The 57671-nt window shown below is 69.2% G+C and carries 51 protein-coding genes, 1 rRNA gene and 1 pseudogene (1 of these 53 running past the window's edge); 8 read left to right on the top strand and 45 right to left on the bottom strand.

What is annotated here, in order from left to right; genetic code table 11:
• Nucleotides 1-669: the 5' portion of a methionine adenosyltransferase gene (metK, locus tag AB8K43_RS07085; RefSeq protein WP_370892880.1), read on the bottom strand. 552 nt of this gene lie to the left of the window's left edge; the window shows 669 of its 1221 coding nt (coding positions 1-669); the start codon lies at nucleotides 667-669; the stop codon falls past the left edge of the window.
• Between the two features lie 174 nt (nucleotides 670-843).
• Here metK and AB8K43_RS07080 point away from each other — a divergent pair, with 174 nt between their 5' ends.
• Nucleotides 844-2340 carry a hypothetical protein gene (locus tag AB8K43_RS07080; RefSeq protein ID WP_370892878.1) on the top strand — a complete coding sequence of 499 codons (1497 nt, stop codon included), beginning with the start codon at nucleotides 844-846 and terminating at the stop codon, nucleotides 2338-2340.
• A complete protein-coding gene (locus AB8K43_RS07075; protein WP_370892876.1) occupies nucleotides 2337-3461 on the top strand; it encodes a hypothetical protein in 1125 nt (374 codons plus the stop codon). The genes AB8K43_RS07080 and AB8K43_RS07075 overlap by 4 nt, the downstream gene beginning before the upstream one ends.
• A gap of 356 nt (nucleotides 3462-3817) precedes the next feature.
• Here AB8K43_RS07075 and coaBC read toward each other — a convergent pair whose 3' ends face one another.
• The 15 genes from coaBC to efp all read right to left on the bottom strand — a co-directional run bounded on the left by coaBC (nucleotide 3818) and on the right by efp (nucleotide 19199).
• The gene (gene coaBC / locus AB8K43_RS07070; RefSeq protein ID WP_370892874.1) at nucleotides 3818-5062 is read right to left on the bottom strand and encodes a bifunctional phosphopantothenoylcysteine decarboxylase/phosphopantothenate--cysteine ligase CoaBC; all 1245 of its coding nucleotides are present in this window, start codon (nucleotides 5060-5062) and stop codon (nucleotides 3818-3820) included.
• A gap of 13 nt (nucleotides 5063-5075) precedes the next feature.
• Nucleotides 5076-5348, bottom strand: coding sequence for a DNA-directed RNA polymerase subunit omega (rpoZ, locus tag AB8K43_RS07065; protein ID WP_370892872.1), 273 nt, complete (start codon nucleotides 5346-5348; stop codon nucleotides 5076-5078).
• Between the two features lie 24 nt (nucleotides 5349-5372).
• Nucleotides 5373-5927 carry a guanylate kinase gene (gene gmk / locus AB8K43_RS07060; RefSeq protein WP_370892870.1) on the bottom strand — a complete coding sequence of 185 codons (555 nt, stop codon included), beginning with the start codon at nucleotides 5925-5927 and terminating at the stop codon, nucleotides 5373-5375.
• Complete coding sequence (gene mihF, locus AB8K43_RS07055; RefSeq protein WP_370892868.1) at nucleotides 5924-6241, bottom strand: integration host factor, actinobacterial type; 318 nt, start codon at nucleotides 6239-6241, stop codon at nucleotides 5924-5926. Before mihF ends, gmk begins: the two co-directional genes overlap by 4 nt.
• A gap of 64 nt (nucleotides 6242-6305) precedes the next feature.
• The gene (pyrF, locus tag AB8K43_RS07050; RefSeq protein WP_370892867.1) at nucleotides 6306-7181 is read right to left on the bottom strand and encodes an orotidine-5'-phosphate decarboxylase; all 876 of its coding nucleotides are present in this window, start codon (nucleotides 7179-7181) and stop codon (nucleotides 6306-6308) included.
• Nucleotides 7181-8260, bottom strand: coding sequence for a quinone-dependent dihydroorotate dehydrogenase (locus AB8K43_RS07045; protein WP_370892865.1), 1080 nt, complete (start codon nucleotides 8258-8260; stop codon nucleotides 7181-7183). Before AB8K43_RS07045 ends, pyrF begins: the two co-directional genes overlap by 1 nt.
• The gene (gene carB, locus AB8K43_RS07040; protein ID WP_370892863.1) at nucleotides 8257-11559 is read right to left on the bottom strand and encodes a carbamoyl-phosphate synthase large subunit; all 3303 of its coding nucleotides are present in this window, start codon (nucleotides 11557-11559) and stop codon (nucleotides 8257-8259) included. Before carB ends, AB8K43_RS07045 begins: the two co-directional genes overlap by 4 nt.
• Complete coding sequence (gene carA, locus AB8K43_RS07035) at nucleotides 11559-12725, bottom strand: glutamine-hydrolyzing carbamoyl-phosphate synthase small subunit (RefSeq protein WP_370892862.1); 1167 nt, start codon at nucleotides 12723-12725, stop codon at nucleotides 11559-11561. The genes carB and carA overlap by 1 nt, the downstream gene beginning before the upstream one ends.
• A gap of 5 nt (nucleotides 12726-12730) precedes the next feature.
• Nucleotides 12731-14005: a dihydroorotase gene (locus AB8K43_RS07030; RefSeq protein ID WP_370893375.1), complete on the bottom strand. Its 1275-nt coding sequence runs from the start codon at nucleotides 14003-14005 to the stop codon at nucleotides 12731-12733.
• Between the two features lie 8 nt (nucleotides 14006-14013).
• Nucleotides 14014-14979, bottom strand: a complete 966-nt coding sequence (locus AB8K43_RS07025) for an aspartate carbamoyltransferase catalytic subunit (protein ID WP_370892860.1) — start codon at nucleotides 14977-14979, stop codon at nucleotides 14014-14016.
• Nucleotides 14976-15539: a bifunctional pyr operon transcriptional regulator/uracil phosphoribosyltransferase PyrR gene (gene pyrR, locus AB8K43_RS07020; protein WP_370892858.1), complete on the bottom strand. Its 564-nt coding sequence runs from the start codon at nucleotides 15537-15539 to the stop codon at nucleotides 14976-14978. Before pyrR ends, AB8K43_RS07025 begins: the two co-directional genes overlap by 4 nt.
• Before the next feature lie 67 nt (nucleotides 15540-15606).
• Entirely contained in the window at nucleotides 15607-16758 is a 1152-nt protein-coding gene (locus AB8K43_RS07015) for a GNAT family N-acetyltransferase (protein WP_370892856.1), read from the bottom strand.
• An 18-nt stretch (nucleotides 16759-16776) separates the two neighbouring features.
• A complete protein-coding gene (locus tag AB8K43_RS07010; RefSeq protein ID WP_370892854.1) occupies nucleotides 16777-18207 on the bottom strand; it encodes an AI-2E family transporter in 1431 nt (476 codons plus the stop codon).
• 17 nt (nucleotides 18208-18224) lie between these two features.
• Nucleotides 18225-18638: a transcription antitermination factor NusB gene (nusB, locus tag AB8K43_RS07005; RefSeq protein ID WP_370892852.1), complete on the bottom strand. Its 414-nt coding sequence runs from the start codon at nucleotides 18636-18638 to the stop codon at nucleotides 18225-18227.
• The gene (gene efp, locus AB8K43_RS07000; RefSeq protein WP_370892850.1) at nucleotides 18639-19199 is read right to left on the bottom strand and encodes an elongation factor P; all 561 of its coding nucleotides are present in this window, start codon (nucleotides 19197-19199) and stop codon (nucleotides 18639-18641) included.
• 220 nt (nucleotides 19200-19419) lie between these two features.
• Here efp and AB8K43_RS06995 point away from each other — a divergent pair, with 220 nt between their 5' ends.
• The 3 genes from AB8K43_RS06995 to AB8K43_RS06985 are packed head-to-tail and all read left to right on the top strand — an operon-like array spanning nucleotide 19420 to nucleotide 22566.
• Nucleotides 19420-20340 (top strand): crotonase/enoyl-CoA hydratase family protein, encoded by a 921-nt coding sequence (locus tag AB8K43_RS06995; RefSeq protein WP_370892848.1) that lies wholly within the window; start codon nucleotides 19420-19422, stop codon nucleotides 20338-20340.
• Nucleotides 20337-21944, top strand: coding sequence for a class I adenylate-forming enzyme family protein (locus AB8K43_RS06990; protein WP_370892846.1), 1608 nt, complete (start codon nucleotides 20337-20339; stop codon nucleotides 21942-21944). The genes AB8K43_RS06995 and AB8K43_RS06990 overlap by 4 nt, the downstream gene beginning before the upstream one ends.
• A 37-nt stretch (nucleotides 21945-21981) precedes the next feature.
• The gene (locus tag AB8K43_RS06985; protein WP_370892845.1) at nucleotides 21982-22566 is read left to right on the top strand and encodes a TetR/AcrR family transcriptional regulator; all 585 of its coding nucleotides are present in this window, start codon (nucleotides 21982-21984) and stop codon (nucleotides 22564-22566) included.
• Here AB8K43_RS06985 and aroB read toward each other — a convergent pair.
• From aroB to AB8K43_RS06940, 9 genes are all read right to left on the bottom strand, one after another.
• A complete protein-coding gene (gene aroB, locus AB8K43_RS06980; RefSeq protein ID WP_370892843.1) occupies nucleotides 22563-23627 on the bottom strand; it encodes a 3-dehydroquinate synthase in 1065 nt (354 codons plus the stop codon). The genes AB8K43_RS06985 and aroB overlap by 4 nt on opposite strands.
• Nucleotides 23624-24133, bottom strand: a complete 510-nt coding sequence (locus tag AB8K43_RS06975) for a shikimate kinase (RefSeq protein WP_370892841.1) — start codon at nucleotides 24131-24133, stop codon at nucleotides 23624-23626. The genes aroB and AB8K43_RS06975 overlap by 4 nt, the downstream gene beginning before the upstream one ends.
• Complete coding sequence (aroC, locus tag AB8K43_RS06970) at nucleotides 24130-25353, bottom strand: chorismate synthase (protein WP_370892839.1); 1224 nt, start codon at nucleotides 25351-25353, stop codon at nucleotides 24130-24132. The genes AB8K43_RS06975 and aroC overlap by 4 nt, the downstream gene beginning before the upstream one ends.
• Before the next feature lie 22 nt (nucleotides 25354-25375).
• Complete coding sequence (locus tag AB8K43_RS06965; protein WP_370892837.1) at nucleotides 25376-26218, bottom strand: shikimate dehydrogenase; 843 nt, start codon at nucleotides 26216-26218, stop codon at nucleotides 25376-25378.
• Nucleotides 26212-27438, bottom strand: a complete 1227-nt coding sequence (mltG, locus tag AB8K43_RS06960; RefSeq protein WP_370892835.1) for an endolytic transglycosylase MltG — start codon at nucleotides 27436-27438, stop codon at nucleotides 26212-26214. The genes AB8K43_RS06965 and mltG overlap by 7 nt, the downstream gene beginning before the upstream one ends.
• Nucleotides 27435-27935 (bottom strand): Holliday junction resolvase RuvX, encoded by a 501-nt coding sequence (gene ruvX, locus AB8K43_RS06955; RefSeq protein ID WP_370892833.1) that lies wholly within the window; start codon nucleotides 27933-27935, stop codon nucleotides 27435-27437. The genes mltG and ruvX overlap by 4 nt, the downstream gene beginning before the upstream one ends.
• Before the next feature lie 5 nt (nucleotides 27936-27940).
• A complete protein-coding gene (gene alaS, locus AB8K43_RS06950; protein ID WP_370892831.1) occupies nucleotides 27941-30628 on the bottom strand; it encodes an alanine--tRNA ligase in 2688 nt (895 codons plus the stop codon).
• A gap of 139 nt (nucleotides 30629-30767) precedes the next feature.
• Complete coding sequence (locus tag AB8K43_RS06945) at nucleotides 30768-32165, bottom strand: replication-associated recombination protein A (protein ID WP_370892829.1); 1398 nt, start codon at nucleotides 32163-32165, stop codon at nucleotides 30768-30770.
• Nucleotides 32166-32302: 137 nt separating this feature from the next.
• Nucleotides 32303-33538, bottom strand: coding sequence for a glucose-1-phosphate adenylyltransferase family protein (locus tag AB8K43_RS06940; protein ID WP_370892827.1), 1236 nt, complete (start codon nucleotides 33536-33538; stop codon nucleotides 32303-32305).
• Between the two features lie 326 nt (nucleotides 33539-33864).
• On the opposite strand from AB8K43_RS06940, the gene AB8K43_RS06935 reads away from it, so the two are divergent.
• Complete coding sequence (locus AB8K43_RS06935; protein ID WP_370892825.1) at nucleotides 33865-36081, top strand: MMPL family transporter; 2217 nt, start codon at nucleotides 33865-33867, stop codon at nucleotides 36079-36081.
• Nucleotides 36078-36845, top strand: a complete 768-nt coding sequence (locus AB8K43_RS06930) for a GNAT family N-acetyltransferase (protein ID WP_370892823.1) — start codon at nucleotides 36078-36080, stop codon at nucleotides 36843-36845. Before AB8K43_RS06935 ends, AB8K43_RS06930 begins: the two co-directional genes overlap by 4 nt.
• Here AB8K43_RS06930 and rocD read toward each other — a convergent pair.
• Together rocD and AB8K43_RS06920 are read right to left on the bottom strand one after the other, a co-directional pair.
• Nucleotides 36842-38071 carry an ornithine--oxo-acid transaminase gene (gene rocD, locus AB8K43_RS06925; RefSeq protein WP_370893374.1) on the bottom strand — a complete coding sequence of 410 codons (1230 nt, stop codon included), beginning with the start codon at nucleotides 38069-38071 and terminating at the stop codon, nucleotides 36842-36844. The genes AB8K43_RS06930 and rocD overlap by 4 nt on opposite strands.
• Nucleotides 38072-38158: 87 nt before the next feature.
• Nucleotides 38159-39136, bottom strand: a pseudogene (locus AB8K43_RS06920) (carbamate kinase); the annotation flags it as partial.
• Between the two features lie 44 nt (nucleotides 39137-39180).
• On the opposite strand from AB8K43_RS06920, the gene AB8K43_RS06915 reads away from it, so the two are divergent.
• Nucleotides 39181-40668 (top strand): hypothetical protein, encoded by a 1488-nt coding sequence (locus tag AB8K43_RS06915; RefSeq protein ID WP_370892821.1) that lies wholly within the window; start codon nucleotides 39181-39183, stop codon nucleotides 40666-40668.
• A gap of 177 nt (nucleotides 40669-40845) precedes the next feature.
• Here the strand turns inward: AB8K43_RS06915 and aspS are convergent, their stop codons facing one another.
• The 18 genes from aspS to rrf form a co-directional block, all read right to left on the bottom strand.
• Nucleotides 40846-42639 carry an aspartate--tRNA ligase gene (gene aspS / locus AB8K43_RS06910; protein ID WP_370892819.1) on the bottom strand — a complete coding sequence of 598 codons (1794 nt, stop codon included), beginning with the start codon at nucleotides 42637-42639 and terminating at the stop codon, nucleotides 40846-40848.
• A 111-nt stretch (nucleotides 42640-42750) separates the two neighbouring features.
• Nucleotides 42751-43152: a YchJ family protein gene (locus AB8K43_RS06905; RefSeq protein ID WP_370892818.1), complete on the bottom strand. Its 402-nt coding sequence runs from the start codon at nucleotides 43150-43152 to the stop codon at nucleotides 42751-42753.
• Nucleotides 43149-43781: an NUDIX domain-containing protein gene (locus tag AB8K43_RS06900; RefSeq protein WP_370892816.1), complete on the bottom strand. Its 633-nt coding sequence runs from the start codon at nucleotides 43779-43781 to the stop codon at nucleotides 43149-43151. Before AB8K43_RS06900 ends, AB8K43_RS06905 begins: the two co-directional genes overlap by 4 nt.
• Nucleotides 43778-45484, bottom strand: coding sequence for a CTP synthase (locus AB8K43_RS06895; RefSeq protein ID WP_370892814.1), 1707 nt, complete (start codon nucleotides 45482-45484; stop codon nucleotides 43778-43780). Before AB8K43_RS06895 ends, AB8K43_RS06900 begins: the two co-directional genes overlap by 4 nt.
• A gap of 20 nt (nucleotides 45485-45504) precedes the next feature.
• Entirely contained in the window at nucleotides 45505-46593 is a 1089-nt protein-coding gene (locus AB8K43_RS06890) for a glycosyltransferase family 4 protein (RefSeq protein ID WP_370892812.1), read from the bottom strand.
• Nucleotides 46590-48254 (bottom strand): murein biosynthesis integral membrane protein MurJ, encoded by a 1665-nt coding sequence (gene murJ / locus AB8K43_RS06885; protein ID WP_370892810.1) that lies wholly within the window; start codon nucleotides 48252-48254, stop codon nucleotides 46590-46592. Before murJ ends, AB8K43_RS06890 begins: the two co-directional genes overlap by 4 nt.
• Nucleotides 48251-49057, bottom strand: coding sequence for a hypothetical protein (locus AB8K43_RS06880; protein WP_370892808.1), 807 nt, complete (start codon nucleotides 49055-49057; stop codon nucleotides 48251-48253). The genes murJ and AB8K43_RS06880 overlap by 4 nt, the downstream gene beginning before the upstream one ends.
• The gene (locus AB8K43_RS06875) at nucleotides 49057-49995 is read right to left on the bottom strand and encodes a copper transporter (protein WP_370892806.1); all 939 of its coding nucleotides are present in this window, start codon (nucleotides 49993-49995) and stop codon (nucleotides 49057-49059) included. The genes AB8K43_RS06880 and AB8K43_RS06875 overlap by 1 nt, the downstream gene beginning before the upstream one ends.
• Complete coding sequence (gene steA, locus AB8K43_RS06870) at nucleotides 49992-51179, bottom strand: putative cytokinetic ring protein SteA (RefSeq protein ID WP_370892804.1); 1188 nt, start codon at nucleotides 51177-51179, stop codon at nucleotides 49992-49994. Before steA ends, AB8K43_RS06875 begins: the two co-directional genes overlap by 4 nt.
• Nucleotides 51180-52937, bottom strand: a complete 1758-nt coding sequence (gene recN / locus AB8K43_RS06865) for a DNA repair protein RecN (protein WP_370892802.1) — start codon at nucleotides 52935-52937, stop codon at nucleotides 51180-51182. It lies immediately after the preceding gene.
• 23 nt (nucleotides 52938-52960) lie between these two features.
• Nucleotides 52961-53932 (bottom strand): NAD kinase, encoded by a 972-nt coding sequence (locus AB8K43_RS06860; protein WP_370892800.1) that lies wholly within the window; start codon nucleotides 53930-53932, stop codon nucleotides 52961-52963.
• Complete coding sequence (locus AB8K43_RS06855; protein WP_370892798.1) at nucleotides 53878-54708, bottom strand: TlyA family RNA methyltransferase; 831 nt, start codon at nucleotides 54706-54708, stop codon at nucleotides 53878-53880. The genes AB8K43_RS06860 and AB8K43_RS06855 overlap by 55 nt, the downstream gene beginning before the upstream one ends.
• Nucleotides 54701-54868: a hypothetical protein gene (locus AB8K43_RS06850; RefSeq protein ID WP_370892796.1), complete on the bottom strand. Its 168-nt coding sequence runs from the start codon at nucleotides 54866-54868 to the stop codon at nucleotides 54701-54703. Before AB8K43_RS06850 ends, AB8K43_RS06855 begins: the two co-directional genes overlap by 8 nt.
• The gene (locus AB8K43_RS06845) at nucleotides 54865-55377 is read right to left on the bottom strand and encodes a hypothetical protein (protein WP_370892794.1); all 513 of its coding nucleotides are present in this window, start codon (nucleotides 55375-55377) and stop codon (nucleotides 54865-54867) included. The genes AB8K43_RS06850 and AB8K43_RS06845 overlap by 4 nt, the downstream gene beginning before the upstream one ends.
• A 29-nt stretch (nucleotides 55378-55406) precedes the next feature.
• Nucleotides 55407-56429 carry an HAD-IIA family hydrolase gene (locus AB8K43_RS06840; protein WP_370892793.1) on the bottom strand — a complete coding sequence of 341 codons (1023 nt, stop codon included), beginning with the start codon at nucleotides 56427-56429 and terminating at the stop codon, nucleotides 55407-55409.
• Complete coding sequence (locus AB8K43_RS06835; protein WP_370892791.1) at nucleotides 56426-57133, bottom strand: tetratricopeptide repeat protein; 708 nt, start codon at nucleotides 57131-57133, stop codon at nucleotides 56426-56428. Before AB8K43_RS06835 ends, AB8K43_RS06840 begins: the two co-directional genes overlap by 4 nt.
• Complete coding sequence (locus AB8K43_RS06830) at nucleotides 57130-57411, bottom strand: hypothetical protein (RefSeq protein ID WP_370892789.1); 282 nt, start codon at nucleotides 57409-57411, stop codon at nucleotides 57130-57132. Before AB8K43_RS06830 ends, AB8K43_RS06835 begins: the two co-directional genes overlap by 4 nt.
• Nucleotides 57412-57575: 164 nt before the next feature.
• Nucleotides 57576-57671: ribosomal RNA gene (gene rrf / locus AB8K43_RS06825) — 5S ribosomal RNA — on the bottom strand; the annotation flags it as partial.

Below are 57671 nucleotides of genomic sequence, written 5' to 3'. Positions count from 1 at the left end.
CGCCATGACCGGCTCGATGACCTCACGCACGATGTCGGCGTGGAGCTGCTCCTCATGGTCGACATCCTCGGCGTGCTGGGTCGACAGGACCACGGTGTCGAGCCGCACGGCCCGGTCGCCGTCATAACCGATCGTCACCTGGGTCTTGCCGTCCGGGCGAAGGTAGTCGAGCACGCCGGTCTTGCGAACGACGGTGAGCCGCTCGGCGAGACGGTGCGCGAGGAAGATCGGCAGGGGCATGAGCTCGGGCGTGTCATCGCAGGCGTACCCGAACATCAGGCCCTGGTCACCGGCGCCCTGCTTGTCCTTGGGGTCGACCCCTCCGGTCCGGTTCTCGTAGGCGGTGTCGACGCCCTGGGCGATGTCGGGGCTCTGCTGACCGATCGAGACCTCGACACCACACGAGGTGCCGTCAAACCCCTTCACCGACGAGTCGTAGCCGACACCGAGCACGGTTTCGCGCACGATCTTCGGGATCTCGACGTAGGCCTCGGTCGTAACCTCGCCGGCCACGTGGACCAGACCGGTCGTCACCATCGTCTCGACCGCGACCCGACTCCCGGCATCGAGGCTCAGCATCGCGTCAAGGATGGAGTCGGAGATCTGGTCACAGATCTTGTCGGGGTGGCCTTCGGTGACCGACTCGGACGTAAATAGGCGTGCGGACACTCTTCAAGCTCTCCTTCGTCGGTGGCGCGCGCCACCGATCTGGGCGGCGTGCAGGTCGTTATCGGCCAACTTACCGCGCACAGGCCCAGATCAGGGTGTGATCTCGGACCGTCCCCTCCGCATCTGCGACGATGGTCCCCTAGCGAAGGGTGTTCGAGATCAATGGAGGACGTCATGGACGGATCACAATCCGCCCCTACCGCGCCGCCAGCGACCCCAGATACTCCCCTGACCCTCCTCGAACGCGCCCAACGGCTCGCCGACGAGGTCCGTGCCGAGGCGCAGCTCAAGCTCCAGGCCGCCCGCGAGGAGGCCGCGCAAATCACTGCCCAGACCGGTCAGGCTCGCCATGACCTTGGGCACCTGCGCGCCTCGGCCGATGCGGCCCGCGAAGAGGCGACCCGCCTGATTGAGGCGGCTTCCGCCGAGGCCGCGGAGATCATCGCCGACGCGACCGATCAGGCTGCTCTGCTGCGGGAGCGAGCGACGAAGGCGAGCGATGAGGCGCAGGCGATCGCGGAGTCTCAGGCCGAGGCTCTCGTCGCCGAGGCTCGCCAGCGAGGACGCGAGATCCTGGAGCGCGCCAAGGAGCGTCATGAGCAGGTCACGACCGCGCTCGCCCAGCGCGAAGAGGAGGTGCGTGCCGCCCTTCAGGCCGAGCGGGCCGCCCAGGATGAGGCCCTGGCTCGACAGCGCCAAGAGGTCGAGTCCTCCCTCGCGCAACTGCGGGCCGAGACCGAAGCGCAGGTCCGCTCCGATCTCGATACAAATGCTGCCGAGATCGAAGGGCGACTCGCCGACACCGCACGTCACGAGGCAGAGGTGCGCGATCGCATCGACGCCCTGACCGCCGCTGCGGAGGCGACCGCCGCCCGGATCACCGAGGAGTCCGAGCGCGAGGCCGAGCGGATCACCGGCGAGGCCGATGCGCACCTGGGATGGGCGCGCCAGGTCGTTGACGAGATCGTCAAGCAGGCGAAGGGCGAAGCCGAGCAGCGTGCTCGGACCCAGTCCCTCGAACTCGCTCACCACGCGGGCGAGGTTCGGTCCCGAATTCAGCACCTCCTCGACGGCACTCGGGCGACGAGCAGAGAGCGATTGGCGGAGGCGCAGGCGCAGGCGACCGCCATGCGCGACCAGGCCGAAGCGGTCCTCGCCGCCGCCCAGCAGGACGCCGAAGCCACCCGGGAGGCCGCCGCACGCGACGCCGCCCGCATCGTGGCCGAAGCCGAAGAACAGGCCGCGGATCACCATGCCCGGGCGGCCCGGCGCCTCGCGGAGGCCGAAGCCGGCTCCCGCACGATCAGGGAGCGCACCGCGTCCGATCTGGAGCGCCAGCAGAGCGAAGCTCACGAGCGCCACCGCGCCGAGCGCGCCGAACTGGTGCGCATCTCCGACAGCGTCCGGGCCGACGCCGAGAAGATGCGCGCCGAAGCGCGCGAGGCCGTCGAACGCGCCCGGGCCGAGGTCGCCGCGCTCGCGGCCCAACGTGATGACATCACCAGCCAGCTCGCGAGCCTGACCGGCGTGATCGAGGCCCTCGCCGTGCCCGAGCCGACACCGGCGGAGGCCGACGCACCCGACCCCTTCGATAACACCTCGTCCCCCACACCGACGTCCCCTGCCGCGCAGAAGCCGAACGCCGCAGACCCGTTTAAGGAGATCCAATGAACCCCAACCCGCCCTTCCCCACGGCCTTTCGTGGGTACGAGCCGACCGCGGTCGACCAGGCGCTCGCCGAGGCGACTCAGGCCGCCGAGGCCGCCCGCCAGGAGGCTGCGCAGGCTTCGGTCGAGCTCACCAAGGCGCTGCAGGCCAACGCCGCCCTCAGCCGGGATCTCGACCGTGAGCGCACGTCGGTCGCGAATTTGAAGCAGGAGGCGCGTAAGGCTTCGAGCCCCTCCTTCGCTGACCTGGGCGAGCGGGTGGGGCAGATTCTGAGTCTCGCTGACGACGAGGCCGGCGATCTGCGCAAGGCCGCCGCCCAGGAGGTCGAAACGATGCGCGCGGAGGCCGCGCAGGGTGCCGAGGCGGCCCGCGCTGAGGCCGATCGTTACGCGGAGGAAACCCGCAGCAAGGCCGAGGTTGAGGCTGCCGAACGGTTGGCCCGTGCCCAGAAGGAGGCCGACAGCCTCCTCGACGACGCCGCCCGCGAGGCGATGACCCGCCGCGAGGAAGCTGAGGCGTACTTCGAGAAGCACCGCGCCGCCGCCGCAGCGCAGGCAGCCGACTTCGAAAAGACCCTCAGCAACCGCCGGGACCGGGCCGCGGACGAGTTCAATACCCAGATGTCCAAGCAGGAAGCGGCGCTCGCCGCCGTGCAGGACCGGGCTGCGGTGCTTGCCAAGGAGGCCGAAGAGGAGCACGCCGCGCGCTCCGCCGAGGCGAAGAAGATTCTTGAAAAGGCCCAGGAAGAGGCGACGCGCACCGTATCGGCCGCGCGGGCCCAGGCGGAGCGTGTTCGTCGCGACTCCGAGCGCGAGCTCGCCGCGACCGCCGCGCGTCGGGACAGCATCAATGCCCAGCTCTCCAACCTGCGCAATATGCTCGCGACCCTCGGCGGGGCGGCAGCGGCCAATCTCGCCGACTCCGACGGCCAGCAGGCTCCGGCCGAAGCGGCGGCGCCGCGCCAGGGCGACGAGGCGAACCAGCCCGAGAAGCATGGCGAGCAGGTCGAACACGTCGAGGTCGAGCAGACCGAGGTCGACGCCGCGCCCGAGGGCGAGCAGAACGGCGAGAAGAAGGCCGAGAAGAACACCGAGACCACCCAGGCCATGAAGACCAAGGGCTAAACCCCCTTCCCGACTCGGCCCCGTCAGCGAAGGCGTCGACGGGGCCGAGGCGTGTCAAAGGTGCCCAGCACCGCACCTTGCGCACCCCAAGTGCCGGGCGCGGCCTGCGAAGGGTGCTCAGTGCCGCACCTTGCGCACCCCGGTGCCGGGTGTGGCCTGCTGAAGGTGCCTAGCGCCGCACCTTGCGCACCCCAGTGGCGGGCGTGGCCTGCTGAAGATGCCTAGTGCCGCACCTTGCGCACCCCAAGTGCCGGACGTGGCCTGCTGAAGGTGCCTAGCGCCGCACCTTGCGCACCCCAAGTGCCGGGTGTGGCCTGCGAAGGGTGCCCAGTGCCGCACCTTGCGCACCCCGGCGGTTACAGCTCGTGCAGGACAGCGTCCCAGACGGCTTCGGCGATCTCGCTCTTCGGCGCGGGGCCGACCGTCGTCACGGGCGCAGGCTCCCCCGGCGCCTCGGGGCGGCGCAGGATGTGCACGGTGCTGGAGTCCTGGCCGAAGGTGACCCCGACCCCCACTTCATTGACGACGAGCAAGTCGGAGCCCTTGCGCTCGAACTTCTCCCGGCCGTGATCGAGGACGCTCCCCCGGTCGTCGCCGGTCTCGGCGGCGAACCCGACGATCAACGGCGTCCTCCCCGAACCTCGGCGCGCGACGCTGTCGGCGAGGATGTCGGGATTGCGGACCAGCGTGATCGTCGGCGCGGCATCGGGATTGGCCGGATCGTGGGTCTTTTTGATCTTGGTGTCGACGTACTCGGCGGGCCGGAAGTCGGCGACGGCGGCGGCCATGACGAGCACATCGATCTGATCGAAGTGGGCCTCCACCGCATCGCGCATGTCGAGCGCGGTCTGGACGGGGATCACTTCCACCCCGGGAGGCGGGACGATCGTGGTGGCCCCGGAGACAAGCAGCACCGACGCGCCGCGCGCGGCAGCGGCGGAGGCGAGGGCGAAACCTTGTTTCCCGGAGGATTGGTTGCCGAGATAGCGCACCGGATCGAGCGGCTCGCGGGTGCCGCCCGCGGTGATCAGGACGCGGCGACCGGCGAGGTCGGCACCGGCTCCCCCTTCGGCCGCGACCCGCGCGACCCGAAGAGCCTCATCGCGGATGTGCTCGGGTTCGGGAAGCCGGCCCGGACCGGTATCCGCCCCGGTGAGGCGACCGGATGCCGGCTCGATGACGTGCACGCCCCGCTCGCGCAGGGTCGCCACGTTGGCCCGAGTGGCGGCGTGATCCCACATTTCGGTGTGCATCGCCGGGGCGAGCACGACCGGGCAGCGCGCGGTCAGCAGGACGTTGGTGAGGAGATCCCCGGCGAGGCCGTGGGCCGCCTTCGCCAGCAGATCGGCGGTCGCCGGAGCGACGAGTACCAGGTCGGCCTGCTGGCCGAGGCGCACGTGCGGGACCTCGGTGATGGAGGTCCACACATCGGTTTGCACCGGGCGCCCGGACAGGGCCTCCCAGGTCGGCGCGCCGACGAAATGCAGCGCGGCGTCCGTGGGGACGACGGTGACCTCATGCCCGGCCTCGGTCAGAAGGCGGAGAAGCGAGGCGGCCTTGTACGCGGCGATCCCGCCGCTCACCCCGAGGACGATACGCACGCCGCGGTAGGCCTTAGGCCTCGTCGGTTTCGGTGGCTTCGCAGGTCAGCAGCCCGTCGTTGATCTCCCGAAGGGCGATCGACAGCGGCTTCTCGTGGACCTGGGCGTCGACCAGCGGGCCGATGTACTCCAGCAGACCCTCTTGGATCTGGCTGTAGTACGCGTTGATCTGACGGGCGCGCTTGGCACCGTAGATGACCAGGGCGTACTTCGAGTCGGCCTGGGTCAGCAGGTCATCGATCGGCGGGTTGGTGATGCCGGTGGGGTTGGCAATGGTGCCAGACAATGGGTCGTCCTCGTCTCTTCGTTTTCAAGCAGATTGCATCAATGATACGAGTTCCGCGGCGGCCCGCTCGACATCGTCATTCACGATGATGTGGTCGAACTCGCTCTGCGCGGCCATTTCCCCCTGCGCGGTCGCGAGCCGGGTGGCCTGCTCCTCGGCCGTTTCGGTCCCCCGCCCCGTCAGCCGAGAGACGAGATCGTCGAAGGACGGCGGGGCCAAGAAGACAAACCGGGCGGTCGGCATCGTCTCGCGGACCTGGCGTGCGCCCTGCAGATCGATCTCGAGCAAGGGCAGCCGTCCAGCCGCGACCGCCTCTTCGACCGGCCGACGGGGGGTGCCGTACTTCGCTCGGCCGTGAACGACCGCCCACTCGAGCAGATCCCCCTGCTCGACCATTTCGGTGAAGCGTTCATCGGAGACGAAGTGGTAGTGGACACCCTCGACCTCTTGGGGCCGCGCCGGGCGGGTGGTCGCCGAGACCGAGAGCCACACCTGCGGATGATGGGCCCGGATGAAGGCAGCAACGGTCCCCTTACCCACCGCCGTCGGTCCGGCGAGGACGGTCAGTCGTGCCGTCACGAGCGCTCGAAGCGGGCCACCAGGGCCGCGATCTGATGCTGCCCGAGCCCACGCACGCGACGGGATTCGGCGATGCCGATGTCGGCCATGATCTGACGCGCCGAGACCTTGCCGACTCCGGGCATCGCCTCCAGCAGCGCGGTCACCTTCATCTTGGCGATCGCCTGATTGGTCTCGGCATCGGCGATGACCTCGCCGATGGACGCCCCGGCATGCTTCAGCCGGTCCTTAATCGCGGCCCGCTCGCGACGCGACGCCGCGGCCTTTTCCAAGGCGGCTGCGCGCTGCTCGGGGGTCAAAGGGGGTAGGGCCATCATCAGCCTCCGAGTGCTCGCCTGCCAGTAGGTAACTCCCAACGATAGGGGAACGAGCGACCCACTAACCATCCCATCGCAGGATGTCGCGGGTCGCTGCGGCGACGCGGTGCGCCCCTTCGCGCAACCCGGCCACATCAGGGCCGTGGCGCAGCACATCGCGGCTGCTGGAGGCGAGGACCTGAGGTAGGACGCCCGCGAAGACTTCGCGCACGTCTTCGGCACTCGCGCCCTGGGCTCCGAGACCAGGAGCGAGCAGCGGCGCGTTGGAAGTGCCGAAGTCGATCCCGAGATCCTGCGCGGCCGAGCCTATGGTCGCCCCGACGACGAGGCCGACGCTCCCGAGCTCCCCCTTCTGCTGCGCCGCCGCGTTATCGCGCGCCGCCCCATCGACCATCGCGCCCGCGACGCTGCGACCGTCGAGCCCGCGCGCGTGCTGGACGCTCGCGCCCTCGGGATTGGAGGTGAGGGCAAGGACGAAGACGCCCCGGTTGGTCGCGTGGGCGAGGTCGATCGCCGGCCGCAGGGACTCATACCCCAGGTAGGGGCTCAGCGTGATCGCGTCGGCCGCTGCCGGGGCGTCGGCGCCGAGGAAGGCCTCGCCGTAGGCATCGACAGTCGTGCCGATATCGCCTCGCTTCACGTCCAAGATCGTCAGGGTTGAAGCCGAGCTGAGGTCGTCGAGCACGCGCTCGAGCACCGCGACCCCCTTCGCCCCAAACACCTCGAAGAAGGCGGATTGGGGTTTGACCGCTGCGACCTCACCGGCGAAGGCCTCGACGCAGGTGAGCGCGAAGCGTTCCAGGCCGGCGAGATCGTAGGTCAGACCCCACGACTCGACGAGCGCGCGATGCGGGTCGATCCCGACGCAGAGCGGCCCGTGAGTGGCCATGGAGCGGGCGAGCCGCGGGCCGAAGGGGGTCTCGCTCACCGTCGTCATCACGACTCCTGCCTCTGGTGGGCCGCAATGGCGGCATTGACGCGGCGGACCCAGAGCGGGCCCTCGTAGATGAAGGCGGTGTAGGCCTGCACGAGCGTGGCGCCCGCCTCGAGTCGATCGATCGCGTCCTGCGGGGTCGTGATGCCGCCAACGCTGATGATGACCGGCTCCGCGCCCATCTCGGCCCGAAGGAGCGCCAGGACCTGGGACGACCTCTCGGCGAGGACAGGTCCCGACAGGCCTCCTCCCCCGGCGGCGTCGATCTCGGCCGGCGCGCTCCGCAGGCCCTCGCGGGCGATCGTGGTGTTGGTGGCGACCACCCCGGCGAGGCCGAGGCGGCTCGCGAGTCCGGCGGTGGCCCGCACGTCGTCGTCGGCGAGATCGGGGGCGATCTTGACGAGAAGGGGGACCTGGCGTCCCGCCGCCTCATCGGCGGCCTCAGCGACGGCGCGCAGGATCGGTTCGAGGGCGTCGACGGCCTGGAGGTCCCGCAATCCGGGGGTGTTCGGCGAGCTGACGTTGACGACGAGGTAGTCGGCGTAGGGCGCGAGGCGGCCGGCGCTTCGCCGATAGTCGGCGACCGCTTCGTCCGCCGGGACGACCTTCGTCTTGCCGATATTGACCCCGAGCATGACGCCACCGTCGGCGTCCCCTCGGCGGATGGCATCGGCTCGGCGAGCCAGTCGGGCCGCCACGACCGCTGAACCGTCGTTGTTAAAGCCCATCCGGTTGACGATCGCCCGGTCCTTCGGCAGCCGGGCGAGGCGCGGTTTGGGATTACCGGGCTGCGCCTCTCCGGTCACGGTGCCGATCTCGACGAATCCGAACCCGAGCGCGCCGAGGGCATCGACGCCGAGCGCGTCCTTGTCGAAGCCCGCCGCGAGCCCGAGGGGGCTGCGCAGGTGGTGCCCGAAGACCTCGGGGCCGAGCGCCTCACCGCCAAGCACCCGCCGGACTCCCCCGGTGAACCCCGGGACCCGGTTCAGCGCCCGCCAGGTCCCAAAGGCCCGGTGATGGGCCACCTCCGGGTCAATCCGAGTGAGCGCGTGATCAAAGACGCTGCGGTAGAGACCGCTCACCCGCGCCGCCCGAAGAGGTCGAGGTCGGCAGCGTGCTCCTGCAGCGGCTTGACCCGCAGCTCGCCATGGATCTGGTACTCCACGGCTTGGACGGCGGCACCGAGTTGTTGCACGGTCGTCACGATCGGCCGGTCCATCGCGGTCGTCGCCGCGCGGATCGCGTAGCCATCGGCGCGGGCGTGCTGGCCGGATGGGGTGTTGAAGACCATCTCGATCTCGCCGTCGGTAATCCGCTCGACGATGCCGCGCTCGCCCTCGACCCGGTCACTGTGCTTGATCGCGACCTCACACTCGATCCCGTTGCGGCGCAACACCTCCGCGGTGCCTTCGGTCGCGAGGATCGTGAAGCCAAGGTCCGCGAGGCGCTTGACCGGGAAGATCATCGCCCGCTTGTCGCGGTTCGCGACCGAGACGAAGATCTTGCCCGAGGTCGGCAGGCCGTGGCTGAGGGTGCCGAGTTGGCTCTTGGCGAAGGCCGAACCGAAGTCGTGGTCGATCCCCATGACCTCGCCGGTGGAGCGCATCTCCGGGCCGAGCAACGAGTCGACGACCCGCCCGTCGTGGGTGCGGAAGCGCTTGAAGGGCAGCACCGCCTCCTTTACCGCCATCGGAGCGTGGGCCGGCAGAGCGCCGCCGTCGACCCCCTTCGGCAGCAGACCCTCTTCGCGCAACTCGGCAATGCTCGCCCCGAGCATCACGCGGGCGGCCGCCTTCGCGACCGGGACGCCGGTGGCCTTGGCGACGAAGGGGATGGTGCGCGAGGCCCGGGGGTTCGCCTCGAGGACGTAGAGGACGTCCTGCGCGAGAGCGAATTGGACGTTCATCAGCCCGCGCACGCCGATCCCTTCGGCGAGCTTCAAGGTGGCCTCGCGGACCCGCTGCAGTTCGGTGGCACCAAGCGTCGCCGGCGGAAGGGTGCACGAGGAGTCACCGGAGTGGATGCCGGCCTCCTCGATGTGCTCCATGACCCCGCCGAGGTACATCTCCTCGCCGTCGTAGAGCGCATCGACATCGATCTCGATCGCGTCGTCGAGGAAGCGGTCGACGAGGATCGGGTGCTCCGGGCTCGCGATCGCGGCGCGCTGGACGTACTCGGAGAGGGTCTGGTCGTCGTAGACGATCTCCATCCCGCGTCCGCCGAGCACGTACGACGGACGGACGAGGACCGGGTACCCGATCTCCTGAGCGATCTCGACCGCTTCCTCGGCGGAGAAGGCGGTGCCGTGCTTGGGAGCGTGAAGCCCGGCCTCGTGCAGGACCCGGCCGAAGTGACCCCGATCCTCGGCGAGGTCGATCGCCTCGGGCGAGGTCCCGACGATCGGGACCCCTTCGTCCTTGAGGGCCTGAGCGAGACCAAGGGGGGTCTGCCCGCCGAGCTGGACGATCACCCCGGCAACCGGACCGGCCTGCGTCTCGGCGTGGATCACCTCGAGGACGTCCTCGAGGGTGAGCGGCTCGAAGTACAGCCGCGAGCTCGTGTCGTAGTCCGTCGAGACGGTCTCGGGATTGCAATTGACCATCACCGTGTCGTAGCCCGCTTCGCGCAGGGCGAAGGAGGCGTGGACGCAGGAGTAGTCGAACTCGACGCCCTGGCCGATCCGGTTCGGCCCGGAGCCGAGGATGATCACCGCGGGCTTCTCACGCGGCACGACCTCGCTCTCCTCGTCGTACGAAGAATAGTAGTAGGGCGTCTGGGCCGCAAACTCGGCCGCGCAGGTGTCGACGGTCTTGTAGACCGGCCGGACGCCAAGCGCCTCGCGCACGCCGCGCACGACGGACTCGTTCATCCGTCGCAGGCGGGCGATCTGGGCATCGGAGAACCCGTGCCGCTTCGCCAGCCGCAGCATCTCCGGGGAGAGCCGGGGGGCGTCGTGGATCTGCTGCGCGAGGTCGTTGATCAGGGCGATCTGGTCGAGGAACCACGGGTCGATCCCGGTGGCCTCATGGACCTCTTCGACGCTCATCCCACCGCGCATTGCCTGCTGGACGGTGACGATCCGGCCGTCGGTCGGGATCTTCGCCTTCTCCAGCAGCTCGCTCGCGTGCTCCCGGGTGGGCTGGTCGCCTCGCCAGTGGAAGGCCGAATCCTTGTGCTCGACCGAGCGCAGGGCCTTCTGCAGGGCTTCGGTGAAGTTGCGTCCGATGCTCATCGCCTCGCCGACCGACTTCATCGTGGTCGTCAGGGTCGGGTCGGCCGCGGGGAACTTCTCGAAGGCGAAGCGTGGCACCTTCACGACGACATAGTCGAGGGTCGGTTCGAAGGAGGCCGGGGTCTCCTTGGTGATGTCGTTGGGGACCTCATCGAGGGTGTACCCGATCGCCATCTTCGCGGCGATCTTGGCGATCGGGAAGCCGGTCGCCTTGCTCGCCAGGGCCGACGAGCGCGAGACGCGCGGGTTCATCTCGATGACGATGATCCGACCGTCTTCGGGGTTCACCGCGAACTGGATATTGCAGCCGCCGGTGTCGACTCCGACCTCGCGGATCACCCGGATCGCGATATCGCGCAGCCGTTGGTATTCGCGGTCGGTGAGGGTCAGGGCGGGGGCGACGGTGATCGAGTCGCCGGTGTGGACGCCCATCGGGTCGAGGTTTTCGATCGAGCAGACGACGACCACGTTGTCGGCGCGGTCGCGCATCACCTCGAGCTCGTACTCCTTCCAACCGAGGATCGACTCCTCGAGGAGCACCTCCGTGGTCGGGCTGTACTGCAGGCCCGCACCGGCGATCCGGCGCAGATCCTCTTCGTCATAGGCGAAGCCGGAACCCAGCCCGCCCATCGTGAAGGAAGGGCGCACGACGACCGGGTAGCCGAGCTCGTCCGCCCCCGCGAGCACCTCATCCATGGAATGGCAGATCACCGAGCGGGCAGACTCCGCGCCGCTGCGCGCCACGACGCCCTTGAAGCGCTCGCGGTCCTCCCCGAGCTCGATCGCCTCGACATTGGCGCCGATGAGGGGGCAGTTGTACTTCTCGAGCACCCCGGCCTTATCGAGCGCGATCGCGGTGTTGAGCGCCGTTTGACCGCCGAGGGTCGCGAGGACCGCATCGGGGCGTTCGCGCTCGATGATCTTCTCGACCACCTCTGGGGTGATTGGCTCGACGTAGGTGGCGTCGGCGAACTCCGGGTCGGTCATGATCGTCGCCGGGTTGGAGTTCACGAGGACGACGCGGATGCCCTCTTCTCGAAGGACTCGGCAGGCCTGGGTCCCGGAGTAGTCGAACTCGCAGGCCTGACCGATCACGATGGGGCCGGAGCCGATGACGAGGACCGACGTGATGTCGTCGCGCTTGGGCATTACTTGGTCGACTCCTTGGCAGCGTGGGCGTCGAGCAACTCGACAAAGCGATCGAAGAGGTGGGCCGCGTCATGCGGTCCGGCCGCGGCCTCGGGGTGGTATTGGACCGAGAAGGCGGGGATGTCCAGGCACGCGAGGCCCTCGACGACATCGTCGTTCAGGCCGATGTGACTCACTTGGACCCGGCCGTAAGAGGTGCCGTGCTCGGCGTCGGCCGGCGCTGTGACGATCTCGCGCAGGGGCGCGTCGACGGCGAAGCCATGGTTGTGCGCGGTGACCTCGACCTGGCCGGTCGCGACGTCGAGGACCGGCTGGTTGATCCCACGGTGCCCGTATTTCAGCTTGTAGGTGCCGAAGCCGAGCGCCCGACCGAGGATCTGGTTACCGAAGCAGATCCCGAAGTACGGGATCCCGGCGCTGAGCACCTCGCGGAGCACCTCGACCTGGGGTGCCGTGGAGGGGTCGCCGGGGCCGTTGGAGAAGAAGACCCCGTCGGGATGGACCGCACGGATCTGCTCGAAGGTCGCGCTCGCGGGCAGGACATGCACCTCGATGCCGCGCTCGGCCATGAGGAAGGGGGTCATCGACTTGATCCCGAGGTCGAGGGCCGCGACGGTGTAGCGCTTCTCCCCTTTCGCCTCGACGACATAGGCCTGCTCGGTGGTTACCTGTGAGGCCAACTCGGAGCCCTCCATGGCGGGCGCGTCCGCGACCCGCTGAGCAAGGACATCGGACGGTTCGCCCGCGGCGTCTCCGGAGAAGACACCGGCGCGCATGGCACCGCGCTCGCGCAGGTGGCGGGTTAGGGCCCGGGTGTCGATCCCGCAGATCCCGACGACCCCCTGCTCGCGAAGGGCGTCTTCGAGCGAGCCGCTCGCGCGCCAGTTGCTCGGCCGGACCGCGGGGTCGCGCACGACAAACCCGGTCACCCAGATCCGGGAGGACTCGTCGTCCTCGTCGTTCCAGCCGGTGTTGCCCACGTGCGGGGCGGTCATGACCACGACCTGGCGGTGGTAGCTCGGGTCGGTGAGGGTCTCTTGATAGCCGGTCATCCCGGTCGAGAAGACCGCTTCGCCGACGGTCTCACCGACGGCCCCGAAGGCCTCTCCGGTGAAGGTGCGGCCGTCTTCGAGGACGAGGACGGCGCGCTCGCGTGATGTGAGCATGGGGGTTAGAGCACCTCTCCTGCCTGCGCGGTGACTCGCCCGCGCAGGATTGTTGCGTGGACCGCACCGGTCAGGGTGCGGCCGTGGTACGGGTTGTTGCGCGACAGCGAGTGGCTCGCGTCGCGGTCAACGGTGGTCGTGGCAGCGGGGTCGACGAGGACGAGATTCGCCGCGGCACCCGGAGCGATCTGCTGGCCGTGCCCGGCGAGGCCCGCGATCGCGGCAGGGGTCACCGACATGACCCGGGCGAGATCATCGAAGGTCATCCGCCCCGTCGTCACCATGAGGTCATGGACGATGGCGAAGGCGGTCTCTAGGCCGAGCATGCCGAAGGCGGCGTCGACGAAGGCATGCTCCTTGTCATGGCGGGCGTGCGGCGCGTGGTCGGTCGCGACGGCGTCGATGGTGCCGTCGGCAAGGCCAGCGCGCAGGGCCTCGGCGTCCTCAGCGGGGCGCAGCGGCGGGTTGACCTTGTACACCGGGTCATAGGAGGTCAGGAGGTCGGTCGTCAAGAGCAGGTGGTGCGGGGTCACCTCGGCGGTGATCCGGGCACCGCGCTCCTTACCCCAACGCACGACTTCCAGGCCCTCGGCCGTCGTCACGTGCGCGACGTGCACGCGTGAGCCCGTGAGGAGCGCGAGCTCGACATCGCGGGCGATGATCGTCGTCTCGGCGGCGGCGGGCCACCCGGGCAACCCGAGGCGCCCGGAAAGCTCCCCTTCGTGGCAACATGCGTTGGGGCCGGCCAGTTCGGGGTTCTGGGCGTGCTGACTGATCACGCCGTCGAAGGCGCGGATGTACTCAAGGGCCCGGCGCATGACGCGGGCATCCCCGACGCAGCGTCCGTCATCGGAGAAGACGCGAACCCGAGCGCGGCTGCGGTGCATGAGGCCGAGTTCGGCGAGTTCCGCGCCGTCGAGGCCCTTGGTAACCGCACCGATCGGCTGCACGTCCGCATGCCCAGCGGCGACGCCGAGGTCGTAGATGCGCTCGGCGGCCTCGGCCGTGTCGGTCACCGGGGTCGTGTTGGCCATCGCGAGCACGGCGGTATACCCACCGGCCGCTGCCGCCGCGGTCCCCGTGCGGACGGTCTCGGCGTCCTCTCGTCCGGGTTCGCGCAGGTGGGTGTGGAGGTCCACCAGGCCCGGGAGCACCACGAGGCCGTCGGCGTCGATGACCTCCGCTCCATCCGCGTCGGGCGAGCCGATCTCGGCGATCTTGCCGTCGCGGATCAAGATGTCGGCGACGTCGGCGCCGAGGATGCTGGCGCCGGTGATCATCAGGTCACTCACGCGGGGCTCCCTTCGCCGCTCGCCAAGAGGTGGTAGAGGACGCTCATCCGCACGGCCACGCCGGAGCTGACCTGATCCAAGACGAGCGAAGAGGCCGCGTCGGCGGCATCGGCCGCGATCTCCAGGCCCCGGTTCATCGGTCCGGGATGGCAGATCACCGCCTCGGGATTGGCCGCGGTCAGGGCTCGCAGACGGTCTCGAGTGAGGCCATACCCGATCGTGTACTCCCGAGGCGTCGGGAAAAAGCCACCGCTCATCCGCTCACGCTGGACGCGCAGCATCATCAGGGCATCGGGCGCCTCGGCGATTACGGCATCGAGGTCGTTGCTCAGGGTGAAGCCGTCGTGGTCGGCCCACGCGGCGGCGCCGCTTGGCATCAGGGTGGGCGGAGCGACGACGGTGACCCGGGCGCCGAGGCGCGGCAGGGTGATGAGGTTCGAGCGGAAGACCCGGCTGTGCGTGACATCACCGACGATCGCGATGTGCCGGCCCTCCAAGCTGCCGAGGCGCCGCTCCATCGTGTAGGCGTCGAGCAGGGCTTGAGTGGGGTGCTCGTGGGTGCCATCCCCGGCGTTGATGACGCTCGTCGGGACGCCCTCGCCATCGAACCAGCCCGCGACCTGATGGGCGGCACCAGAAGCGCTGTGCCGCATGACAATCGCATCGACGCTCATCGCGGCGATCGTCTTGACGGTGTCCCGCAGCGACTCCCCCTTCGAGGTGGACGAACCCTTACCGGTGATGTTGATCGTGTCGGCCGACATCCACTTCCCGGCGATCTCGAACGAGCTGCGGGTGCGGGTTGAGTCCTCGAAGAAGAGGTTGATCACGGTCCGACCTCGCAGGGTCGGGAGCTTTTTGACCTCGCGGCGCTGCACCTCGTGCATCTCCGCGGCCGTGTCGAGCAGGGTGCGGATCGCGTCGGTATCGAGGTCCGAGCAGGAGAGCAGGTGCCGGGTCATCGCTTCGCTCCCCCGCTGATCGCGACGGTGTCGTCGACCTCGTCATAGCCGCGGAGGCGCACCATGACCCGCTCTGCGTGGGAGGTCGGCAGGTTCTTGCCGACGTGGTCCGCCCGGATCGGCAGCTCGCGATGGCCGCGATCCACGAGGACCGCCAGCCGGACCGCCTTCGGGCGACCGTAGTCGGCGAGGGCGTCCAGGGCGGCCCGGACGGTGCGCCCGGAGTAGAGGACATCGTCGACGAGGATGACCACGCGCCCATCGATCCCGTCGCCGGGGATCTGGGTCTGTTGCGGGGCCCGCGTCGGCTGCGCGCGCAGGTCATCGCGATACATGGTGACGTCGAGCGCGCCGACCGGGCAGTCATTGCCCTCGATCTCGGTGATGAGGGCGGCGAGGCGCTTGGCGAGTTCTACTCCGCGGCTGGGGATGCCGAGTAAGACGATGTCGCTCGCTCCGCGACTTTGCTCGATCACCTCATGGGCGATGCGGCGGAGGGCCCGGGTGATGTCATCGGAACTCATCACCTCGCGGCTGGGCGTGGCGGTGTCGGGACACATGTGTGTCTCGGACCTCCTTTCCTGCCTCACAGGACAGTGGTTTAAAGGATCACCGATCGCGCTCACCCTACCTGCCGGGCGGGCGTGGTCGTGCACCGGGCAGGTCGTCCCTGGTGGCGACGATCCGCGGGCGAAGGGAGGTCGCGGCGGCAACAGTCCCCAAGGCGGCGAGCTCTCGGACCAGTTCACGGGTCGGGGTCAGCATGCCGACCGCCCCGGTCGTTGAATCGGCGAAGAGGCGCGCGGCGTGAGCCCAGCCCGAGTGGTTGGCCTCGGTGGTCGAATGCACGGGCTGTGGCTCATCGGGGCTCAGCGGGAGGAGGAAGAAGCTCACATCGAAGCGAAGCGGGCAGATCGGAGGGGTCACCCAGCAGTCCCACGGCACGAGCCGATCGGCCGCGATGGTGAGCAGGGTCTCCTCGGCGAGTTCGCGCAGGCCGGTCGCAATGAGCGCCCGGACGTGCGCCCTTCGGTCGGCGACCTCTCGCCCGGCAAGGACCTCGGCCCAGGCTCGGAGGTGGGTATCCAACACCTCGGGCGCGAGGTCGAGGTCGGCGCCGCGCATCTCATCGCCGGGGTCGCTTCGACCACCGGGGAAGACCGCGACATCAGCGGCAAAATCCATCGTCGACGCTCGATGCTGGACGAAGACCTCGATCCCGTCCGGCCCGTCCCGGATTGGGATCACGCTCACGGCCGGCACCGGGTCGATGACGCGGGTGGCAAGGGGCAGGGTCATCACGATCCGGCGCCCGAGGGCATCCAGGCCGCTATCGATCTCGCGCTCGCGAAGGTCCTGGACGGGACCAGCCACCTCGATGGCGTCTCGGAAGCCGAAGCGGCGGTAGAAGGGGGCATTCCAGGGCAGGTCGGCAAAGGTGATCAGGGTGATCTCGGACGCTCCCCGGGCCTGCGCCTGCGTGCACGCCGCATAGATCAGCGCCCGCCCGATGCCCTGCCGCCCGTGCTCCGGTCGCACCGAGACTTGCTCGAGATGGTGGTGCCCCTCTAGGTCGAGGACGTGGGCGAAACCGAGCGTGACTCCCCCTTCGAGCGCAGCCACGATGAAGCCGGGATGCGCGAAGCGTTCGGCACCCGGGGTCGGCGGCCAGCGCCCGGCCTCCACGAGGCCGGGGATCAGCCGGTCGGCCGCGCCCTCGACCTGCGCGAGAGAGGCAAGGATCGCCCCGTCCTCGGCTCCTAGGACGCGCAGTTGCACGGGCAGGGTGAGCCGGCCCTACTTCTTGCGGCGGAATCGTCGGCCGAGTTCGACGGCTCGATCGCGAACCTTCGCGCTGATCTCGGGCAGGGTGATCTGGGCGGCGTCGTTCGGATCATTGCTGACCGTCGGGGTATGCCGGACGAAGTTCGCGTGAGCCGCCTCGCCGCGGCGGGCGAGGAGCTCTCCGTCTTTGGTCGCGACGAGGACATCGTCGGCCTTTAAGTCCCCGGCTCGAAGGTCCACCTGCTCGCTCATATAGCGGATGATCACGGCGACGACCGCCGCGACCGGCACCGCGAGGAAGGCCCCGACGATGCCGAAGAGCGTGCTCCCGGCGGCTACCGACAGCAAGATCACGCCGGCGTGGAGCTCCATGGACTTGCCCTGGAGGATCGGCTGGAGGACGTTGCTCTCGAGCTGCTGAACGACGAGCACGACGATCAGCACGAGGATGGCCGTCGTCGGGCCCTTTGCCACGAGCGCGACGAGCACGGCCAATGCGCCAGCGACAAAGGCGCCGAGGATCGGGACGAAGCCACCGAAGAACGTGAGGACCGCCAGGGCAAACGCGAGCGGCACCTGGAGCACGACCAGACCGATGCCGATACCGATCGCGTCGATGCCGGCGACGATGGCCTGGGTGCGGATGAAGCCACCGAGGGTGTTCCAGGACCGAGTCAGCACCTCGGTGAGGTGGCGACCCGACTCGCGTCCGGCGAAGCGACGTAGGAAGGGGAGGAACTTCGGCCCGTCCTTGAGGAAGAAGAAGGTAAGGACGAAGACCAGCAGCAAGGTGATGATGGCGCTCGTGATCATCGACACGCCCGTGAAGACGCCCGAGGCGATGTCACCGGCCCGACCCTGAAGCCACGCGGTCGCTTGATCCACGTAGTTGTTGATCGCCTGGCTGTCGATATTGAAGGGCGGCTCGGAGAGGCGGCGCTGGACCTGGTTCAACCCATCGGCCGTGGCCTTGGCGAGGTCACCGGATTGGCTGACCAATGAAGGCACGAGCGCCACGAAGACGCCGATCACGAGCCCGATGGAGCCGAGGAGCACGATCACCGCCGACAGGGCCGGGGGCATGCCCTTGCGCTGCAGCCAGCCGGTCGGCGGCCAGAGGACGGTCGTCACGATCAGAGCAAGCATGACCGGGAAAACGCCGACCCAGACCTTCCCGAGGAGCCACCACAAGACCGCAATCCCGGCCGCGATGATGAGCAGCCGGAGCGACCAGCGCGAGACCGCGGTGACGCCCTGCCCGATGATCACGCCACGGTCGACTCCGAGGTTGGTGAGGTCCTCGACGTCATCGACCGGCGGCTCTTCGGTGCCGACCGCGGCGTTCTCGCGGGTGCGCTCGGCCACCTTCTCGACGGATTCATCCGATTCGCCGAAGACGCGCTCGGCGGCTTCGTCGAGCGGATCAGGCGATGGGTCGTTCACGGTTCGTCTCCTAGGACTTAAGCGAGGGTCGGCTTGACCTCGGCGATACGGGCGAGCAGCCCGTTGACAAACTTCGGTGATTCATCGGTGCTGAGCTCGGTGGCCAGGGCCACTGCTTCGCTGATCGCGACGACATCGGGGACCTCGTCGTTGTGGAGGATCTCCCAGGCCGCGAGGCGCAAGATCGCGCGATCGACCGCCGGCATCCGCTCGAGCGTCCACCCTTGGCTGTACGTCGTCAGCAACTCGTCGGTGTCGACCCAGTGGGCAACGACCCCTTCGACGAGGGTCACGGTGTACGGGTTGAGGGGGGCCTCGGTGACCGGGGCCTCGACCCGCTCCGCGACGAGGGTGCCGGCGTTGGCACCGCGCTGCTCGGCCTCAAACAACAGGTCGACGGCGCGCCGCCGCGCCTTGGTGCGTGCCCCCACTCAGTTCACTCGGCCGAGGTAGGAGCCGTCGCGGGTGTCGACCTTCACGCGGGTGCCCTGCTCGACGAAGAGGGGAACCGCGATCTCGGCGCCGGTCTCCAGGGTCGCCGGCTTGGTGCCGCCGGTCGAGCGGTCACCCTGCAGGCCGGGTTCGGTGTAGGTGATCTCAAGGACCACCGACGCGGGCAACTCGATGTAGAGCACATCGCCGTCGTGGCGGGCGACGACCGCGTCCTGGTTTTCGAGCATGTACTTCGCGGCATCACCGACGACCTCGGGGCTCACCATGATCTGGTCGTAGGTGTCGGGGTCCATGAAGACGAAGTCGGTGCCGTCGTTGTAGAGGTACTGCATCGTGCGCTTGTCGACATTGGCCGTCTCAACCTTGGTACCCGCGTTGAAGGTCTTGTCGATGGTCTTGCCGGTGGTGACCGACTTCAGCTTGGTCCGCACGAAGGCTGGGCCCTTGCCGGGCTTGACGTGCTGGAACTCGATCACGCTCCACAACTGGTTGTCGAGGTTTAGGACCATGCCGTTCTTCAGGTCGTTCGTGCTCGCCATATCGGTGTTTCAGCCTTCGCTATTCGGTGTCAAAGATCATCGGGCAGGCCCAGGCCACCTCATCGCAGTGCCGAGGAAATTGGCCAGACCGGTCGGCGAGCATCTTATCGGCCCGAGCGCCCCCCACCGTCACCCCTTCGCAGGGAACCGCGGACGCTTTTCGTTGACAGTCCAGTCGGCCTGTGAAACGCTCACGCGTCCGTCAGTGAAGGAGCACCCCATGTCGCTACCGCTATCAACCCTCACCTACGAGGTCCGCGACCATCGCGCCACCCTCACCTTGAACCGCCCCGACCGCCTCAACGCGATCACCGCCGAGATGGCCGCCGAGCTCAGCGCGGCCGTCGCCGCAGCGAACGCCGATGACGAGGTGCGCGCCATCGTGCTCCAAGGGGCGGGCCGCGCCTTCTGCGCGGGATACGACCTCAAGCTTTACGCCGAAGAGGGAGTTGAGCATCAGGGCTTGGCCTGGGACCCGATCAAGGACTTCCGGGCTATGCGCGCCAACACCGACCACTTCTTCTCGCTCTGGCGCTCGGCGAAGCCGACCATCGCCAAGGTGCATGGGTACGCGGTCGCCGGTGGAAGCGATATTGCCCTCTCCTGCGACCTCGTCGTGATGGCCGAGGACGCCAAGATCGGTTACATGCCCGCCCGGGTCTGGGGGTGCCCCACGACGGCGATGTGGGTCTATCGGCTGGGCGCCGAGAAGGCCAAGCGGATGCTCCTCACGGGGGACACGATCGATGGCTTGCAGGCCAAGGACTGGGGCCTCGTGATCGATGCGGTCCCGGCCGAGGAGCTCGACGCGACCGTCGAGCGGCTCGTGGACCGGATGGTGTCGGTGCCCACCAACCAGTTGGTCATGCAAAAGATGATGATCAACCAGGCCTACGACAACATGGGATTGCAGAGCACGCAGAACTTCGCGGTCCTCTTCGACGGGATCGCCCGCCACTCCCCCGAGGGTCGGTGGTTCGTCGACTTCGCGCAGGAACACGGCATGGGATCGGCCGTCCACTGGCGCGATTCGGGGCGATTCATCCCCGACGGCGGTGGCGAACTGCCCCCGACCGACGAGATCGCGCTGATGGAAAAGGAACTCGCGGAGAAGGACATGCGGGCTGGTGAGCACCGATGACGACCCTCGCCACATCGTTATGGTCTGCCGAACCGAGCCACCCAGTCCTCGACATCACGGTGGGGGAACTGCTCCGCGAAGCCGCCTCTTCACACCCGCAGAAGCAGGCCTTGGTCTCCATCGCCCCGGACCGCGAAGCCCGGGTGTGGACCTACGCCGAGCTGGTCGATGACGCCGAACGAGCGGCTGCGTGGCTCCTCCAACGGTTCACGCGCGGTGAGCACATCGCCGTGTGGGCGCCGAATGTTCCTGAGTGGTTGGTGCTCCAGTTCGGCGCCGCCTTAAGTGGCCTGGTTCTCGTGACGGCGAATCCGGCGCTTCGGGGGCCAGAGCTCGACGATGCCCTCCGCCGCTCTCGGGCCGTCGGCCTCTTCTCGGTCCGCAGCTTCCGCGGCACCCCCATGTCGGAAGTCGTGGATGCGATCCTTCCCGGACTTCCCGACCTACGCGAGGCGGTCCACTTCGACGGGTGGCTGGGCGACGTACGACGCACCCCGAAGGTCTCGGAACTGCCGGACGTCGATCCCGCATCGCCGACCCAGATTCAGTTCACCTCCGGCACCACGGGACGACCCAAGCCTGCGCTCCTTCGACATCGCGCGATGGTCACCAATGCCGCCTTGGTGCGAGACCGCTGCGGAGCCGAGGTGGGCGGGACCTTCGCGACCGCGCTGCCGCTCTTTCACACCGCCGGATCGGGGCTCGCGGTCTTGGGTTCGGTACACCAGCGCGCCACCTTGGTCCTCGCCGAGGTCTTTGACCCGGCCCTGCTGTTGCGAGCGATCGACGATTACGAGGTGCGGGTGCTCGGCGGAGTCCCGTTGATGCTGCATGCGATGCTGGCCCACCCCGCGCTCCAGAGCGTGGACCTCTCCTCACTGCGCGTCGTGATGTCCGGGGGAGACGCAGTGCCCGCACCTCTCGTCGAGGGGTGGGCACGCGCGTGCGGGGCAGGTTTTAGCGCCGTGTACGGCCAGACCGAACTCAGTCCGATCGTCGCCCAGACCCGCCCGAGCGATACCTCCGAGGACAATCTGCACACCGCCGGCCAGCCTCTCGAAGGGGTCGACGTCGCGATCGTCGATCCCGCCACCGGCGCGGTCCAGCCGAATGGGGTCGAAGGGGAGATCTGCGCCCGCGGGTACCAGGTCATGGCGGGGTACTTCGGCATGCCCGACGCGACGGCCGAGACGATCGGTGCCGATGGCTGGCTCCACACCGGAGACCTCGGCACGATGGATTCGCGGGGCTATCTGACGGTGACGGGCCGACTGAAAGACCTCATCATTCGCGGTGGGGAGAACATCTACCCGCGCGAGATCGAGATCGAGCTCACGAATCATCCGGGGGTCGCTGCGGCCGTGGTGCTCGGGGTCCCCGACGAGGCGTGGGGCGAACAGGTGGCGGCGGTGCTTCAGCTCGACCCGGCGTGGCCGCGACCCACCTCCGCGGACCTGCGCGACCGCCTTCGGGAGATCTTGTCCCCGCAGAAGACGCCGAAATCGTGGTACGTCGCCGCGGATCTGCCCACCAACGCCATGGGCAAACTCCAAAAGTTCCGACTACGCGAGCAGATCGCAGCCGGCGAGCTTGACGTCCTCTAAACGCCCGCGCGCTCCGCACCGCATTACTGTGGGGCCAATGACTGGCATGACCCGCAAGGAGCAGCGCGCGCACACTCACGATGTCCTGCTCGATGCGACCATGCAGTGCCTGGTCGAGTACGGATACGCGCGAACCACCACCCAGCGCATCCAAGAGCAGGCAGGGGTATCGCGGGGGGCGTTGCTGCACCACTTCGGCTCAAAGTCGGACCTCCTCGTCGAGGCGGTCCACCACATCGCGGAACTCAGGTTGCGCCACTTCGCCTCGCTCGTCGCCGATCTCGGTGAGGGACCTGACGCGCTGCGAGACATGGTCTTTGCGATTCGCGAGGCGATGGCCGGTCCCCCCTTCCAAGCGGCGATCGAACTCTGGGCGGCGTCGCGCACCGACGAGGCTCTGCGGGCGGCGCTGCTACCCGCAGAGCGTCGACTCGGGGCCACCTTGCGGGACCTCTTCGCCCACCACAGCGGGATCGCTGATCCGGAGGCGGCGCGCACCTCCTTCGAATCTCTGATGGCCCTCGTTCGGGGGCTCGAGTTGACGCGGATCATGCGCGCCGACGAAGCGATGGCCGACCGGGTCATCGCGGACTGGCTTGCCACCACCGAGCGGCTTCGCTAGGCGAGCGCTGCGTAGGCCTCGCGCATCATGTCCTCGGACGGGCCTTCGAGGCGACGCGGGCTCGCGAGACCGTCGAGGACGACGAAACGCAGCAGCGATCCGCGGGTCTTTTTGTCCCGTCGGAGCGCAATCAACAGGTCGTCGAAGGGGGCGCCGGCGTAAGTCGTGGGCAGACCCACTGTCGAGAGCACCTGGCGGTGTCGAGCCAAGAGAGCGTCGTCGATTAACCCCGATCGGTGCGCGAGTTCGGCCGCATAGACCATGCCGATCGCGACCGCGTCACCGTGGCGCATGCGATATCCCTCGTGGTGCTCGATGGCGTGACCCAGGGTGTGGCCGTAGTTGAGGATCTCGCGCAGCGAGGATTCCTTGAGGTCGCGAGCGACCACATCGGCCTTCACCGCAATCTTGCGCTCGATGATCTCGCGCAGGACCGGTGACCGCGGGTCGGTCGCCGCGACCGGGTCGGCCTCCACCAGATCGAGGATCGCCGGATCGGCGATGAAGCCGCCCTTAATCGCTTCGGCGAGGCCGGCGGCGATATCGCGCGGGGGCAGCGTGGCGAGGCTGTCGAGATCGCAGAGCACGCCCACCGGGGGGTGGAAAGAACCGACGAGGTTCTTCCCCTCGGGGGTGTTGATCCCGGTCTTCCCGCCGACGGCCGCGTCGACCATGCCGAGGACGGTGGTCGGCACCTGGACCACCGCGACACCACGGAGCCAGGTCGCGGCGACGAAACCGGCGAGGTCGGTGACGCTTCCGCCGCCGACACCGACGACGGCATCGGTGCGGGTGAAGCCCGCCTCACCCAGGACGCTCCAGAGGCGCGCGGCGACCTCGACGGTCTTGGCGGCCTCGGCGTCGGGGACGCCCGCCTCGTGGACCTCGACGTCCGCCTGGCGCAGCGCGCGGACGATCGGCTCGGCGAGGTGAGCGAGCGGTTCCGGGTGGATCACGAGGACCCGCTGCACCCCCTTCGGCAGCAGGTCGGGGACGCGATCACTTACGCCATGGCCGACGAGCACGTCGTATTCGTCGCCGACGGGGACCACGGTGGTCACGCTTCCACCTGCCGCAACACCTCGTCGGTCACCTCATCGACTCCTCGCCCGGCCGTGTCGACCTGCCAGGTTGCGAGGCGCTCATAGGTCGGCCGCCGGTCCTTCATCATGGCGATCCACGACGCCCGGGGGTTGACCGCGAGTAGCGGCCGCGGTTGATCGAGGCCGATCCGCTTCGCGGCGTCGGCGATCCCGACATCGAGGAAGACAACCCGCTGGTCCTCCAGGGCGGAGGCGATCGCGTCGGTCATGGGCGCGCCGCCACCGAGAGCGACGACGGTGCCATCGGTCGTGAGCGCGTCGAGGACCGCTTCGGTTTCGAGCGCGCGGAAGGCCGGCTCGCCATCGAGGACGAAGATGTCGGCGATCTCGCGCCCGGCAGCGTCCTCGACGGCGGCGTCGGTATCGATGAGCGTGCGGCCGGTGCGCTCGGCGACGGCACGAGCGACCGATGTCTTCCCGACTCCGGGCGGGCCGATCAAGACGACGAAGGGGGCCCCGCTCACCACGTGCGCATCCGCTCGGGAATCGCGGCGAGGTAACCCTCGTAGTTACGGGTCGTCTCGGCGACGCTGTCCCCGCCGAACTTCTCCAGGCACGCCTCGGCGAGCACGAGTGCGACCATCGCCTCGGCCACCACTCCAGCCGCCGGCACCGCGGAGATATCGCTGCGCTGGTGGATGGCGGTCGCCGGGCCGTCCCCGGCGACATCGACGGTGTCGAGGGCCCGTGGGACGGTGCTGATCGGCTTCATCGCCGCCCGCACGCGCAATACGTCACCGGTACTCATGCCCCCTTCGGTCCCCCCGGCACGGCCGGTGCGGCGGGCGATCACGCCGTCCTTATCGCGCTCCATCTCGTCGTGGGCAGCACTCCCCCGGCGCCGAGCGGTCGTAAAGCCATCGCCCACTTCGACCCCCTTAATCGCCTGAATCCCCATCAGGGCGCTGGCGAGCTTGGCGTCAAGGCGGCGATCCCAATGGACGTGGGAGCCGAGGCCCGGCGGCAGCCCGTAGGCGAGGACTTCGACGACGCCACCGAGGGTGTCGCCGTCCTTGCGGGCCGCGTCGACCTCGGCGACCATCGCGGCACTCGCGTCGGCGTCAAAGGCACGGACCGGATCGGCATCCAACTCCGCGACATCGTCGGCCGTCGGAAGGGGGGTCCCCTCCGGCACGGCCGCCTCTCCCATCGCGACGGTGTGGGAGACCAGCCGGATCCCGTAGGCCTGCTCTAAGAAGCGAGCAGCGACCTCTCCGAGAGCAACGCGGGCGGCGGTCTCGCGGGCGGAGGCCCGTTCGAGGATCGGGCGGGCGTCGTCGTGGGCGTACTTTTGCATCCCGACGAGATCCGCGTGGCCCGGGCGGGGCCTGGTCAGCGGCTTGTTGCGAGCGATCTCCTTCTCGGCGTTGACATCATTCGACGCGGCGTAGGCCTCATCGGTCACCGGGTCGGGGCTCATGACGGTTTGCCACTTCGGCCACTCGCTGTTGTCGATCATGATCGCGACCGGGGAACCGAGAGTGCGTCCATGCCGCAGTCCGCCGAGGAAGCTCACGGCGTCCTGCTCGAACTTCATCCGGGCACCGCGGCCATAGCCGAGGCGGCGCCGGGCCAGGGCCGCGGACACATCGGCGCTCGTGACCTCGACGCCAGCGGGCAAACCCTCGATCGTGGCCACCAGGGCGGGGCCGTGCGACTCACCAGCAGTCAACCAACGCAGCATGAGCAGAATCCTCGCACGCGGATCAGGAGCGCCCGGACGCCGTCCGGGCTGCGGAAGACATGGCCTCGATCACCATCGCGCTCGGTGCCTCACCGGTCATCAACTCGACCTGGCGCGCGGCCTGCTGGACGAGCATGTCGAGGCCGTCCACGACCGTCCGGTGACGGCCCATCAGGCTCTGCGCCAACGGTGTCGGCCAGTTCGCGTAGACCACATCGAGCAGGACTGCCGGGCCGTCACCGTCGCCAAGGGCGTCTGCTGCGGCCGCGCCGCCAGCGGGAGGAAGGGTGGAGACGGCCACCTCGGCCGTCTGGGCGCGCCACTGCGCGAGCGGGCCAACGGTGAGGCTGACGCCGAGGTCGTCGGCAAGCGGGCCGAGCTCGGCCGCGGCGGCATCGGGCCGCCGCGCCGCGGCGTGCACCTGCCCTACCCCGAGATCGGCGAGGGCCAGCATCGCCGAGCGCGCGGTCGCCCCACCGCCGAGGATCAACGCGCGCTCGACCGTGGCGGGCAGATGCGGACCGAGAGCGGCGACGATCCCGTAGACGTCGGTGTTGTCGGCATCCCAGCCGCCGTCGACGCGTCGGATCAGGGTGTTCGCGGCCCTCGCCCGGATCGCCGTCGGGCTCACCTCCTGCGCGAGGGTGAGCGCGACCCCCTTCAACGGCATGGTGAGCGAGAGCCCTCGCCACGACGCATCGAGCCCGGTGAGGAAGGGAGCGAGGCCGTCCTCTTCGCAGTCGTGACGTTCGTACGACCAATCGGCAAGGCCGAGCTCGCGATAGGCGGTCTCGTGGAGGACCGGTGAGAGCGAGTGGTCGACCGGGTGGCCGAGGACGGCCGCGCGGTAGCCCGAGGTCAGCACCGGTCCTTGTTTTCCGAGCACCACGTCTGGAACTGCTTCTGGTTCTTTTGGTGCTGCGCGAAGGTCGTGGCGAACTTCGTCTCCCCCGTATCCGGGTTGACCGTCACGAAGTACAGCCAGTCACCGGACGCCGGGTTCTCGGCGGCCTCGATCGCGGCGGCGCCGGGGCTGTTGATCGGACCAGGGGGTAGGCCCTTGACCTTGTACGTGTTGTAGGGGCTAGAACTCGACCGCTGCTCGTCCGTGGTGCCGGCCTTGCCGCGCTCCTGGTAGATGAAGTGGACCGTGCTGTCCATCTCCAGGCGTCCGTTGGTCTCGGAGTTACCCCCGTCGAGCCGGTTCAAGATCACCCGGGCGACCTTGTCGCGGTCGGAGGATCCCGACTCCCCTTCGATGATCGAGGCGATCGTCAAGGTCCGCTCCCACTGATCGCGCGGGACGCCGGCCTTCTCGAGTTCGGACACCATCCGCTTGACCATGACCTTCAGCTGCGCGGCCGCCGAGGCATCCTCCTCGAACTGATACGTCGACGGGAAGAGCCACCCCTCGGCGTTCCCCCGCGCCTCCTTCGGCAGACCAATCCCTGCCGAGACTGCCTTCTTGTAATCGGCCAGGGGGGTGTCAGTCTGCTCGGCCAGCAGGGCGAAGATCTCCGAGTTCCACAGGCCCTCACGGACCGTCACGCCTGCGGCGGTGCGGTTGTCCTTATTGGCGAGCCAGGCGAAGGCGTCCGCGGCACGCATCTTCTCGCGCAACTCATAGGACCCCGGTTGGATCGCCGAGGCTGCCTTCGGGTCGGCGTTGGCTGCGTTGACGAAGGACTGCGCCGAGGCGATCACGTCGGCTTTGACGAGGGTTTGGCCGATATCGGTGGCGGTCTGGCCTTCGCGCACCACCACGTCGACCGCACCGCTGCCCGGACCCTCGTAGTCGGCGGGAGCCTCGCTGCCAAAACCGATCTTTGGGAGCATCCCAGAGAGGCCACCGAGAGCCGCGTAGCCGGCGCCGCCGACCAGGGCGAGCGCGATCAGGATGATGAGGGCGGAGCGAAGGGGGTGCCGCTTGCGACCCGGGCGCCGGTGGCCCTGGTGCTCCTCGGCATCGCGCCTCTCCCGCCGCGTCATGGGCCGCGATGCCTCGCTCGCGGCTTGTTCGCCGCCCTGGCCGTCATCGGCGGGTGGGCGAGGTGCGAAGAGTCCGTCGGAGAGGTCTTGATTCATCGTGATCCGCCCTTCGCTCGCGGCTTGCGCCGCCGGGCGCCACCAATTCGTTCGCCCGGGGGGCGACCGCTCGTCCGCTCGCTATCGAGCGCGTGTTGCAGGATCAGAACCGCCGCCGCTTGGTCGACCACCCGGCGGTGGTCGATGGTCGCCACGCCGCTGGCGCGCAGACCACGATGGGCATCGACGGTGGTGAGGCGTTCGTCGACGAGACGGATGGGCGTGTCACCGATCAGCGGGCGGAGGCCGTCGCCCCAGGCGCGCACCGACCGTGCGGCGGGGCCCTCGGTGCCGTCCAGGGAGCGTGGGAGGCCCACCACGATCTCGATCGCGTTCAGCTCGGCTGCCAGCGCCGCGATATCGCGTTGGTCCTGACCCCCTTCGGCATCTCGGGTGAGGGTCGCGACCGGGGTCGCGAGGACACCCTCAGGATCGCAGGCAGCGACCCCGACCCGGGCATCCCCCACGTCAACGCCGACGCGCACTCCGGTTCGCATGCGATCTACGCCCGGGAGCCGATGGCCTGCTTGAGCGCCTCAAGGGCCGCCTGGACCTGGTCGGGCTTGCTGCCACCGCCCTGGGCGATGTCATCCTTGCCGCCGCCACCCCCGCCGAGGGTCTGGGCCGCGACTCGCACGAGGGCGCCCGCCTTGACGCCAGCAGACCGCGCGGCCTCGTTGGTCGCGACCACCACGACGGGCTTGCCGCCGCCGTCGCCGGTCAAAGCGACGACGCTCGGACGCTCGTCACCGAGCTTGCCGCGGGTATCGAGCACCATGCGCCGCACGTCGTCAGGGGCTCCCCCGGCGATGTGCCGCGCAACGACGGTCACGCCAGCGACATCTTCGGCGCCATCGGTGAGGGAACCGGCCGCCGCGAGGACCTGCTCGCGGCGCGAGCGCTCGAGCTCACGCTCGACCTCGCGCAGGCGGGTCACCATCTCGCCGACCCGCTCGACGAGCTCCCCTTGCGGGACCTTCACAAGGGAGGTGAGTTCGGCCACCATCGCGCGCTCGGTCGCGAGGTGCTGGAGGGCGTTCATGCCGACGAAGGCCTCGAGGCGCCGCACGCCGGACCCGACCGAGGACTCACCGGTGATGGTGAGCGCACCAACCTGGCTGGAGTGCCGCACGTGGGTGCCACCGCACAGCTCACGCGACCAGGGGCCACCGATCTCGACGACGCGGACCATCTCGTCATAGGTCTCGCCGAAGAGGGCGAGCGCCCCTTGCTGACGGGCCTCGGGCAAGGTCATCCAGGACGCTGAGACGGGCAGGTCATCGCGCACGGCGAGGTTTGCGACGTGCTCGATCTCGGCCCTGACATTGGCGCTCAGGGCGGAGTTCCAGGCGAAGTCGAGGCGCAGGTAACCCGGCTTGTTGTAGGACCCGGACTGCAGAGCCGACGGGCCGAGCACCTGGCGCAGCGCCGCGTGCACGACGTGGGTGCCCGAGTGGGCCTGGCAGGCCTCGACCCGCCAGGCGGGGTCGACTTCGGCGCGCACCGGCGCCCCGAGACGGATCCCTCCGCCCGCAACCTCAACGGTGTGCGCAATCAGGCCCTTGACCGGCCGCTGGACATCGCGGACGTCGAGGTGTGACCCGTCGGCGGCGATGAAGCCGGCATCGGCAACCTGTCCGCCGGACTCGGCGTAGAAGGGGGTGCGATCCAGCACGACCTGGCCGCGCTCACCGGGCTCGAGTTCGGTCACGAGTTCGCCATCGCGCACGATCCCGACGACCGTCGCGTCCGAGCCGAGCTCGGTGTACGCACGCCAATCGGTCGCGCCAAGGGCCCGCAGCTCCTTCCAGACCTCGGTGTTGGCGTGGCCGCCCTTCTTGGCCTTGGCATCGGCCTTGGCCCGCTGGCGCTGCTCATCCATCAACCGCACGAAGCCATCGCGGTCCACGGCAAGGCCCTGCTCGGCCGCCATCTCCAGAGTGAGGTCGATCGGGAAGCCGTAGGTGTCGTGCAGCTTGAAGGCGTCGTCGCCGGAGAGGACCTCGCCGCCGGCGGACTTGGTGTCGGTAACGGCGTGGTCGAGGATTTGGGTGCCCTGCGCCAGGGTGCGGCGGAAGGCCTCTTCCTCGGTGTACGCGATCTGAGCGATCCGCTCGAACCCGTCGCGCAACTCCGGGTAGGACGCGCTCATGCGCTCCATCGAAACCGGGAGCAGGTGCGGGAGCGCCGGCTCGTCGAAACCGAGCAGGCGCATGGAGCGCACCGCGCGGCGCAGCATCCGGCGCAGGACATACCCGCGCCCTTCGTTGCCGGGAGTGACGCCGTCGCCGATCAGCATGAGCGAGGAACGGACGTGGTCGGCGACCACGCGCAGGCGGACGTCGTCCGGGTCCGCGTCCTCGGCGGTCTTCGCGCCGGACGCGCCATAGGTCTTGCCGGTCATCTCGGCGGCCTTGGCGAGGACCGGGTAGACCTCATCGATCTCGTAGAGGTTGTCGACGCCCTGCAGGATGCTCGCGATCCGCTCGAGACCCATGCCGGTGTCGACGTTCTGCGCCGGGAGCGGACCGACGATCTCGAAGTCCTCCTTCGAGCGCACATTGGTGAGCTCGTACTGCATGAAGACGAGATTCCAGACCTCGAGGTAGCGGTCCTCGTCGGCCTCGGGGCCCCCTTCGACGCCGTACTCGGGACCGCGGTCGTAGAAGATCTCGCTGCACGGGCCGCCAGGGCCGGCGACGCCCATGTGCCAGTAGTTGTCCTTCTTGCCGCGGCGCACGACGCGCTCCGGGGCGATCGGGGTGTGCTCGAGCCAGAGCTGCTCGGCCTCGTCATCCTCGGTGTAGACCGTCGCCCAGATCCGGTCCGGGTCGAGGCCGTAGCCCCCTTCGTCCTGCGAGCCGGTGAGCAGCTCCCAGGCGAAGATGATCGCGTCCTTCTTGAAGTAGTCCCCGAAGGAGAAGTTGCCATTCATCTGGAAGAACGTGCCGTGTCGGCTCGTCTTGCCGACCTCGTCGATGTCGCCGGTCCGCACGCACTTCTGCACGCTCGTCGCGCGATCCCACGGCGGGGTCTCCTGGCCGAGGAAGTACGGCTTGAAGGGGACCATGCCGGCATTGACGAAGAGGAGGTTGGGGTCTTCGTGAATGAGGGGGGCTGAGGGGACGACGGTGTGTCCCTTGCTTTCGAAAAAGCTCAGCCAGCGGCGCCTGATCTCGGCGGTCTCCATGGGGTCCTTTGGGTCAAACGTGTTCAGGGGACAGCCGCGGCCAGGGGGCGCCTGGTCGGGCTCGATCGGTCAGCCTACAGTCCGCGCCCATGAAGGGGGGCCACCTGGACACGGCCCGTGCGTCGAGGTGACCGGCGGGTCACTGCCCGCGCAGGCGATCTCGCAACCACGCCCATCGCTGTTGCAGTCGTGCCTCGAAGCCGCGGTCGGTCGGACGGTAGTAGGACTCGGTGGCGAGCTTGTCCCTCAGGTCCTCGGGGAGATACGGCTGCGCGGCGACGGCGTCGGGTTCGTCGTGCGCATAGATATAGGCGTCCCGTGGTCGCTCCCCGCTGGTCGCAGCTGCCTTGCGCTCGGGGCTGGTGTAGCCGGTGCCGCGCAGGTGTTGGGGGACGGCTCCGCCCTTCCCGGCGCGGACATCGGCGATCGCCTCGTTGATCCCGACATAGGCGGCGTTGGATTTCGGTGCGGTCGTGACATGGACGACGGCTTGGGCGAGGACGATTCGCGCCTCGGGCATCCCGATCTGGGCGACGGCGTGCATCGCGGCGACCGCGGTCTGCAAGGCGGTGGGGTCTCCCATCCCGACGTCCTCGCTCGCGAGGATCACGATGCGGCGGGCGATGAAGCGCGGGTCCTCCCCCGCTTCGAGTTGCCGGGCGAGGTAGTGCAAGGCGGCATCCACGTCGGAGCCGCGCATCGACTTGATGAAGGCCGAGGCAACGTCGTAGTGCTGGTCCCCGGTCTTGTCGTAGCGCACGGCCGCTCGGTCCACCGCCTGCTCGACGTGTGCGAGGGTGATCTCGGTCGGGGCATCATCGAGGCTTACCGGGGCGAGTTGCTCGGCGACACCGGCGGCCGCCTCTAGCGAGGTCAGCGCCCGGCGGGCGTCACCACCGGCCACAGAGACCAGGTGATCGCGGGCCTCATCGGAGAGGGTGTAGCGGCCATCGAGGCCACGCTCCTCGGAGATCGCTGAGTCGAGGACGGACTCGATGTCCGAACGCTCCAGCGAATGCAAGGTGACGAGAACCGAGCGGGAGAGCAGCGGGGCGATGATCGAAAAGGACGGGTTTTCTGTCGTCGCGGCGACGAGGATGACCTCGCGGTTTTCGACCCCGGGGAGAAGTGCGTCCTGCTGCGCCTTGGTAAAGCGGTGGATCTCGTCGAGGAAGAGGACGGTCTGGCGGCCGTAGAGCGAGCGGTTGCTCGCGGCTCGTTCCATCACCTGGCGCACGTCTTTGACGCCGGCGGTGACGGCCGAGAGCTCGACGAACTCGCGATCTGCGACCTGCGCAACGAGGTGCGCGAGCGTCGTCTTGCCAGTGCCCGGTGGTCCCCAGAGGATCGCTGACAGCGGGCCAGCGACGCCGCCAGCCCCTTCGATCAACCGGCGAAGGGGGCTGCCGGGGCGCAGGATCTCCTCCTGGCCACGCACCTCGTCGAGGGCACGCGGACGCATCCGCACCGCCAGTGGGGCGGGCGCGGTGGCGGGGGCGTCAGACTGCGACGCTCCGAAAAGATCCGGGTCGGGCACGCCACGCAGGCTAACGCGCGCCGCCGACGACGTGCGCGGCCCGGCCCTGCCTCGGGTGGCGATCACCGCGCGGTGAAGGGTCCGTTAGAGCCGCGAGTGTGCACTCACCGACACTTCGGCGACGAAGCGCCCGACGGCTACACCGTCGTCCCGGGTTCGAGGCGGCTGCCGGGTTCGAGGACAGCGCCCCGGCCGATGACGCTGTCTCGCCCAACGATCACGAGGTCGCCGTCCTGAGCCCGGGTCGCGCGGGCGAGGCGCCCGACCGTCGCGCCGCGTCGGATCGTGCAATGGGCGTCGATGATGCTCGTCGCGATGTGAGCGCCGCTCTCGATCGTCGTCCGGGCGAAGATGATGCTGTCCTCCACGATGGCGCCCGCGGCGACGCTGACACCGGGACCGAGCACGCTCTTGCGGACGGTCCCATGGACCTCGCAACCGGCGCTGATCACGCTGTCGGCGACCTCCGCCCCTTCGGCCACCCGGGCGGCAGGGAGCTCGGGGAAGTGCGTGAGGATCGGCCAATCGTCGTTACGGAGCAGGTCGATCCGCCCCGCGAGCAGGTCCCGGTGTCCGGAGAGATATTCCGCTGGGGTCCCCATGTCTCGCCAGTACCCGGGAAGGGGGAACGCGCGCACTTTGCCGTGCCTCACAAGATGCGGCAGGAGCGTCTCTCCGAAGTCACCGAGCCCCGTGTCCTCTGGGTCCTCTTCCTCTTCGCGCAACTGCCGGACCAGAGTCTCCAGGGCGTCGATCAGAGCGGCAGCTTGGTACACGAAGATCTCCGCCGCGATCGTCGTGGCAGGCGGGTCGTCGGGCTTGTAGTCGACGTCGGTCACCCAGCCCTTGCGGTCAACGGTGACGACGCCCTTCGCCTTGGCCTGCGTCCGCGTGACCTCCGAGGTAACGACAGTGCAGTCGGCACCGGACTCGAGGTGCTCGTCGAGGACGTCGCGGATGTCGAGGGCGAAGACACTGTCGCTGCTGAGGACGACAACCACATCGGGCGCGTGGGAGCGAATGTCGTCGAGGCGCCGATAGAGATCATCGGCGTTCCCGGTCGAAAAGCCCGTCTGAGTACTCGAGCCGCCACCCTCTTCGGGCACCAGCCAGCGCAGACCGCCACGGGTGCGATCAAGGTCCCAGGGGCGTCCACCCGCGACGTGGCGGGCGAGGCTCATCGCCTGGTACTGCACCCCGACCCACACGTCGCTGATCCCCGAGTGAGCCAGCGAGGAAAGCGCGAAGTCGACGAGCTGGTAGTGGCCACCGAAGGGCAGCGCTGGCTTGGCGCGCTCGCGCGTTAAGACATCCATGCGGGACCCTGCCCCGCCAGCTTGGACGATGGCCAAGACACGTGTTCGATGCGGCACCTTCGTCACTGTGCCGGACCCGGTGCTCTCTCAGGAAGCCCCCGAAGGGGGATATCGCGCGTGCTCAGCCTTTCGTCTCGGCGCTCCAGATCCGCGGTTGGTCCCAGGCCGAGACACTCATCCGCTAGCGGCACCTCTCCTCCTGGGCCGCCCCGAGTGAATCCCTACCTCCTGCTCTTTGCCCCCACCGAAGGGGGCGAAGGCGCCGACGTGGGGTCAGCCCGCCCCCTTCTGACCATGCTTGCCCGCTGTGGAGTGGGCAACACCACCGGGGGTGTGACGCCCCAGACAGAGTCGGGCGGCATCGCAGTGGCAGGCTGTCCCCCGTGAATGACGCTGAACCCACGACGCTGCTCGCCCGCGGCGGACGGGCCGTCGGCCGACACCCCCTTCGCGTCCTCATCACCTGGCTGGTCCTGATCGGAGCGACCTTCGCGGTCGCTATCGGCGGTGTCGGGGGTGGAGGGCTCTTCGACCGATTGCACAGCAATGACATGGAGAGTCCCGGCCAGGCCCGCGAGGCGAGCCGCATGCTCGCCGACGCCGGCAGCGGATCCTTTGCCTCCGACACCCTGCTGATGACCGGCGTGGATTTCGAGGACCAGCGCGTCATCGGCAAGAACCTCCTTGCGCTGCAGCGGATCTCAGCGATCAACGGGGTCGAGTCGGTCGTCAACCCCTTCGCCTTTAAGGACCGCGAAAAGGACCCGAAGGCCGCGCCCTTCCTTCGCGACCACCCGGACGGGGACAACGGGTACGCGACGATCGTCACCTATGAGGACCACCTGAGCGACGCGGACCTCGAGGTGGCCCGCGGACATGTCGACCACGAGTTGGCCCTCTTGGTCTACGAGGTCAAACCCAAGGACAGCGAGCGCGGCAGCATCAAGGCCCTGGTCGACGCGATCATCGGCCAGGTCGGCAAGGACATGACCCGCGGCGAGGGGCTCGCCCTCCCGGTCTCTTTCGTCGTGATGATCATCGTCTTCGGCGGATTCCTCGCTGCTGGACTGCCGATCATTGGCGCCATCGCCTCCATCGGCGGCGCCTTGGCCACCTTGCTCGGCTTCTCCTACCTAATCGAGCTCGACGCGACCGTGGTCAATATCGTCACGGTCCTCGGGTTGGGCCTTTGCATCGACTATGGCCTGCTCGTGGTGAGCCGCTTCCGAGAAGAACTCCGTGGCCTGCTCGCGGGCGCACCTCCCGAGACGATCGACCGCGACCTCGTGATCGCGGCGACCGGCCGCACCGTCGATCGCGCCGGCCGCACCGTCGTCTTCTCCGCCATCACCGTCGCGATTGCGCTCGCCGGCCTGATGTTCTTCCCCGTCACCTTCATGCGAGCATCCGGTGCCGCCGGCGTCTCGGTGGTCATCCTGGCCCTGCTCGTCGCGACGACGCTGATCCCTGCCCTATGCGCCCTCACCGCCAAGAGCCTCGTCCGCCGCGGCGGCACCGAGCAGGCGCCCGACACCGGTGTCTTCTCTCGCCTGGCGACGGGGGTGCAACGCGCACCGTGGGCCGTCATCGCGGTCGTCCTCGCGGTGCTCGTCACCGTCGCGCTGCCATCCCTACGGATGCAACTCACCGGTTCCGGGCCCGAGATGCTGCCGAAGGGGGCCCCCGAGCGCGTCTTCTTCGAGACCTTTGACCAGCATTACCCGGGCCTCGCGTCCCCCGATGTGATCTACGTGACCGATGAGGCGCCCGAGGCGGTGCGTGAATGGGCGGACGGCCCCGCCAAGCAGCTCCCGGGGCTCGACGCTCCCCCTCAGGTGGTCAACGCCGGCGAGATTGATGGGCGCACGATCTCCAGCGTCCAACTCCGGACCGCCGACGGGATCATGGGCCAGGGAGCCCGCGATCTGGTCGCCCATCTCCACGCCAACCCACCACCGATCGAGGGCAAGATCGGCGGTCAGGCCGCCGGGCTCTACGACTTCGTCGAGGTTGTCAAGCAGCGCGCCCCCTTCGCCGCCCTGACGGTGATCCTCGCGACGTTCCTGCTGCTCTTCTTGATGACCGGCTCCGTCGTCGTGCCGATCAAGGCCCTGATCATGAACGTCATCTCGCTGGGCGCGAGCCTCGGGGCCTTGGTATGGGTCTTCCAAGACGGGCACCTCGAGGGGCTCCTCGGATTTAGTTCGGTCGGCGCCGTCGAGGCGACGATCCCCGTGCTCGTCCTCGCCTTCGGGTTTGGCCTCTCGATGGACTACGAGGTCTTCCTGCTGTCCCGCATCGTCGAGCTCCACGAGCAGGGCCGACCGACCGAAGAGGCGGTCCGCCTCGGGCTGCAGCGCTCCGGTCGGATCATCACGAGCGCCGCTTTGTTGATGGTGATCGTCTTCTCCGGCTTCGTCTTCGCCCAGGTGCTCGCGATCAAGGAGACCGGCGTCGCGCTCGTGCTCGCGATCATCATCGACGCGACCCTGGTGCGCATGCTGCTCGTACCGGCGACGATGTCGGTCCTCGGCGAGTGGAACTGGTGGGCGCCCGCGTGGATGAAGCGGCTGCACGCCCGGTTCGGTATCCGCGAGTGAGCACCTGGCACCGAGCGCGCACGAAGGGGGAATTGCTCGCCCTCACGCATCACCATGACGCGATCCTCACCGAAGCACCCACCGAATCGCTCGCCGAGGCGCTGATCCTCACGAGCGGCTCCGCCTGGGCAACCGCCCTGCTCCGCCCGACCTATAACCACGGCACGACGGTGATGCTGACCGGGGATATCGGCCTGCTGCACGACCTGGTGACGGGCCCTCCCTTCGCCAGATGGCACGCAGACCACGGGGTTCAGAGCTTGTCCATCCGCAGGGACGCTGCGGACACGCTCGCTTCGGCGCTCGGCGTCGATCCCGACCAGATGGAGGGGTGGGACACCTTCATCACGCGCACGGCTCCGCCGCCCCCTCGGCACCCGATCGTCGATCTCGAGCCGAGTGACCGCGACGAGATGGACCGGTTCCTCGCCGAGCACAGCCCGCGGACCGACGGCCGCCCCTGGGTACGCCCCGGGCAACGGTGGGTGGGGGCGCGCGATGCGGAGAGCGCGCTCGTCGCCATCGGATGCTGCGAAGTCGAGCACTCAGGTGTCCCGATGCTCGCCGGAATCGCGACCGCAAAGCCCCATCGCGGCCGCGGTCTCGGCCGGGATATCACTGCCGAACTCACTCGCGGCGCGATCGCCGAGCACGGCGTGAGCGCCCTGGAGATGTATTCGGACAATGACGTGGCGCGCACCCTGTATCGCTCGCTCGGTTACCGGGAAGTGGCCGCCTGGCTGAGCGGTTCGCCGAGCCGCTAACCCCGCAAGACCGCGGCGAGGGTGTCGACCAGGAAGTCCACCTCGTCCTCGTCCACCACGAGCGGTGGGGCGAGCCGGATCGTCGAACCGTGGGTGTCCTTGGCGAGCACGCCGCGATCCAATAGGCGCAAGCTCGCCTCGCGTCCGGTCATCAGCGCAGGGTCGATATCGAGGCCCGCCCATAGGCCGCGGCACCGTACGGCGACGAGTCCGTGTCCGACGAGAGCCTCCAGACCCTCGGCGAGGCGCGCCCCGAGCCGGCGGGCCGAGGCCTGGTACTCCCCCGTCGCGAGGAGCCGCACGACCGCATGCCCGACGGCCGCCGCGAGGGGGTTACCGCCGAAGGTGGAGCCGTGAGTTCCGGGGCTGTAGACCCCGAGGACCGCCCGGTCGGCGACCACCGCCGAGACCGGGACGATGCCGCCGCCGAGCGCCTTACCGAGGATGTAGAGATCGGGGACGACCTCTTCGTGATCACACGCGAAGGTGTACCCCGTCCGACCGAGTCCCGACTGGACCTCGTCGGCGAGCATCAGCACCCCCTGCTCGCGGGTCAGTTCGCGCACCCCGCGCAGGAACTCATCGGGCGGGATCAGCACGCCCCCTTCGCCTTGGATTGGTTCGAGCAAGACCGCCACGGTCTCGTCGGTGATCGCTGCCCGGATCGCGTCCAGGTCGCCGTACGGCACGATGTCGAAACCCGGCGTGAAGGGGCCGTGGTACTCGCGCGCCACCGGGTCGGTCGAAAACGAAACGATCGTCGTGGTTCGGCCGTGGAAGTTGCCGTCCATCACGATGATTCGGGCCCGCTCGGCTGGCACCCCCTTCGCCAGGTAGCCCCAGCGCCGCGCGGTCTTGATCGCGGTCTCGACCGCCTCCGCCCCGGTGTTCATCGGCAGGACGAGTTCCTTGCCAGCGAGCGTCGCGAGATCGCGGCAGAAGGGGGCGAGCGCGTCGCTGTGGAAGGCGCGGCTGATCAGGGTCAGGGTGTCCAGTTGCTGGTGCGCCGCGGCGACGAGGTCGGGATGACCGTGCCCGAAATTGAGCGCCGAGTAGCCGGCGAGGGCATCGAGATAGCGCCGCCCTTCGACATCGGTCACCCACGGCCCGTGGCCCTCGTGGATGACGACATCGAGGGGGTGATAGTTCGGCGCGACCCACTGCTCCGCGAGGCTGAGTTCGTCGTCGGTCCGAGACGGCGTGGTGGCCGCGCCGGTATCGCTCATCGTTGCTCCCTTCGTCCCGGGGGTCTCCCGGATGTCATGGTCTGGCGGGCAGAGGCCGGGTCCCTCCGCGCGGCTCTCGGCGAGGGCGCGGGTCCCAGCGCATCCCGTCAGCAGGTGGGTCGCGTCCTCGGCGCGCCCGATGACGGCAAGCCCGCCCTTGGCCGCGAACCGCAGCGCAGCGTCGACCTTGGGCCCCATCGACCCGGCCGGGAGGTCGAGGTCGTGGGCTTCGGCGGCGGTGATCGTCTGTCGGACCGTAGCGTCCGGGCTGCCGAACCCATCGATCACCCCAGCGACGTCGGTGAGCACGAGCAACGCATCGGCCCCGATCGCGTCGGCGAGCAGCGCGGCGGTGAGGTCCTTATCGACGACCGCCTCGACCCCGTGCAGGCGGCCTTCGCGATCCGCGACGACGGGCACTCCCCCGCCCCCGCCGCAGACGACGACGGTGCCGGTCTCCAGCAGACCCCGGATGCTGTCCTGCTCGATCACCGCGCGCGGCTCCGGCGAGCCGACGACGCGGCGCCAGCCGCCCCCTTCGGGCTCGATCTGCCAGCCATGCCTCGCCGCGGCCTGCCTCCCTTCGTCCTCGGTGAGAACGCGCCCGACGGGCTTGGTCGGATGGGTCAGCCCGGGATCCTTGGAGTCGACGAGAGTGCGGTTGACCAGGGCCACCACGGGGCGAAGGGGGCAGGCGTGCTGCACCGCCTGGACCAACCAGTACCCGATCATCCCCTGGGTCTGAGCGCCCAAGACATCGAGTGGGTAGGGGCGCGTGAGGGTGTGATCGGCCGCGCTCTGGGCCGCGAGGACCCCGACCTGGGGCCCGTTGCCATGGGTGAGCACGACCTCGTGATCTTCGAGCAGGGGTGCGAGGGACGCCACGGCCGCCTCGACATGCTCCTGCTGCAACGCGGCGTCGGGCCGCTCCCCGCGGCGCAACAACGCGTTGCCCCCGAGGGCGACGACGATCCTCACCCCACCCACGGTGCCACGAGTCGACCCCGGTCGTCCCCCTTCCTGAGGCGATTCTTCGAAGCGCTCTTCGTCGGCAACGTGTGGCATCGTGGGGTATTCGCTCCCGCCGACGAAAGCCTTTGATACCCGCAATGACCTCCTCGATCAGCCGCCGAGTCCTCTTGGGAGGTGCCGGTCTCGGCGCCCTCGCGGCGCTCGGTGCCTGCACCGATGACAGTTCCGGCACGGATTCCGACCAGAAGACCTCGAAGGGGAGCTCTGGCCTCACCCGGCAGGACGGCGTCATCGCCGTGCGCCTCGGGGATGACCCGGCCCTTGCCCTGAGCCGAGCGGCGCTCACCGCAGCGGGCACGGTCGCCGTCGCTCGAAGTGCGGAGCCCGCCGACCTCGACCAACTCGCCGCTGCGGCGACCGAGGTGAAGATTCCGCTCCTCGTCGTCGGTCCCGAACTCGCTGCCGAACTCGACCGTCTGAAGACCGAGCGCGTGCTTGCCCTCTCCAGCGACGGGCTCAGTGTTGGCGACCGCGACATCGTCACCCTGGAAGATGGCAAGGCCCCCTCGATCGATGGGCTTCCCGCCGACCCACCCGCGGGTCAGGTGCTCGCCCTTCAACTGCCCGACGCCAAGTCCGCGAAAGTCCTCGCCCCCACCCTCGCGGCTCTTGGCGCTCAGACCATCGCCGCCCCCGGTGACCCGCGGCGCAGCATCGAGGCCACGAAGGCCCTGCGCGACGCCAAGGACGCGACGGTCATCGCGCTTGGATCGTCCTTCGGCGATCAGGATCGGCTCAGCACTCGCGTCGAGACCTGCCGGACCGTCGACGAACTCCCCGGCGGTGGTGTCCTCCCCTTCCCCGACCGGATGATGATCGCGCTCTACGGGCACCCGGAGGCAGCCGCCCTCGGGATGCTCGGTGAGCAGCCCGCCGAGGAGGCCGTCGAGCGGGTAAAAGCGCTGGTCAAGGAGTACGACCCCCTCGTCGAGACGCCGGTCGTCCCCGCCTTCGAGATCATCGCGACCGTCGCGTCGCAGGGCGCCGAGTCCGACGGCAGCTACTCACGTCGCACCGCCATCGACACCCTCCTGCCGTGGATCGAGGCCGCCGAGAAGGGCGGGGTCTACATCGTGATTGACCTGCAGCCCGGTCGGATGAGTTTCCTTGATCAGGCCAAGGAGTACGAGGACCTGTTGAAGCGCCCATGGGTGGGGCTTGCCCTCGACCCCGAATGGCGCTTGAAGCCCGACCAGGTGCACCTGAAGCAGATCGGGTCGGTCGATACCGAAGAAATCAACGAGGTCTCGGCCTGGCTCTCCGAGCTCGTGACCAAGCACTCCCTGCCCCCGAAGGTGCTCACCCTGCACCAATTCCGAACCGACATGATCCGGCGGCGCGAACGCCTCGACGTCTCGCACGACAACATCCAGATCCTCGTGCACGTCGATGGCCAGGGCGGCCAGGGCGAGAAGCAGAGCACCTGGAGCGCGATCCGCAAGGGCCTGCCGAAGGAGGTCTTCCTCGGCTGGAAGAACTTCGAGGACGAGGACTCCCCGATGCTCACCCCGAAGCAGACGATCGACCAGGTCTCCCCCACCCCGAGCTTCATCTCGTACCAGTAACCCAAGGGGTCGGGTCCGTTTCAGCGCGAAGGGGGGACGCGTTCGCCGACGGGGGATGCCGCTCCCGTTCCGCGAGACCCCCGCGATCCCGCGAAACTCCGGGAATCCCGTGGAGTTCCACGAGATTCCCGGAGTTTCCGGGGACGGCGCGCGTCGGGTCCGAGGCTCGAGGACGAGCTAGTCCTGCTCGCCCTTCGGTTCGGGCTTGGCGTCGATCCCGGCTTCCTTGCGCTGCTCGGCCGTGATGGGCGCCGGGGCCTCGGTGAGCGGGTCATAGCCGCCACCGGACTTCGGGAAGGCGATCACGTCGCGGATCGAGTCGGCTCCAAGGAGCAGCATGACGATCCGGTCCCAGCCGAAGGCGATCCCGCCGTGCGGTGGCGCCCCGAACTTGAACGCGTCGAGCAGGAAGCCGAACTTCTCCTGGGCCTGCTCTTCGCTCAGGCCCATCACCTTAAAGACCCGCTCCTGGACGTCACGGCGGTGGATACGGATGGAGCCGCCGCCGATCTCGTTGCCATTGCAGACCAGGTCGTAGGCGTACGCGAGAGCGGGCCCCGGGTCGGTGTCGAAGGTGTCGAGGAACTCGGCCTTCGGGCTGGTAAACGCATGGTGCACGGCGGTCCACGCGCCTGCCCCGACGGCGACGTCACCGGCAGCGACGGCCTCCGTGGTCGGCTCGAAGAGGGGCGCGTCGACGACCCAGAGGAAGGACCACGCGTCCTCGTCGATCAAGCCGACGCGCTGACCGATCTCGAGCCGGGCGGCGCCGAGCAGGGCGCGACTCGATTTCGCCGGACCGGCCGCAAAGAAGATGCAGTCGCCCGGCTGCGCGCCGGTGTGGGCCGCAAGGCCCGCCTTCTCCTCTTCGGAGATGTTCTTGGCCACCGGACCACCGAGGGTCCCGTCCTCGCCGACGGTCACGTAGGCGAGCCCGCGCGCACCGCGCTGCTTCGCCCACTCCTGCCAAGCGTCGAACTGGCGGCGCGGCTGGCTGGCCCCACCGGGCATCACGACGGCACCGACATAGTCGGCCTGGAAGACCCGGAAGGGGGTCTCGGCAAAAAACTCGGTGCAGTCGGTGAGCTCGAGCTCGAAGCGCAGGTCGGGCTTGTCGGTCCCGTAGCGCGCCATCGCCTCGGCGTAGCTCATCCGCGGGAAGGGGGTCGGCAGCTCGACGCCGATCGTCGCCCACACGGCCTTGGCGATCTCCTCACCGAGCTCGATGATGTCCTCCTGCTCGACGAAGGACATCTCGATGTCGAGCTGGGTGAACTCCGGCTGCCGGTCGGCGCGGAAGTCCTCATCCCGGTAGCAGCGCGCAATCTGGTAGTACCGCTCCATCCCGGCGACCATCAGCAATTGCTTGAACAGCTGTGGGCTCTGCGGCAGGGCGTACCACTCCCCCGGCGCGAGCCGGGCGGGCACGAGGAAGTCGCGGGCGCCCTCGGGCGTCGAACGGGTCAGGGTCGGGGTCTCGATCTCGACGAAGTCCCGCGCGCCGAGCACGGAGCGGGCGGCCGCGTTGACCTTGCTCCGCAGTCGCAGACCCGCCCCGGCACCGTGCGCACCCGGGCGCCGCAGGTCGAGGTAGCGGTGCTTCAGCCGGGCCTCTTCGCCGACGGTGGTGCGCTCATCGATCTGGAAGGGAAGTGGCTCGGACTCCCCGAGGACCTCGATCTCGGAGGCCACGACATCGATCTCACCCGTCGGCAGGGCCGGGTTGACGTCCTTCGGCAGCCGCGCGGTGACGGTACCGGTGACCTTGACGCAGTACTCGTTGCGCAGGTCGTGAGCCGCGCCGGTCAGAACCTCGTCGCGGGCGACGACCTGGACAATGCCGCTCGCATCCCGCAGGTCGATGAAGGCCACCCCACCGTGATCACGACGCCGAGCCACCCAACCGGTAAGGGTGACGGTCTGGCCGGTGAGCTCGGCACGCAAGGTGCCGGCTTCGTGGGTGCGAAGCACGGTGTTCCTATTCGTTCAGGGAGAAGGGGGTAGCGCGCCGGTTCCGCGCGCCGTCCACTCATCCTACGAAGGAGCCCCCGAGACCTCCAACCGAAATATCGGCCCGGCGCTCTACGTCTCGGCGTCGACGTAGACCCAGCGCCCGGCGCGCCGGGCGAACCGGCTTCGTTCGCTGAGCTCCCCGCGCTGGCGCGCCGAACCTTCCCCGGACGTCCAGCGAGCGGTAAAGGCGACCATGCCGGTATCGGCGTCGCTTTCCCCGCCGCTCACCTCGTGGATCGTCAGGCCCGTCCAGGTGAGGCCGGGTGAGGACTCGATCGCCCGCGGCCGCGTCCGGGGGTGCCAGGTGCGCGCCAGGTAGGTCTCGGCCCGGGCGTCACCGCGCTGCAGGAGGGTGTAGGCCGTGTACCGCGAGCGCATGAGCGCCTCCGCGGTCGGTGCGGCGCCCCCATCGAGCCACGGTTCGCAGCAGGTGGCGAAGGGAGTCCCGCTGCCACACGGGCAGACGGTCATTGACGCTGGCCAGGGTGCTGCGGCCAGGGCGCATCGGCGGGGCGCAGGTCACGCCATCCCCGCTCGCGGGTCGCGCAGGCCGCGAGCGCTCCCGCGACGAGGCTCGGATTGTGCACCTCGCCGGCCAAGACCGCCTCACGGAGGTCGTCGAGCGAGACCCGCTGGGTGATGAGGTGGGCCTCCTCCCCTTCGCGCTCGTGCCGCTGATCGTGCGGGATCTCGCTCAGCCCGCGCGCCACGTAGATCCGAAGCGCCTCGTTCATCCCGCCCGGGGAGGAGAAGTAGTCAAGCAGCACCGCCCAATCCTCGGCGATCAGATCGACCTCTTCGGCGAGTTCTCGCTGCGCCGCCCGAAGGGGGTCCTCCCCCGGCACATCGAGGAGCCCGGCCGGGAGCTCCCACTCCCAGGAGGCGATGGGGTGTCGGTACTGACGGATCAGCAGGGCCTGATCGTCCTCATCGAGGGCCAGGACCGCAACCGCCCCGGGATGGTCGACGTACTCGCGCACGAGCATCCCCCCTTCGAAGGCGAAGGTGTCGCGTCGGACATCCCAGATCCGCCCCCGAAAGAGCAGATCGCTCGCGAGCAGATCCGGCCGGACGATCTCATCCCGGAGCCGTTTGCTCATGCGTCGGCGTTCGCCTCGGCGCGGGGGCGCTCGACCTCGACGAGCCGAGAGGCTCGTTGCAACTCGACGGCCGCGCCGATCAGGCCGGCGAAGAGGGGGTGGGCCGCGTCGGGACGCGACTTGAACTCCGGGTGCGCCTGGGTCGAGACGTAGTACGGATGGGTCTCACGCGGCAGTTCGACGAACTCGACGAGACCCAGCTCCGGGTGGGTGCCGCTCACGACGAGGCCCGCCTCGGTGAGCTGCGGGATGTACTCGTTGTTGACCTCGTAGCGGTGCCGGTGGCGCTCGCTGACCTCGGTGGTGCCATAGGCCTGCGCAGCCATCGAATCCGGCAGCAACCGAGCGGGATACGAGCCGAGGCGCATCGTGCCCCCGAGATCACCCTCGCCGGAGACGACGTGGTGCTGCTCGGCCATCGTGGAGACGACGGGCGCGGGAGTTTCCGGGTCGAACTCGGTCGAACTCGCGCCCTCGATCCCGGCGACATTGCGGGCGTACTCGATCACCATGCACTGCAGGCCAAGGCAGATCCCAAGGGTCGGGACCTGGTGCTCCCGCGCCCAGGTCAGTGCGCCGAGCTTGCCCTCGATCCCACGAATCCCGAACCCGCCGGGGACGAGCACCGCGTCGACTCCGCTCAACGCCTGCTGAGCACCCGCCGGAGTCTGGCAGGTGTCCGAAGCGACCCAGCGGATGTTGACCTTGGCGTCGTGGTGGAAGCCGCCTGCGCGGAGGGCCTCGGTGACGGAGAGGTAGGCGTCGGGCAGGTCGATGTACTTCCCGACGAGCGCGACCTCGACGCAGTGTTCGGGCTGGTGGACGCGGCGCAGGAGCCCGTCCCAGGACGTCCAGTTGACGTCGACGAAGTTCAGGTTGAGCCGACGGATGACGTACGTGTCGAAGCGCTCACGGTGAAGGACCTTCGGGATGTCGTAAATGCTCGGTGCGTCCACCGCGGCGGCCACGGCATCGGCGTCGACGTCGCACATCAGCGAGATCTTGCGCTTGATGTCCTCCGGGATGTCCCGATCTGCTCGCAACACCAATCCGTCGGGCTGAATACCGACCTGCCGCAGCGCGGCGACCGAGTGCTGCGTGGGCTTGGTCTTGAGCTCACCACTCGGCGCGAGGTAGGGCACGAGCGAGACGTGCAGGAAGAAGGAGTTGTCGCGGCCGACATCGTGACGGACCTGGCGGGCCGCTTCAAGGAAGGGCAGCGACTCGATGTCGCCGACGGTCCCACCGATCTCGGTGATGATGATGTCCGGCGCGTTCGCGTCGTCGACGCCGGGGCTCCCGGCAGCCGGGGCCCGCATCCGGTCCTTGATCTCGTTGGTGATGTGCGGGATGACCTGCACGGTGTCACCGAGGTACTCGCCGCGGCGCTCCTTGGCGATCACTCGGCTGTAGACCTGACCGGTCGTCACATTGGCCGAGCCATCGAGGTTGGTGCCGAGGAAGCGCTCGTAATGCCCGATGTCGAGATCGGTCTCGGCGCCGTCTTCGGTCACGAAGACCTCGCCGTGCTGGAAGGGGTTCATGGTCCCCGGATCGACATTGAGATACGGGTCCAGCTTTTGCATCGTGACCTTCAAGCCACGCGCGCTGAGCAGGTGTCCGAGGCTCGAGGCCGTCAGTCCCTTGCCGAGAGAGGAGGCCACGCCTCCGGTTACGAAGATGTGTTTCGTCGAAGCCGCCACGGGCTTCTACTGTACGTCACTTACGCCAGGTCCGCGTACCACCGCTGCCACGCCTCGGCGGTCTCCCTCGGAGTGGCCCATCTCGCGGCGCGGGCCCGGGCCCGTTCGGCAAGGGCCACGGCCTGCGAATTGTTGAGCGAGTCCGCGGCGGCGCGCCCAAAACGTGCCGGTTCCCCAACCGGCACCAGGGCGCCGACGCCATCGAGAAGATCGGGAAGCCCGCCGGTCCGGGTCGCGACCACCGCAGTCCCCGCGGCCATGGCCTCCTGGATGACCAGCGCTCGCGCCTCCCATGTTGAGGTGAGGACGAAGACATCGGCCGCCAACAACCAGGCGGTCGGGTCATCGACCGCCCCGAGGAGGGATACCGGCAACTGCTCGTCGTCAATCCGTGCCTGCAGTTCATTGCGGAGCCCGTGATCGCCGTCCCCGATCACGACCCACTGCGCCTTCGCGGGACCGTGCGCCGTCGCCGTCAGCAGGTCCGGCAATCTCTTCTGGGGGGCGATGCGGCAGATCGACACGACGAGCGGGAGGTCGGGGTCGAGGCCCGTGGAGATGAGCAGATCGGCGCGGTGCTGCGCGCGCCACGGCTCCCGGTCGAGGGCAAGGAGCCCGGCGACTCGAGGCGATGGCACCGGGGCCAGAGCGGTTGCCCGGGCCCCCAGCGTCGTCGCGAGGTCGACCAGGTCACTGCTCGCGCCGGTCATGAGCGCGGTTCGTGAGGCGAGCCACTGAGCGGCGCGGTGGCCGACCCGAGCGAGCTGTCCGTGGGTCGGGATCTGGTTGTGCAGGCTCACCACGAGAGGGGGCCGGCGCCGCCCCGCGAGCAGCGTGGCCGCGACGATTCCGGCCTGGAAACCGTGCGCGTGCACGATATCTGCGGCCCGCAGCGTCGAGCGCCACGACCTCGCCTGCGTGAGGGCGCGAAGGGGGCGGCGCCGATCGGGCCACCCGGTGCGACCAGCCGGGTACCGGAAGCGCTCCTGCGTCAGATCGTCGGTCAAGACGATCACCTCGTCCCCGAGGGCGGTGAGTTCGGCGACGAGGTCACGGACGTGCACCCCGATGCCGCCAGTGCTGCGTCCCAGCACCATGGCCACCCTCATCGCTCCCCCCTTCGCCCGGGAAGCAGACGGCGCAGCGGCCCCAACATGTGTGGCGCCCGCCAGGCGAGCAGCAGGATCGGCAGGATCGCGACCCCCAACCCGGCCAGGAGTCCAGCGCCGAGCGCTGGCCCGATCCCGGTCGACCACCGGTCCCCGATAGCGGACGCGAGGATGGCCCCGAGGCCGAGGGCGAGGAGCGCCACCAACGTCGGCAGCGCGAGCGCCCGCACGACCTCGGTCCCCCACGCCCGGGCGAGCAACATCAGCAGGAGTGCTGCGGCGATGCTCATCCCGACCGAGGAGGCCGCACCGAGCACGACAAGGGTCGGCCGAGCCCCTTCATCCGGAGCCAGCACGAGCAGGGGGATCAGGGCGCTCAGCACCCACCCGAGGGCCACGGCGGCCCCCGCAAGGAGCGGGCGACCACGGGCATAGAGCGCCCGGGTAGCGACCGCGGCGACCCCGAAGCCGATCAGCCCGGGGGCCCAGGCCGTCAAGGCCGGGCCCATCGCGGCGAGCGCGTCGCCGGCCCCGTCCTCTCGCCCCCGATCGAGGGCCGCGAAGACGGCCGCGATGGCACCGGCCGCGGCGATCAGCGATCCCGCGGCGATGCCGGTCAGGGCGGTGGTCGCGGCGAGCGCGGACCCCAAAGTGCGCCGCTCGGTCTCACCGGCGGAAGGAGCCGTGCGGTCGCCCGCCGCCAGCGTCGGGAAGGCGGCCGTGGCGATCGGGACAGCGAGCACGGCGTAGGGCAAGAGGTAGACGGTCTGGGCGTACTGGTTCACCACCACGGCGCCGTCCCCTCCGGACCGGTTCGCGACCTTCAGCATCACGAGCACCGCGAGTTGCTGGGCGACGAGCGCGATGAGGCCCGCTCCCGCAAGGGAAGTGGCCCGCCGCACCAGGTCCGTCGGCAGCGCCCACGCCGGACGCAGCCGGATCCCGGCCTGCCGGGCCGCGACCAGCAGCGGGAGACTGAGCGCGATAACTCCCCCAGTGGTCCCAAGGCCCAGGATCCACACGGCCGTCGCGGGGACCTCGGTCACCGAGCGGTTGGCCCCGACAACCAGGCCGTACGCCACATAGGTCGCGATGACCACGAGGCTGGAGAGCAGCGGGGCGAGCGCGGCCGCGACGAAGCGACGGTGGGCGTGGAGCACTCCGGTCACGACGACACCGATGCCGTAGAGCAGGATCTGCGGGGTGAAGAGGAGCAGCAGGTGGGTCCCGAGGGTGACGGCACCCTCGATCGGCAGATCACCGAGCAGGCGCGCGCTGATCCACGGCGCGGCCAGGAGGACCACCACGGTCACCGGGACGAGCGCGGCGAGGGTCCGGGTCAGGATTGCCGACGCGACCGCATCGACGTCCCCCCGCCCTTCCGGCGACCGATCGGCCTCGGCGGCGAGGCGGGCCAGAAGGGGGACGACGACCGCCGCCAGGATTCCGCCTGCGGCGATCTCGTAGACGATGTTCGGGATGGCGTTGACGGACTGATAGACCGTGCCGACGCCCGCAGCACCGACGGCCGCCGCAAAGACGAGCCATCGCGCGAAGCCCACCACGCGCGCGAGCGCGGTGATCATCGCGACGGTGCTGGCATCGCGAGCCAGGCTGCGGCCGGGCATCGGCGATGTGCTCCCCGGCAGGTCCAGGCTCATGGCGAGGTCCGACCCCAGGCATCGAGTTCGCGGAGCACCGGTGTGTTTTCGATGACCTTGGTGAAACTCACCCGCTCCGAGATGAGAGTGAGCGCGACGATCCCCGCGAGGATCGCGGCCCGGCCCCAGGGCGGGCACGCCCTCGTGAGCGCCAGACCGATCTGTGACCCCGCCGCGTTCGCACCACAGTCGCCGAGCATCCCCTCGGCACCAAGGTCGGCGGGCAACAAGGCAGCCGTCGCCCCAAGCAGGGGTCCGCTCACCGCCCGCGAGGTTGGCTCAGCGAGCAGGAGCGTCGCGGTCCCGCCGGCCGCCTTCAGGGCCCGTCCGGGCCGCAGGTCAAGCAAGTTGATCAGGTTCGCGGCCCCTGCCACCACACCGGTGTCGACCACCAGCCACACGAGGGGTGGACGGGTCGTCGCGGCGTGACGCTCCAGCAGCACCGCGGCGAGCGCACTCGCGCCGATGACCGCGATCTTGGCGGACCCGGTCGTGATCCGTCCGGACCGCAGAGCGCGAAGGTGTCCGCCAAGCCCCTTGGCCGTCGCGTCACCGGCGAGGTCGTCGACGCCGCCCATCACACCGGGGCCGACGATTGCCAGCACGGCGGGCAGATCCCGGCGCCAGATGGCTGGCAGCGCGGTGGCGGCGACAAAAACCGGGCCCTCGAGCAGGGTCACCGGTCGTCCCGCGAAGTTCGTGCGGCGCCAGGGCCCAGCGTGGATGCGACGGGCAAAGGTCATGCCAGCCCCCGCCACGATCCCGGCGAGGGCGGCTCCGGCCACCGCGGACGGAGCGCGCATCAGCCCTCCGGGATTGGTGCCGTGGCGTCTGCGCCGAGCCCGTAGTGGCCCGAGCCGCCGTCGGACTGCTCGACGAGAGCGAGCACGAGTGCGGCTCTCCCCAGCGGGAGCTCGGGGACATCGACGGTCGAGATCCCAGTCGACAAGGTGGCGTCGGCGCGGGCAACCGTGACGACGGAGACATCGGTATCCCCTCCCACCGTGCGGGGGGTACCGGTGAGGACGACCGCGCCACGGGCATCGATCGCGGCCGCCGTCCCGACCCAGGCGCTCGCGAGCGTCGTCGCCTCATCGGCCGTATCTGCGCTCACCGGGCCCCCGGTGACGACGACCAGTCGGGTGGCAGTGGGGACGTCATCGGGACCGTCTAGCAGATCCGCGTCCTTCAGGATCGACCAAATGCGCTGACGACCGGCGGTGTCGACCTGCCGTCCCCCCGAGGCTTGACCGGTCAAGGCGATGCCGAGTGCGACGTCAATGCGCTGTTGTCCCGACGCCACCGGTTCGCCAGACGCGGCCTCCTCGCCGGCCCGGTCGCGGGTCGTTTGGGCCGCCTCATCCTGTTGCACCCAGGCGTCGGTGAGCGCGATCGAGTCGGACACGCTCGCTCCCGCGAGCTTGAGGGTGCCGACGAGTTCCTCGGTGACGGTGCTGTCCGCCTGCGGCAGGGTCACCACGGTGACGGTTCGATCCCGCAGCCGACCGCTCACCACCCGCTCGAGAGTTGCCTCGTCGTAGGCATCGCGGCCCGACGCCTCCCGGGTGAGCTCGTTGATCTCGGCTCGCTGCGCGTCCTTCTCGGCTCGCAACTTGCTCACCTCGCCGGTCAGGGTGCTGCCGATCCCTTCGTTTAACGGGCCGGCTCCCAGCACGATCCCAATCGACAACGCGATGAGCACGGCCGCGAGCGAGACGATGTGATAGCGAAAATCGATCATGATGGTGAGAAAAGTCCCCCGATGAAGGCCCAGAAGTCATCCCACCGGGCGCCGATCAGTTGTAGCAGGGTCTGCCCGGCCGGTGTCGCGGACAGTGCGACGAAGAGCGCGAGGACACAGACGACCATAAGGGCGACGATCGGCCAGGCCGAGATGCGCGTCCGGTACAGCCGGCTGACCCCCTTCGCGTCGACGAGCTTGCTCCCGACCCGAAGCCGGGTGAGGAAGGTGCTCGACATCCCGGCTCGCCCCTTGTCGAGGAACTCCACCAGCGTCGCGTGGGTCCCGACCGCGGCGATCAGCGAGGCGCCCCGATCGTCCGCGAGGAGCATGGCGATGTCCTCGCTCGTGCCCGTCGCCGCGAAGATCACCGGCTCGATCCCTAGTTCCCTGACCCGATCGACACCCGGTGCCTTCCCGTCGCGGTAGGCGTGGACCACGATTTCGGCACCGGACGTCAGGGCCGCGTCGGAGACCGAGTCCATATCGCCGACGATCACGTCGGGGTTTCGGCCGGTCTCGAGCAGTGCGTCGGCTCCGCCGTCGACGCCGACGAGGACGGGCTTGTATTCGCGGATGTAGTGAGAGAGGACCGCGAGGTCTTCCTTGTAGTGGTACCCGCGCACGACGATGAGCGCATGGCGGCCCTCGAAGTCGGTCCGGACCTCCGGCACGCCCACCCCATCGATCAGGAGCTCACGCTCCTTGATGAGGTACTCCATCGTGTTGTGCGCAAAGGACTCGAGTTGGGAGGCGAGCCCCGCCTTCGCGGCGACCATCACCTCGGCGAGTTCCTCGGCCGTGATCAAGGTGCCGGTAAGCGGTTCCCCACCATCGTGCAGGACCGCGCCGTCGAGGCGCACTTGTTGCCCGTCCTTCAGCCGATCCATAAGGTCGTCGCCCGGCATGTCGATCAACGGGATCCCGGCAGCCACGATGATCTCGGGGCCCACATTGGGGTAGCGCCCGGAGACCGACGGGGAGGCGTTGATGACCGCAGCGGGGCGACAGGCGACCAGTGCCTCGCCACTCACCCGGTCGATGTCCTCGTGGTCGATGACCGCGATCTCGCCGGGACGAAGCCGCTTGGTCAGAGCCTTGGTGCGCCGGTCGACGCCGACCCGCGCGTGGATACCCGGTAACTCGGGCTCTCGCGGTCGGGATCGCAGCAGGTTCAGGCTCATCTAGGGCATCGTGCCATGACTGGACGCATCGGCCGCGCAGTCCGCAACCAGCTCGGCCGCGTGGCGCAGGGCTGCTTGCGAGTCGCCGCCGCCCATCATCCGGGCGAGCTCCCCGAGGCGATCCTCACCGGTCACCTCGACCACATCGCTGGAGGTGACCTGGCCGTCGTCGGCCTTGCGGACCACGAGGTGCCGGTCGGCGTGCGCGGCGACCTGCGCTAGGTGCGTCACGACGATGACCTGGCTCGTGCGGGCCAAGGCGGCGAGGCGTGCACCGACGTCCAGGCCCGCGCGCCCACCGACGCCGGCGTCGACCTCGTCAAAGACGAAGGTCGGCACGCTCGTCCCCGCTTCGGCCAGCGCGACCTCGATCGCGAGCATGACTCGGGAGAGTTCACCGCCCGAGGCGGCACGCACGACCGAGCGCGCCGGGCTTCCGCGGTTGGCCGCGAGCCGAATCTCGACCTCGTCGCACCCATCCGGTCCGACCTCGACGCTCGTCCCATCGGGCAGGCTGACCGTGCTGTCCTCGGCGGGATCCCCCGAGCGCAGATCGACCGCGATCTCGACCTGCGCCTTCGGCATCCCGAGATGAGCGAGTTCCTCGGTGATCCGAGCGGCCAGGCGCTCGCCGGCCGCGACGCGGGCCGAGTGCAACTCATCGGCGGCCCGCCCCACGTCCTGCGCCAGTTGCGCGACGTCGGCGTCCAAGCCCGCGAGCCGATCGTCGGCCGTGCTGAGTTCGAGCAGCCGCGCTTGAGCGCGCTCTCGATGCGCGAGGACCGCAGCGATGTCCTCGCCATAGCGCCGGGTGAGTTCGGTGAGGTCGGCCCGGCGCTGCTGGACCGCAGCGAGTCGCGCGGGGTCGACCTCGATCCCGGCCGCGTACCCGGCGAGATCGCCCGAGAGGTCGTTCGCGAGGACCCCGAGTTCACCCAATCGCTCATGAAGGTCAGCGACCTGTGGGTCATGGTCGGTCAGCGCCGCGAGCTCGTCTCGAGCACCGGCGATCAAGGCGACCGCATCCGCCAGACCGTCTTCGTCGCTCAGGCGTGCCCGGGCGCGCTCGGCGCCCGCCCGCAGGTCCTCGGCGTAGGCGAGGCGCTCCTCTTCGGCCCGCAGCTCGTCGTCCTCACCCGACTGAGGCTCGACGCGATCGATCTGCTCGACCTGGAAGGTCAGCAAGTCCACTTCCTGGGCTCGATCGCGCTCGCTCTCGCGAAGGGCGATGAGGTCCGCGCGAGCAGAGGACCAGCCCTCGTAGGCAGTGCGCAGCGCGCTTCGATGGGCGAGGAGGTCGGGACCCCCGAAATCGTCGAGGACCGCTCGGTGGTGCGACGGGCGGCGCAATCGCCACTGGTCGGCCTGCCCGTGGACGGCGAGCAGACTCTCCGAGAGCGTCCCCAGCAGGGCCACCGGGGCCGCCCTGCCCCCGACGTGTGCTCGGCTCCGACCGGTCGCGGCGAGGGTCCGCGCGAGGATCACCTCGCCGTCCTCAGGCTCGACGCCGGCCTCGGTGAGTTCGGTTAGCGCCGGCGAATCCTCGGTGAGTTCGACGACCCCTTCGACGATGCTGCGCTCGGCCCCCGCGCGCACCAGCCCAGCGTCGGCCCGCGCGCCGAAGAGGAGCCCCAGGCCGCTCACGACCATGGTCTTCCCGGCGCCGGTTTCCCCGGTTACGACGGTGAAGCCGGGATGCAGATCGAGGCGCGCCTCGGCGATCACCCCGAGATCGCGGATATGAATCTCGTGGAGCATCTACCCCACCCTCCGAGCGCGGCTCATGTGCCCCGGCCCAAACGGCTGCTGCCCGATCGCCCCCGCCAACCGTGCACCGACAGGTCGAACTTCGCGACGAGCCGGTCGGTGAAGGGAGATGAAGTGAGCCGGGCAAGACGCACGGGTTCGGCCGAGCGCTGGACCTCGATCCGGCTCCCCGGCGGCAACTCGAACCCGCGGTGACCGTCTCCCCAGAGGATCCCGTGCGCTTCGGCGTCCGGGACGATCTCGACCGCGAGGTGCGAGGTCGGGCCGAGCACCAGGGGCCTCGCGAAGAGCGCGTGTGCGCTAATCGGCACGACGAGGACCGCTTCGACGCCCGGCCAGACGACCGGTCCCCCGGCGCTGAACGCGTAGGCGGTGGAGCCGGTCGGGGTCGCGATCACGACTCCATCGCAACCCCAGGTCGATAAGGGACGGCCATCGATCTCGACGGTGAGTTCGAGCATCCGCTCGCGGGAGGCCTTTTCGACCGTGACCTCGTTCAGCGCCCAGCTCCGGGTCAGTTCCCGTCCGTCGCGGGTGGCGACGACATCCAGAGCCATGCGCTCTTCGACCGTGTACGCCCGCTCGACGATGTGCTCGACGGTCGCATCCAGGTCCTCCCGCTCGGCCTCGGCGAGGAAGCCGACATGCCCGAGGTTGATCCCAAGGATCGGGACCTCGCTCCCGCGCGCCAGGTCGGCGCCGCGCAGGATCGTGCCGTCGCCGCCCAACACGCACACGAGTTCGGCCCCTTCGACCGGGTCGAAGTCATCGGCGATCCGGACCCCTTCCAGCGCGCCGAGGGAGGTCGCAGCCAGGCTGCGCGGAATCGTCGCTTCGATACCGGCTGCCCGCAGGCGCTCGGCCACCCCGGTGGCTGCTGCCAGGGCGTCAGCACGCCCAGGGTGCGCCAGGAGCACGACACGACGGTCGGTCACGAGGGAGTCCTTTCGATCAGTTGGTCCACGGCCTCCACCTGAGCCTGCCATGGCAGACCGCCGCCCACGGCACGGGTGAGTCGCACCAGATACTCCGTGTTGCCCTCGCCACCACGAAGGGGGCTCCGCGCGAGCCCCTGCACCTCCAGACCGACGTCGGCGGCCCGTTCGAGGACTCCAAGCAGTGCTCGGCGGTGATCCTTCGGTGCGGTCACGACGCCACTTTTTGGCAGTCGCGCTCGACCCACTTCGAATTGGGGTTTGACGAGCAGCAGCGCCTCTCCCCCCGAGGCGAGCACCGCGGCGACGGAGTCAAGGACGAGGCGAAGGGAGATGAAGCTGAGATCGCCCACCACGATGTCGACCGGTCCATCAAGGTCGTCTGCGGTGAGTCCCCGAGCGGTCGTGCCGCTTCGATCCTCGACCCGTGGGTCGGCGACGAGTTCAGCGGCAAGTTGGTCGTGCCCGACATCGAGCGCGATGACCTGGGCCGCCCCGTGGGCGAGGAGCACCTGGGTGAAGCCGCCGGTGCAGGCGCCGAGGTCGAGGCATCGAGCGCCCTTCGGATCGACCTCGGGGAAGGCCTCGAGCGCACCGATCAGTTTGCGCGCGGCCCGACTGACCCACTGTCGATCATCGCCGGTCACGCGGATCTGCTGACCGGGTTCGACCGGTAGCGCGGGTTTGCGCGCCGGGCGACCCGCGAGCTCGACGGCGCCCGCCGCGATCAGGTCGCGGGCCTGCCCCCGTGACCGGGCCAGGCCGTGCCGGACGAGAGCCTGATCAAGTCGCTCGGGCACCTCTGCCGTCACGAGGTGATCAGCCACCGAGGTCGGCCAGCCCCGCCTGCAGGGCGCGATGCACGCCGTCGGCCGCCTCGAGCTGGGCGTCGAGATCGGCAGGGTCGCTCTCAGCGAGGGACGTCAGCGCCGCATCGATCGCGTCATGACCGGTGAGCGGAGCGGGTTCGGCGGGCGTCACGCTCACGAGTCGGCCTTCGGCGAAGGAGTCTTCTCGGCGGGCGCCTTTTTCGTGGCCGACCTGGCCGCTGCGGTCTTCTTCGTCGCTGCGGTCTTCTTCGCCCCGGTGCGCTTCGCCGGGGCCTTCTTCGCCGCGGACGCGGCTGACGCCGACTTCTTCGCCGCAGCGCGCTTGGCGGGGGCCTTGCGCGCGGCGGTCTTCTTCGCCGGCGCTGCCTTCTTCGCTGGCGCGGTCTTCTCCGCCGTCGTCTTGGCCGGCTCGTTCACTGAGCGGCGGGCCGCATCGCGAATATGCGGCGGATGCACCGAGACCTGGCGGGCGAGCAGAGCCTCGGAGGCGGCACCGAGATCCCCTTCCTCGGGATCGGGCCACGCAGACGGGGCGCCTTCCTCGCGCGCCGGTGAGGCGGTCGCCACGACGAGCCCGTCAACGAGGCGCACGACATCGAGCGTGCGGGACAGGACGGCGTCGGTGGTGCTGAGGCCAAGGTGCAGCAGGTGACGAGCAGGGTCCACGGGATCAGTCGCTTTCGTATCGATGGTGCTTACACGGTACCGACGCTGCGGCGCATGATGGCAGCCGCCTGCTCGGGCGTGATCTGGGCCTCATCAACCCCCCACCAGAGCACGTCCAAGGCGGACCGCGCCCGATCAATAGGTGTGCCGCCCTCGAGGACTAGTCCCCCGGTGTCCTGCAGGTCCAAGACGGCCAGGGCGTCGCCACGGCGCGACGTGCCGCCCTCCCCCCTTCTCACGGGGTAAGGACGGTGCAGGTCCGCACAGTCACGCAGCAGGTAATCAGGCCGCTGCTCTGGCGGGGCGGCCGCGGCGTCATTCGCGTTGTGGACGCCCGTCAGGACCAGGGCGCTCGCCGTGCCAGCGGAGTGCGCCCCCGCGATGTCCGTCTGGAGCCGGTCGCCGATGGCGAGAACCTCCGCGGTTTCCACCCCGAGTGCCCGCGCGGCCATCTGGTACATCGGGGGGTGAGGCTTGCCCACCACGATCGGCTCGACGCCGACAGCGACCCGGACTGCTCCGACCAGGGCGCCGTTACCGGGCGCCTCCCCTCGCTCCGTGGGCAAGGTGGCGTCATCGTTGGTGGCGACCCAGCGAGCACCGCCCTCGATCGCGTAGGCCGCTTCGCCGAGGTCGCCCGCCGTCACCTCCGCCCCGTAACCCTGCAAGACCACCTCGACCGTCACTCCGGCAGCATGGTCCTTCGGACGTATGGGGCGCAGGTCATGAATCTCAAGGGCACGCGCTACCCCTTCACCCCCCACGGCGAGCACCGCCGTGCCAGGGGGCACCATCGTCGCGACCTGCGCGGCGCCGGCCAGCGAGCTGGTGAGTACGGACGCATCGAGAAGCGTCAGCCCAAGGCTCCGCAGGTGCGCCGCGACCTCCTCGGGGGGCCGTGACGCGTTGTTGGTGGCCCACACGATCGGGATGGTGAGCGCGCTGAGGGCCTCGACGGCACCGGGTACGGCTTGCGCCCCGCGGTAGACGACCCCATCGAGGTCGCAGACGACCCCCCGGTAATGATCGGCGAGCGAAGGCTCGACACTCACGCGCGCTCCGGATCCTCGCCGGTCACGTCGTCGGTCCCCTCGTGATCGTCGTGAGCGGCCACGACAATCCCATCGATCAGGTCGACCCGCTCCGCAGCATCGGTCTCCGCGTCTTCATCGGCCACCGCTGCACGCGCAAACCAGTCCCGCGCCTCGTCTTCGCGTCCGGCCTCCAGCAGGGCATCGGCATACGCGTAATACAGGCGGGCCGCCCACGGTTTGCCCTCGGCAACCTGGACCTGGTTTTGCAGGGCCAAGACCGCCGCGGCGGCCTGTCCCATATCCCGCCGGATCCCAGAACCGACGATGAGCAATTCGATCTGCTCTTCTCGACCAAGATCACGAGCCTCCGGGGAACCCAAGAGTTCCAGGGCCCGCTCCGGGCGGCCGAGTCCCCGCTCGCAGTCGACCATCAACGGCAAGAGGTGAGACGACCCACTCAGCCGGCGGACGGTGCGGAACTCGGTCAGCGCCCGGGCGAAATCGCCAGCGCGGTAGGCGACAAACCCCAGCGCCTCCCGCGCGGCCGGGACCCGTCCGGCGCGGCGCACCGCGGTCTCTGCGTGCGCCATCGCACCGTCGATGTCGTCGACCTCAAGCAACGCCGAGACCATCACCAAATGCTTGGCGACACCTTCGGCATTGTCCTTGCTCAGGGTGTCGAGCTGGCGCAGGACGCTCCGGTCCAGTTCCTTGCCCGTCACGTCGTCGGCGATGGCCGGATCCGGGCGTCGTCCCTGCTTCGGAACCAGGCGGGGTCCGCCCGCGCTGCGCTGTTCATCCGAGCGCTCGCGCCCACCCCGGGCCGGCCGGCCTTCGCGACGGCCCCGGTCGTCCCGATTGCCGCCCCGGTCATCGCGCCGGTCATCGCGGCGTCCTCGGTCATCCCGCCGGCCGCCGCGCGGGCCCCCACCCGGGCGGCCGCCCGCGGGACGGCCGCCACGCCGACCACCATCGCGGCCGCCGACGTCCCCGCGCTCATCGCCGCGGTCTCGCTGATCTGCCATGGATCCTTGCCCCTTGTCGAAAGATGTCCTCACGTCAGCCTAGCCCGGCCGACCGCACGCCGACATAAAGAAAACGCCCCTACCGACTCACTTGCAAAAACAAGTGTCTCGGTAAGGGCGTTTCCTTTTATGAAAGTTTGTCCGGCTGTGTCCTACTCTCCCACACCGTCTCCAGTGCAGTACCATCGGCGCTGAGAGGCTTAGCTTCCGGGTTCGGAATGGGACCGGGCGTTTC

Source organism: Janibacter sp. GXQ6167 (assembly GCF_041365945.1).
Taxonomy (GTDB): Bacteria; Actinomycetota; Actinomycetes; order Actinomycetales; family Dermatophilaceae; genus JBGFSK01.
The sequence above is the reverse complement of the archived record's forward strand: the minus strand, read 5'-3'. Positions and strand labels throughout refer to the sequence as shown.

What these genes read in the sequence shown, in the direction of transcription:
- efp (WP_370892850.1), bottom strand. Translation starts at nt 19,199, where the DNA reads ATGGCGAGCACGAACGACCTGAAGAACGGCATGGTCCTAAACCTCGAC.
- AB8K43_RS07025 (WP_370892860.1), bottom strand. Translation starts at nt 14,979, where the DNA reads ATGACCCGGCACCTGCTCTCCTGCTCGGACCTCGATACCGACGCGATC.
- AB8K43_RS06860 (WP_370892800.1), bottom strand. Translation starts at nt 53,932, where the DNA reads ATGGCAGGCTCAGGTGGAGGCCGTGGACCAACTGATCGAAAGGACTCC.
- AB8K43_RS07075 (WP_370892876.1), top strand. Translation starts at nt 2,337, where the DNA reads ATGAACCCCAACCCGCCCTTCCCCACGGCCTTTCGTGGGTACGAGCCG.
- ruvX (WP_370892833.1), bottom strand. Translation starts at nt 27,935, where the DNA reads ATGCGAACCGGAGTGCGCGTCGGCGTTGACGTGGGGGATGCCCGGGTC.
- AB8K43_RS06985 (WP_370892845.1), top strand. Translation starts at nt 21,982, where the DNA reads ATGACTGGCATGACCCGCAAGGAGCAGCGCGCGCACACTCACGATGTC.
- AB8K43_RS07030 (WP_370893375.1), bottom strand. Translation starts at nt 14,005, where the DNA reads ATGATCACCGGCGCCAGCATCCTCGGCGCCGACGTCGCCGACATCTTG.
- mltG (WP_370892835.1), bottom strand. Translation starts at nt 27,438, where the DNA reads ATGAATCAAGACCTCTCCGACGGACTCTTCGCACCTCGCCCACCCGCC.
- mihF (WP_370892868.1), bottom strand. Translation starts at nt 6,241, where the DNA reads ATGGCCCTACCCCCTTTGACCCCCGAGCAGCGCGCAGCCGCCTTGGAA.
- murJ (WP_370892810.1), bottom strand. Translation starts at nt 48,254, where the DNA reads ATGAGCCTGGACCTGCCGGGGAGCACATCGCCGATGCCCGGCCGCAGC.
- AB8K43_RS06995 (WP_370892848.1), top strand. Translation starts at nt 19,420, where the DNA reads ATGTCGCTACCGCTATCAACCCTCACCTACGAGGTCCGCGACCATCGC.
- recN (WP_370892802.1), bottom strand. Translation starts at nt 52,937, where the DNA reads ATGCTCCACGAGATTCATATCCGCGATCTCGGGGTGATCGCCGAGGCG.
- AB8K43_RS06990 (WP_370892846.1), top strand. Translation starts at nt 20,337, where the DNA reads ATGACGACCCTCGCCACATCGTTATGGTCTGCCGAACCGAGCCACCCA.
- rocD (WP_370893374.1), bottom strand. Translation starts at nt 38,071, where the DNA reads ATGAGCGATACCGGCGCGGCCACCACGCCGTCTCGGACCGACGACGAA.
- carB (WP_370892863.1), bottom strand. Translation starts at nt 11,559, where the DNA reads ATGCCCAAGCGCGACGACATCACGTCGGTCCTCGTCATCGGCTCCGGC.
- pyrF (WP_370892867.1), bottom strand. Translation starts at nt 7,181, where the DNA reads ATGACGACGGTGAGCGAGACCCCCTTCGGCCCGCGGCTCGCCCGCTCC.
- AB8K43_RS06830 (WP_370892789.1), bottom strand. Translation starts at nt 57,411, where the DNA reads ATGAGCGCGGGGACGTCGGCGGCCGCGATGGTGGTCGGCGTGGCGGCC.
- AB8K43_RS07080 (WP_370892878.1), top strand. Translation starts at nt 844, where the DNA reads ATGGACGGATCACAATCCGCCCCTACCGCGCCGCCAGCGACCCCAGAT.
- carA (WP_370892862.1), bottom strand. Translation starts at nt 12,725, where the DNA reads ATGCTCACATCACGCGAGCGCGCCGTCCTCGTCCTCGAAGACGGCCGC.
- AB8K43_RS06875 (WP_370892806.1), bottom strand. Translation starts at nt 49,995, where the DNA reads ATGATCGATTTTCGCTATCACATCGTCTCGCTCGCGGCCGTGCTCATC.
- AB8K43_RS06900 (WP_370892816.1), bottom strand. Translation starts at nt 43,781, where the DNA reads ATGAGCAAACGGCTCCGGGATGAGATCGTCCGGCCGGATCTGCTCGCG.
- AB8K43_RS06915 (WP_370892821.1), top strand. Translation starts at nt 39,181, where the DNA reads ATGACCTCCTCGATCAGCCGCCGAGTCCTCTTGGGAGGTGCCGGTCTC.
- steA (WP_370892804.1), bottom strand. Translation starts at nt 51,179, where the DNA reads ATGAGCCTGAACCTGCTGCGATCCCGACCGCGAGAGCCCGAGTTACCG.
- AB8K43_RS06890 (WP_370892812.1), bottom strand. Translation starts at nt 46,593, where the DNA reads ATGAGGGTGGCCATGGTGCTGGGACGCAGCACTGGCGGCATCGGGGTG.
- alaS (WP_370892831.1), bottom strand. Translation starts at nt 30,628, where the DNA reads ATGGAGACCGCCGAGATCAGGCGCCGCTGGCTGAGCTTTTTCGAAAGC.
- AB8K43_RS06905 (WP_370892818.1), bottom strand. Translation starts at nt 43,152, where the DNA reads ATGACCGTCTGCCCGTGTGGCAGCGGGACTCCCTTCGCCACCTGCTGC.
- aroC (WP_370892839.1), bottom strand. Translation starts at nt 25,353, where the DNA reads ATGCTGCGTTGGTTGACTGCTGGTGAGTCGCACGGCCCCGCCCTGGTG.
- pyrR (WP_370892858.1), bottom strand. Translation starts at nt 15,539, where the DNA reads ATGTGTCCCGACACCGCCACGCCCAGCCGCGAGGTGATGAGTTCCGAT.
- AB8K43_RS06880 (WP_370892808.1), bottom strand. Translation starts at nt 49,057, where the DNA reads ATGCGCGCTCCGTCCGCGGTGGCCGGAGCCGCCCTCGCCGGGATCGTG.